62 protein-coding genes (1 of these 62 running past the window's edge) are annotated in these 53,453 nt (G+C 64.7%); 30 read left to right on the top strand and 32 right to left on the bottom strand.

Annotated elements, in window-relative coordinates; genetic code table 11:
- The 3 genes from AABA84_RS14540 to aat all read left to right on the top strand — a co-directional run.
- On the top strand, positions 1-156 hold the final stretch of the coding sequence (locus tag AABA84_RS14540) for a response regulator (protein ID WP_018323001.1). 285 nt of this gene lie to the left of the window's left edge; 156 of the gene's 441 nt are visible here — the last part of the coding sequence; its start codon lies off the left edge, out of view; the stop codon is at positions 154-156.
- The gene (locus tag AABA84_RS14535) at positions 153-1,256 is read left to right on the top strand and encodes a sensor histidine kinase (protein WP_338312373.1); all 1,104 of its coding nucleotides are present in this window, start codon (positions 153-155) and stop codon (positions 1,254-1,256) included. The genes AABA84_RS14540 and AABA84_RS14535 overlap by 4 nt, the downstream gene beginning before the upstream one ends.
- 62 nt (positions 1,257-1,318) lie before the next feature.
- Positions 1,319-1,999 carry a leucyl/phenylalanyl-tRNA--protein transferase gene (aat, locus tag AABA84_RS14530; protein ID WP_212244412.1) on the top strand — a complete coding sequence of 227 codons (681 nt, stop codon included), beginning with the start codon at positions 1,319-1,321 and terminating at the stop codon, positions 1,997-1,999.
- A gap of 68 nt (positions 2,000-2,067) precedes the next feature.
- On the opposite strand, the gene AABA84_RS14525 is transcribed toward aat, so the two are convergent.
- Positions 2,068-3,099 (bottom strand): DUF2155 domain-containing protein, encoded by a 1,032-nt coding sequence (locus AABA84_RS14525; RefSeq protein ID WP_338306775.1) that lies wholly within the window; start codon positions 3,097-3,099, stop codon positions 2,068-2,070.
- Positions 3,100-3,306: 207 nt separating this feature from the next.
- On the opposite strand from AABA84_RS14525, the gene AABA84_RS14520 reads away from it, so the two are divergent.
- Both AABA84_RS14520 and AABA84_RS14515 read left to right on the top strand, forming a co-directional pair.
- Complete coding sequence (locus tag AABA84_RS14520) at positions 3,307-4,254, top strand: alpha/beta hydrolase (RefSeq protein WP_338312372.1); 948 nt, start codon at positions 3,307-3,309, stop codon at positions 4,252-4,254.
- A gap of 116 nt (positions 4,255-4,370) precedes the next feature.
- Positions 4,371-5,375 carry a Na+-dependent transporter gene (locus AABA84_RS14515; RefSeq protein WP_338312371.1) on the top strand — a complete coding sequence of 335 codons (1,005 nt, stop codon included), beginning with the start codon at positions 4,371-4,373 and terminating at the stop codon, positions 5,373-5,375.
- Here the strand turns inward: AABA84_RS14515 and AABA84_RS14510 are convergent.
- Positions 5,372-6,310, bottom strand: coding sequence for a GlxA family transcriptional regulator (locus AABA84_RS14510; protein ID WP_212244420.1), 939 nt, complete (start codon positions 6,308-6,310; stop codon positions 5,372-5,374). The genes AABA84_RS14515 and AABA84_RS14510 overlap by 4 nt on opposite strands.
- 95 nt (positions 6,311-6,405) lie before the next feature.
- Here AABA84_RS14510 and AABA84_RS14505 point away from each other — a divergent pair, with 95 nt between their 5' ends.
- A complete protein-coding gene (locus AABA84_RS14505; RefSeq protein ID WP_212244422.1) occupies positions 6,406-7,092 on the top strand; it encodes a DJ-1/PfpI family protein in 687 nt (228 codons plus the stop codon).
- A gap of 500 nt (positions 7,093-7,592) precedes the next feature.
- Here AABA84_RS14505 and AABA84_RS14500 read toward each other — a convergent pair whose 3' ends face one another.
- A complete protein-coding gene (locus tag AABA84_RS14500; protein WP_028144863.1) occupies positions 7,593-8,000 on the bottom strand; it encodes an NADH:ubiquinone oxidoreductase subunit NDUFA12 in 408 nt (135 codons plus the stop codon).
- A gap of 243 nt (positions 8,001-8,243) precedes the next feature.
- Here AABA84_RS14500 and AABA84_RS14495 point away from each other — a divergent pair, with 243 nt between their 5' ends.
- From AABA84_RS14495 to AABA84_RS14470, 6 genes are all read left to right on the top strand, one after another.
- Complete coding sequence (locus AABA84_RS14495; protein WP_338312370.1) at positions 8,244-8,906, top strand: BA14K family protein; 663 nt, start codon at positions 8,244-8,246, stop codon at positions 8,904-8,906.
- A gap of 133 nt (positions 8,907-9,039) precedes the next feature.
- Positions 9,040-9,891, top strand: coding sequence for an outer membrane protein (locus tag AABA84_RS14490; RefSeq protein ID WP_338306778.1), 852 nt, complete (start codon positions 9,040-9,042; stop codon positions 9,889-9,891).
- 570 nt (positions 9,892-10,461) lie between these two features.
- Complete coding sequence (locus AABA84_RS14485; RefSeq protein ID WP_212244433.1) at positions 10,462-10,884, top strand: response regulator; 423 nt, start codon at positions 10,462-10,464, stop codon at positions 10,882-10,884.
- Positions 10,881-13,139, top strand: a complete 2,259-nt coding sequence (locus AABA84_RS14480; protein WP_338306779.1) for a CHASE3 domain-containing protein — start codon at positions 10,881-10,883, stop codon at positions 13,137-13,139. Before AABA84_RS14485 ends, AABA84_RS14480 begins: the two co-directional genes overlap by 4 nt.
- Positions 13,140-13,517: 378 nt before the next feature.
- The gene (locus AABA84_RS14475) at positions 13,518-14,489 is read left to right on the top strand and encodes an ABC transporter substrate-binding protein (RefSeq protein ID WP_338312369.1); all 972 of its coding nucleotides are present in this window, start codon (positions 13,518-13,520) and stop codon (positions 14,487-14,489) included.
- Positions 14,490-14,497: 8 nt separating this feature from the next.
- Positions 14,498-16,297: a cache domain-containing protein gene (locus tag AABA84_RS14470; protein ID WP_338312368.1), complete on the top strand. Its 1,800-nt coding sequence runs from the start codon at positions 14,498-14,500 to the stop codon at positions 16,295-16,297.
- Positions 16,298-16,316: 19 nt separating this feature from the next.
- On the opposite strand, the gene AABA84_RS14465 is transcribed toward AABA84_RS14470, so the two are convergent.
- On the bottom strand, positions 16,317-17,213 hold the full coding sequence (locus tag AABA84_RS14465) for a DMT family transporter (protein WP_338312367.1): 897 nt from the start codon (positions 17,211-17,213) through the stop codon (positions 16,317-16,319).
- A gap of 762 nt (positions 17,214-17,975) precedes the next feature.
- On the opposite strand from AABA84_RS14465, the gene AABA84_RS14460 reads away from it, so the two are divergent.
- Positions 17,976-21,743 (top strand): vitamin B12-dependent ribonucleotide reductase, encoded by a 3,768-nt coding sequence (locus tag AABA84_RS14460; protein ID WP_338312366.1) that lies wholly within the window; start codon positions 17,976-17,978, stop codon positions 21,741-21,743.
- 76 nt (positions 21,744-21,819) lie between these two features.
- Here the strand turns inward: AABA84_RS14460 and AABA84_RS14455 are convergent, their stop codons facing one another.
- Complete coding sequence (locus tag AABA84_RS14455) at positions 21,820-22,302, bottom strand: hypothetical protein (protein WP_338312365.1); 483 nt, start codon at positions 22,300-22,302, stop codon at positions 21,820-21,822.
- Positions 22,303-22,719: 417 nt separating this feature from the next.
- A complete protein-coding gene (locus tag AABA84_RS14450; RefSeq protein WP_338312364.1) occupies positions 22,720-22,884 on the bottom strand; it encodes a hypothetical protein in 165 nt (54 codons plus the stop codon).
- 557 nt (positions 22,885-23,441) lie between these two features.
- Here AABA84_RS14450 and AABA84_RS14445 point away from each other — a divergent pair.
- Positions 23,442-23,621 (top strand): hypothetical protein, encoded by a 180-nt coding sequence (locus tag AABA84_RS14445; RefSeq protein WP_338312363.1) that lies wholly within the window; start codon positions 23,442-23,444, stop codon positions 23,619-23,621.
- Between the two features lie 292 nt (positions 23,622-23,913).
- On the opposite strand, the gene AABA84_RS14440 is transcribed toward AABA84_RS14445, so the two are convergent.
- Positions 23,914-24,435 (bottom strand): hypothetical protein, encoded by a 522-nt coding sequence (locus AABA84_RS14440; protein ID WP_338312362.1) that lies wholly within the window; start codon positions 24,433-24,435, stop codon positions 23,914-23,916.
- 256 nt (positions 24,436-24,691) lie between these two features.
- Here AABA84_RS14440 and AABA84_RS14435 point away from each other — a divergent pair, with 256 nt between their 5' ends.
- From AABA84_RS14435 to AABA84_RS14425, 3 genes are all read left to right on the top strand, one after another.
- A complete protein-coding gene (locus AABA84_RS14435; protein WP_338312361.1) occupies positions 24,692-25,207 on the top strand; it encodes a ParB N-terminal domain-containing protein in 516 nt (171 codons plus the stop codon).
- A 123-nt stretch (positions 25,208-25,330) separates the two neighbouring features.
- On the top strand, positions 25,331-26,128 hold the full coding sequence (locus tag AABA84_RS14430; RefSeq protein ID WP_338312360.1) for a transglycosylase SLT domain-containing protein: 798 nt from the start codon (positions 25,331-25,333) through the stop codon (positions 26,126-26,128).
- A 527-nt stretch (positions 26,129-26,655) separates the two neighbouring features.
- Positions 26,656-27,330 (top strand): hypothetical protein, encoded by a 675-nt coding sequence (locus AABA84_RS14425; protein WP_338312359.1) that lies wholly within the window; start codon positions 26,656-26,658, stop codon positions 27,328-27,330.
- A gap of 102 nt (positions 27,331-27,432) precedes the next feature.
- On the opposite strand, the gene AABA84_RS14420 is transcribed toward AABA84_RS14425, so the two are convergent.
- From AABA84_RS14420 to AABA84_RS14400, 5 genes are all read right to left on the bottom strand, one after another.
- On the bottom strand, positions 27,433-27,714 hold the full coding sequence (locus tag AABA84_RS14420) for a hypothetical protein (protein WP_212244470.1): 282 nt from the start codon (positions 27,712-27,714) through the stop codon (positions 27,433-27,435).
- A gap of 281 nt (positions 27,715-27,995) precedes the next feature.
- A complete protein-coding gene (locus AABA84_RS14415) occupies positions 27,996-28,532 on the bottom strand; it encodes a helix-turn-helix domain-containing protein (protein WP_338312358.1) in 537 nt (178 codons plus the stop codon).
- A 233-nt stretch (positions 28,533-28,765) separates the two neighbouring features.
- Entirely contained in the window at positions 28,766-29,431 is a 666-nt protein-coding gene (locus AABA84_RS14410) for a cell envelope biogenesis protein TolA (RefSeq protein ID WP_338312357.1), read from the bottom strand.
- A 38-nt stretch (positions 29,432-29,469) separates the two neighbouring features.
- On the bottom strand, positions 29,470-29,874 hold the full coding sequence (locus AABA84_RS14405; RefSeq protein ID WP_338312356.1) for a VOC family protein: 405 nt from the start codon (positions 29,872-29,874) through the stop codon (positions 29,470-29,472).
- A 304-nt stretch (positions 29,875-30,178) separates the two neighbouring features.
- Positions 30,179-30,538 carry a c-type cytochrome gene (locus AABA84_RS14400; RefSeq protein ID WP_212244478.1) on the bottom strand — a complete coding sequence of 120 codons (360 nt, stop codon included), beginning with the start codon at positions 30,536-30,538 and terminating at the stop codon, positions 30,179-30,181.
- Between the two features lie 309 nt (positions 30,539-30,847).
- On the opposite strand from AABA84_RS14400, the gene AABA84_RS14395 reads away from it, so the two are divergent.
- A complete protein-coding gene (locus tag AABA84_RS14395; protein ID WP_018644642.1) occupies positions 30,848-31,021 on the top strand; it encodes a hypothetical protein in 174 nt (57 codons plus the stop codon).
- Between the two features lie 126 nt (positions 31,022-31,147).
- Complete coding sequence (locus AABA84_RS14390; protein ID WP_018322971.1) at positions 31,148-31,498, top strand: zinc ribbon domain-containing protein YjdM; 351 nt, start codon at positions 31,148-31,150, stop codon at positions 31,496-31,498.
- A 7-nt stretch (positions 31,499-31,505) separates the two neighbouring features.
- Here AABA84_RS14390 and AABA84_RS14385 read toward each other — a convergent pair whose 3' ends face one another.
- Both AABA84_RS14385 and AABA84_RS14380 read right to left on the bottom strand, forming a co-directional pair.
- Positions 31,506-32,426 (bottom strand): DMT family transporter, encoded by a 921-nt coding sequence (locus AABA84_RS14385; RefSeq protein WP_338306794.1) that lies wholly within the window; start codon positions 32,424-32,426, stop codon positions 31,506-31,508.
- Between the two features lie 86 nt (positions 32,427-32,512).
- Positions 32,513-32,929 (bottom strand): nuclear transport factor 2 family protein, encoded by a 417-nt coding sequence (locus tag AABA84_RS14380; RefSeq protein WP_338312355.1) that lies wholly within the window; start codon positions 32,927-32,929, stop codon positions 32,513-32,515.
- 124 nt (positions 32,930-33,053) lie between these two features.
- Between AABA84_RS14380 and AABA84_RS14375 the strand changes: the two genes are divergently transcribed.
- Complete coding sequence (locus AABA84_RS14375; RefSeq protein ID WP_338312354.1) at positions 33,054-33,614, top strand: bifunctional transcriptional activator/DNA repair enzyme AdaA; 561 nt, start codon at positions 33,054-33,056, stop codon at positions 33,612-33,614.
- 18 nt (positions 33,615-33,632) lie between these two features.
- Here the strand turns inward: AABA84_RS14375 and AABA84_RS14370 are convergent, their stop codons facing one another.
- The 4 genes from AABA84_RS14370 to AABA84_RS14355 form a co-directional block, all read right to left on the bottom strand.
- Positions 33,633-33,779: a hypothetical protein gene (locus AABA84_RS14370; RefSeq protein ID WP_162832230.1), complete on the bottom strand. Its 147-nt coding sequence runs from the start codon at positions 33,777-33,779 to the stop codon at positions 33,633-33,635.
- Positions 33,780-34,123: 344 nt separating this feature from the next.
- Complete coding sequence (locus AABA84_RS14365; RefSeq protein WP_338312353.1) at positions 34,124-34,372, bottom strand: hypothetical protein; 249 nt, start codon at positions 34,370-34,372, stop codon at positions 34,124-34,126.
- Between the two features lie 172 nt (positions 34,373-34,544).
- Positions 34,545-34,748, bottom strand: coding sequence for a hypothetical protein (locus AABA84_RS14360; protein WP_212244499.1), 204 nt, complete (start codon positions 34,746-34,748; stop codon positions 34,545-34,547).
- Positions 34,749-34,863: 115 nt separating this feature from the next.
- Positions 34,864-35,028 carry a Flp family type IVb pilin gene (locus AABA84_RS14355; protein ID WP_208024939.1) on the bottom strand — a complete coding sequence of 55 codons (165 nt, stop codon included), beginning with the start codon at positions 35,026-35,028 and terminating at the stop codon, positions 34,864-34,866.
- 327 nt (positions 35,029-35,355) lie between these two features.
- Here AABA84_RS14355 and AABA84_RS14350 point away from each other — a divergent pair, with 327 nt between their 5' ends.
- Entirely contained in the window at positions 35,356-36,660 is a 1,305-nt protein-coding gene (locus AABA84_RS14350) for a hypothetical protein (RefSeq protein ID WP_338312352.1), read from the top strand.
- A gap of 5 nt (positions 36,661-36,665) precedes the next feature.
- On the opposite strand, the gene pdxY is transcribed toward AABA84_RS14350, so the two are convergent.
- Together pdxY and AABA84_RS14340 are read right to left on the bottom strand one after the other, a co-directional pair.
- The gene (gene pdxY / locus AABA84_RS14345) at positions 36,666-37,484 is read right to left on the bottom strand and encodes a pyridoxal kinase (RefSeq protein ID WP_338312351.1); all 819 of its coding nucleotides are present in this window, start codon (positions 37,482-37,484) and stop codon (positions 36,666-36,668) included.
- 79 nt (positions 37,485-37,563) lie between these two features.
- Positions 37,564-38,196, bottom strand: coding sequence for a TetR family transcriptional regulator (locus AABA84_RS14340; protein ID WP_338312350.1), 633 nt, complete (start codon positions 38,194-38,196; stop codon positions 37,564-37,566).
- A gap of 99 nt (positions 38,197-38,295) precedes the next feature.
- On the opposite strand from AABA84_RS14340, the gene AABA84_RS14335 reads away from it, so the two are divergent.
- From AABA84_RS14335 to AABA84_RS14325, 3 genes are all read left to right on the top strand, one after another.
- On the top strand, positions 38,296-38,961 hold the full coding sequence (locus AABA84_RS14335; RefSeq protein WP_338312349.1) for an O-methyltransferase: 666 nt from the start codon (positions 38,296-38,298) through the stop codon (positions 38,959-38,961).
- Positions 38,962-39,147: 186 nt separating this feature from the next.
- Positions 39,148-39,492, top strand: coding sequence for a DMT family transporter (locus AABA84_RS14330; protein WP_338312348.1), 345 nt, complete (start codon positions 39,148-39,150; stop codon positions 39,490-39,492).
- On the top strand, positions 39,492-40,061 hold the full coding sequence (locus tag AABA84_RS14325; RefSeq protein WP_338312347.1) for a TetR family transcriptional regulator: 570 nt from the start codon (positions 39,492-39,494) through the stop codon (positions 40,059-40,061). The genes AABA84_RS14330 and AABA84_RS14325 overlap by 1 nt, the downstream gene beginning before the upstream one ends.
- Before the next feature lie 12 nt (positions 40,062-40,073).
- Here the strand turns inward: AABA84_RS14325 and AABA84_RS14320 are convergent, their stop codons facing one another.
- From AABA84_RS14320 to AABA84_RS14300, 5 genes are all read right to left on the bottom strand, one after another.
- Complete coding sequence (locus AABA84_RS14320; RefSeq protein ID WP_338312346.1) at positions 40,074-40,394, bottom strand: hypothetical protein; 321 nt, start codon at positions 40,392-40,394, stop codon at positions 40,074-40,076.
- Positions 40,395-40,466: 72 nt separating this feature from the next.
- Positions 40,467-40,673, bottom strand: coding sequence for a hypothetical protein (locus tag AABA84_RS14315; protein WP_028144895.1), 207 nt, complete (start codon positions 40,671-40,673; stop codon positions 40,467-40,469).
- Between the two features lie 259 nt (positions 40,674-40,932).
- On the bottom strand, positions 40,933-41,211 hold the full coding sequence (locus AABA84_RS14310) for a hypothetical protein (protein ID WP_038946607.1): 279 nt from the start codon (positions 41,209-41,211) through the stop codon (positions 40,933-40,935).
- A gap of 162 nt (positions 41,212-41,373) precedes the next feature.
- On the bottom strand, positions 41,374-42,348 hold the full coding sequence (locus AABA84_RS14305) for an SH3 domain-containing protein (RefSeq protein WP_338312345.1): 975 nt from the start codon (positions 42,346-42,348) through the stop codon (positions 41,374-41,376).
- Positions 42,349-42,518: 170 nt separating this feature from the next.
- Positions 42,519-44,441 carry an FAD-binding monooxygenase gene (locus tag AABA84_RS14300; protein WP_338312344.1) on the bottom strand — a complete coding sequence of 641 codons (1,923 nt, stop codon included), beginning with the start codon at positions 44,439-44,441 and terminating at the stop codon, positions 42,519-42,521.
- A 101-nt stretch (positions 44,442-44,542) separates the two neighbouring features.
- Between AABA84_RS14300 and AABA84_RS14295 the strand changes: the two genes are divergently transcribed.
- Entirely contained in the window at positions 44,543-45,007 is a 465-nt protein-coding gene (locus tag AABA84_RS14295; protein ID WP_212244523.1) for a MarR family winged helix-turn-helix transcriptional regulator, read from the top strand.
- A 120-nt stretch (positions 45,008-45,127) separates the two neighbouring features.
- Positions 45,128-45,562 carry a COG4315 family predicted lipoprotein gene (locus AABA84_RS14290; protein ID WP_338312343.1) on the top strand — a complete coding sequence of 145 codons (435 nt, stop codon included), beginning with the start codon at positions 45,128-45,130 and terminating at the stop codon, positions 45,560-45,562.
- 71 nt (positions 45,563-45,633) lie between these two features.
- On the opposite strand, the gene AABA84_RS14285 is transcribed toward AABA84_RS14290, so the two are convergent.
- Positions 45,634-46,230 carry a L,D-transpeptidase gene (locus AABA84_RS14285; RefSeq protein WP_162832231.1) on the bottom strand — a complete coding sequence of 199 codons (597 nt, stop codon included), beginning with the start codon at positions 46,228-46,230 and terminating at the stop codon, positions 45,634-45,636.
- 372 nt (positions 46,231-46,602) lie between these two features.
- On the opposite strand from AABA84_RS14285, the gene AABA84_RS14280 reads away from it, so the two are divergent.
- The gene (locus AABA84_RS14280) at positions 46,603-47,646 is read left to right on the top strand and encodes a hypothetical protein (protein ID WP_338306810.1); all 1,044 of its coding nucleotides are present in this window, start codon (positions 46,603-46,605) and stop codon (positions 47,644-47,646) included.
- A gap of 374 nt (positions 47,647-48,020) precedes the next feature.
- Positions 48,021-48,251 (top strand): DUF6894 family protein, encoded by a 231-nt coding sequence (locus tag AABA84_RS14275; protein ID WP_212244529.1) that lies wholly within the window; start codon positions 48,021-48,023, stop codon positions 48,249-48,251.
- Here AABA84_RS14275 and AABA84_RS14270 read toward each other — a convergent pair whose 3' ends face one another.
- A complete protein-coding gene (locus tag AABA84_RS14270) occupies positions 48,252-49,037 on the bottom strand; it encodes an SDR family NAD(P)-dependent oxidoreductase (RefSeq protein ID WP_212244531.1) in 786 nt (261 codons plus the stop codon).
- Positions 49,038-49,168: 131 nt separating this feature from the next.
- Between AABA84_RS14270 and AABA84_RS14265 the strand changes: the two genes are divergently transcribed.
- Both AABA84_RS14265 and AABA84_RS14260 read left to right on the top strand, forming a co-directional pair.
- Positions 49,169-49,558: a hypothetical protein gene (locus AABA84_RS14265; protein WP_212245247.1), complete on the top strand. Its 390-nt coding sequence runs from the start codon at positions 49,169-49,171 to the stop codon at positions 49,556-49,558.
- Positions 49,559-49,665: 107 nt separating this feature from the next.
- Positions 49,666-49,920: a hypothetical protein gene (locus tag AABA84_RS14260; RefSeq protein WP_212244533.1), complete on the top strand. Its 255-nt coding sequence runs from the start codon at positions 49,666-49,668 to the stop codon at positions 49,918-49,920.
- Between the two features lie 19 nt (positions 49,921-49,939).
- On the opposite strand, the gene AABA84_RS14255 is transcribed toward AABA84_RS14260, so the two are convergent.
- The 5 genes from AABA84_RS14255 to AABA84_RS14235 all read right to left on the bottom strand — a co-directional run bounded on the left by AABA84_RS14255 (position 49,940) and on the right by AABA84_RS14235 (position 53,411).
- Positions 49,940-50,125 carry a hypothetical protein gene (locus AABA84_RS14255; protein ID WP_028144905.1) on the bottom strand — a complete coding sequence of 62 codons (186 nt, stop codon included), beginning with the start codon at positions 50,123-50,125 and terminating at the stop codon, positions 49,940-49,942.
- A 176-nt stretch (positions 50,126-50,301) separates the two neighbouring features.
- A complete protein-coding gene (gene minE, locus AABA84_RS14250; RefSeq protein WP_212085871.1) occupies positions 50,302-50,583 on the bottom strand; it encodes a cell division topological specificity factor MinE in 282 nt (93 codons plus the stop codon).
- Complete coding sequence (gene minD / locus AABA84_RS14245; protein WP_212244535.1) at positions 50,580-51,395, bottom strand: septum site-determining protein MinD; 816 nt, start codon at positions 51,393-51,395, stop codon at positions 50,580-50,582. Before minD ends, minE begins: the two co-directional genes overlap by 4 nt.
- 19 nt (positions 51,396-51,414) lie before the next feature.
- A complete protein-coding gene (gene minC / locus AABA84_RS14240; protein WP_338312342.1) occupies positions 51,415-52,113 on the bottom strand; it encodes a septum site-determining protein MinC in 699 nt (232 codons plus the stop codon).
- 293 nt (positions 52,114-52,406) lie between these two features.
- A complete protein-coding gene (locus AABA84_RS14235; protein WP_338312341.1) occupies positions 52,407-53,411 on the bottom strand; it encodes an ABC transporter substrate-binding protein in 1,005 nt (334 codons plus the stop codon).
- Positions 53,412-53,453 lie beyond the last annotated feature (42 nt).

The following is a 53,453-nucleotide window of genomic DNA, read 5'->3' as shown; positions in this document are numbered from 1 at the left end:
ACCACCACCGACGATTCCCAGGAAATCAAGCGCTGCTACGAACTCGGCTGCAACGTCTACATCACCAAGCCCGTCAACTACGAGAATTTCGCCAATGCCATCCGGCAGCTTGGCCTGTTCTTCTCGGTCATCCAGGTCCCGCCCGCCGCCCCATGAACCAGCGCACGCCGACACTGCTCTACATCGACGACGACGGTGCGCTGGCGCGCCTGGTCGAGCGCGGCCTGACGCGGCGCGGCTACCGGGTCGTCCATGCTGCGAGCGGCGAGGAAGGTTTGGAGCGCATCCGCCGCGCGGTTGCCGAGGGCGGTATCGACGTGGTCGCGCTCGACCAGTACATGCCCGGCCTCGATGGCCTCGAGACGCTGGAGCAGATCATGGCGATCCCGGGCGCCCCGCCCGTGGTGTTCGTCACGGCCTCGCAGGATTCCAGCATCGCCGTCACCGCGCTGAAGGCCGGCGCGGCCGACTATCTCGTCAAGGACGTCACGGGCGATTTCATCCCCCTGCTCCACGTCGCAACCGAGGGCGCGCTGCGCCAGGCCGAATTGCAGAAGGCGCGCGAGGAGGCGGAAGCCGAGATCCACGCCTCGCGCGACCGCTATGCCGCCCTTGCGGCCGAACGCGAGCTGCTGCTGCGCGAGGTCAACCACCGCGTCGGCAACTCGCTCCAGATCATCGCCTCGCTGCTGCACCTTCAGGCAAGCTCCGCCGCGCAGGACGAGGTCAAGGCGGCACTGACCAATGCGATGGGCCGCGTCGCCGCAGTCGCGCAGGTGCACCGCCGCCTCTACACCTCGCAGGATCTGAAGAGCGTGGTGCTGAACCAGTATCTGGACTCGCTGCTCGAGGATCTCCGCCGCTCCGCCGAAGGTAACCGGATGTCGCGCCTGACGCTGAAGGCCGAGCCGATCGAGATCGATCCCGATCGCGCGGTCGCCGTCGGCATCATCGTCAACGAGCTGGTGATGAACGCGGTGAAATACGCCTATCCCGACGGCGCCGGCCCGATCCATGTCGAGCTGCACGCGCACGGCGACGATGTCCTGCTGTCGATCACCGACAACGGCGTCGGCGACAACGTCAAGGCCGATCCGCGCTCCACCGGCATGGGCCAGCGCATCGTCGCGGCGATGGCCTCCAAGCTCGACGCCACGGTCGAGCGCGATCCCACCCATTCCGGAACCCGGATCGTGCTGAAATTCGCTCGCATGCCCGCAGCCCCCGGCAGGACCAGCACAGCCGCCGCGAGCTGATCTCGCGCCCTGCTGCGCACCCCCATCGCAACCGCATCGCGATCCTGCTATGATCGCGAACCATGACTTCGCGCGACTCCGCCCCGTCTGAAATCACACCGGCCGTGCTGCTGCGCGCCTATGCCTGCGGCATCTTTCCGATGGCCGAAAGCGCCGAAGATCCGACCCTGTTCTGGGTCGAGCCGGAGCTGCGCGGCGTCATCCCCCTCGACGGATTTCGCGTCGCCTCGCGGCTCGCGCGCACCGTGCGCTCGGATGTGTTTCGCGTGACCGTCAACACCGCGTTCAAGGCGACGATCGCCGGCTGCGCCGCGCCGCAGGCCGGACGCGAGGACACCTGGATCAACAAGCGCATCCGTGACCTCTATGGCGGCCTGCACGAGCTCGGCCATTGCCACAGCGTCGAGGCCTGGCAGGGCGAGGATCTCGTCGGCGGGCTGTACGGCGTGAGCCTCGGACGAGCCTTCTTCGGCGAGAGTATGTTCCACACCGCGCGCGATGCCTCCAAGGTCGCTCTGGTGCATCTGGTCGCGCGGCTCATCCATGGCGGCTTCGAGCTGCTCGACACCCAATATGTCACAGAGCATCTGAAGAGCTTTGGCGCGGCCGAGATCTCGCGGCGGCGCTACACTGCGCTGCTCGACAAGGCGCTCGCGGGCGAGCCCGGCGATTTCCTGAAGCTCTCTGCGGGTGAGGCTATCCCGGGAGCGCGTGCACTCGAGATCATCGCCGCGCGGCAATGATCGACAGCCAGGCTTAGCGGCCGAAGCCGGGGGATTTGGCCTAGCGGCCAAACCCCGGGGGATTTGGCCTAACGGCCAAACCCCGGGATACCGAACAGACCCGGCCGCTGCTCCGGCGGCGGAGGCGGTGGCGGTGCCGGTTGCTGCTGCTGGATCGGCGGCAGAGGCTGCGGCGGACGCTGCTGCACCTGCTTCGGCGCGGCCTTCTTCTGCGCGGGCGGCGGCGGAGGTGCAGGCTTGGTCGCCGGATCCGGCGCTGCGGTCGCAATGGTCTGCTGCGGCTCTTTGCAGTCGGTGAGCCAGATGTCGTAGATCGGGTGCTCGACGCCGTGCAGGCCAGGGCTTGCCGCGTACATCCAACCCGAGAAGATCCGCTTCACCTCGCCCTGCAGGGTGATCTCGTCGACCTCCACGAACGCGTCGGTGTTGGTGGCCTCGGTCGCCGGCCGCGTGTAGCAGGCGTCGGTCTTGACCCTGAGCGCGCCGAACTGGACGGTCTCGCCGATCTCCTCGTCGAAATTGATGATGCGTCCGGTGATCTTGTCGAGGCCGGAGAAGGTCGCCTTCTTGTTCACGATCTTCTGGGCCGGCGGCTCGGTGACAACCTCGTCGCCCGGCTGCAGGCTTGCCGGGGTCTGCGGCACGGCGCCACCCGGCCCGCCCTTCTGCTGCGGCTGGCGACCCGGCGTGCCCGGCTGGGCGCCCGGCGGCGCGACCGCCACAGGCGGCGGCTGGTTCGGCGGAGCGACGGTGGAGCCCGGCGGCGGCGCCAGCGGCTGGGTCTCGACCGGCCCCGGCATCACATTGCCCTGCCGTCCCTGAGGCGGAGGCATCGGGCGCGACGGCAGCACGCGGCCCTGCGGCGGCAGCTCCGGCACCTCTTCGTCGTCATCGGGAATCTGCTGCGGCTGGGGCTGGCCGCGCGGAATGTTGCCGGGCGGGCGCAGCGGCGGCGGATCGGAAAAGATCGTGCCGATCTGCGCCTGAGCCGGCGTCGCAGCCGTCAGCGCGGTGGCGGCCAAAAGCGCCGCAAGACCTGTCAGGGTAATGGATCGAAACATCTCGCGCGGCTTCAACAGCGAATCGGGCTCGTTGGACATTCTACAGGGGATACCGCCGCTCGCAGGCCCTCCGGTTAACACGGGGAATACGGCGGGGGAAGGGCGGCATCCCTGCCCTGCCCGCCGCCCGCTGGCCAGGGCGGCTGACGGGTGGGATAGTCGGAAAGCCCTCCCAGGGGCGCGAGGCGGGCATCGCCCCGAAAATGACATCCAACGACAACCGGAACCCCCGAGGTGCGCCCCTCCATGCCCGTTGTGCTCGATCCCGATGCCGCCGCCGTCTACAAGGCTTTCCAGGAGGCCGGCGGCCCCGCCTACGAGACCCTGACCGCGCCGGAAGCGCGCACCTATTATGCTCAGGCGCGCTTTGCCACCAACCCCGAGCCGCCGGAGCTCGCGCGCGTCACGACGCTATCGATCCCGGCGCAGCACGGGGTGATCCCCGCACGCCTCTACGTTCCCAAGGCGCCGCGCCGACACGACGGCCTGTCGCCGGCGCTGGTGTTCTTCCATGGCGGCGGCTGGGTGATCGGCGATCTCGACTCCCACGACGTCGTCTGCCGACAGCTCGCGGTCGACGGCGCGCTGATCGTGATCTCGGTCGACTACCGTCTCGCGCCGGAGCACAAGTTTCCCGCGGCCATCGAGGACGCCATTGCCGCGACCCAATGGATCGCCGCGAACGCGCGCGAGCTCGGCATCGATGCCTCACGCCTCTCGATCGGCGGCGATAGCGCCGGCGGCAATCTCACCGCGGTCGTGGCGCTCGCCGCGCGTGAGGCGGGCGGTCCCGCGCTCGCGGGCCAGCTGCTGATCTATCCCGCCACCGATTTCGCCATGACGCACGGCTCCCACAGCGAGCCCGAGACCAGCGTGCTGCTGACGCATTCGGTGATCCGCTGGTTTCGCGACCACTACCTCAATGGCGCCGCCGACATCCACGACTGGCGCGCTTCGCCGGCGCGTGCGCAAAACCTGGCCGGGCTGCCGCCGGCCTATGTGCTGACCGCCGGCGCCGATCCGCTGCGCGACGAAGGCGATGAATATGCCGAGCGCCTCAGGCAGGCCGGCGTATCCGTCACGACCAAGCACTATCCCGGCCAATTCCATGGCTTCTTCACCATGGGCAAGCTGTTGCAGCAGGCCAATGTCGCCGTCGGCGAGATCGGCGCGTGGCTGAAGGGATTGGGATAGCGGAACTCCCGTAGGCCGCAGGAGCGAGAGCGACATGCGGGACCGCTCTCACGACGCGGAAAGACCGTCCCTGACATCGCTGCGCTCGTCCGCGCTACGTACCGACACTCATCGAGATGCCTTCCATCCTCACAACTGCCCTCGCCCTCCCGCTGCGCGGCCTGACCTGGCTCGGCAGCCAGGGCACGCGCGGAGTCGCCGCTGTCGTCTTCATCGCGGCCGCGGTGCCACCGCTCGGCGCGCTGCTGCGTCCCTATCTCACCGAGGCGATCCTGTGCCTGCTCTGCATCTCCTTCATGCGGGTCGATCTCGTTGCGCTCTACGGCCATCTGCGCCGGCCGGCGCTGGTTGCAACCGCCACGGCCTGGACCACGATCGGCGTGCCGCTGATCGTCGGACTGATCGCGCACGCAACCGGGCTCACGGCGCGCGCGCCCGGGCTTTCGCTCGCACTGATGCTCCAGAGCATGGCCTCGCCGATGATGGCCTCCCCGGCACTGGCCGCGCTGATGGGTCTCGATGCCACGCTCGTGCTGATCACGCTGGTGACCTCGACCGCGCTGGTGCCCTTCACGGCCTCGCTATTCGCCGGCCTCTTCCTCGGCGACATGCTCAGCGTCACGCCGCTGACGCTGGGCTTGAAACTGCTCGGCATCCTCGCAGCATCGCTGCTCGCGGCGACCGCCATCCGATGGATCTTCGGCGCGGAGGCGATCCAGCGTCACAAGACGCCGATCGACGGCCTCAACATCGTCATCCTCTTCATCTTCGCTGCCGCGATCATGGGCGATGTCGTGAGCGACCTCGTGCGCGAGCCGCTTTTCACCCTCAGCCTCGCGGCTCTGTCGTTCGCGATCTACTTCACCCTGCTCGCGATCACCACGCTGCTGTTCCGCCGCATCGGCTATGAACGCGCGCTCGCACTCGGGCTGATGGTGTCACAGCGCAATCTCGGCCTGATGCTGGCGGCCACAGCCGGCGCATTGCCGCCCGCCACCTGGCTCTATTTCGCGATGACGCAGTTTCCGATTCATCTTGCGCCCTACATGCTGACGCCGATCGCGCGGCGCCTAACGGCGCGCGCGCAGGCCTCCGGCTCTGCCGCGACGAGCACGCCCTAGCCCGCCCGCGCCGCCCGCCGCAGCGCCTGCGGCGGCTGGCCGAAGGCGCGGATGAAGGCGCGCCGCATGCGCTCGGGGTCGCCGAAGCCGGTCGCCTCTGCGACGAGCTCGATCGCCTCGCGCGAGGACTGCACGCGCTCGCGCGCGACTTCGAGCCGCAGCCGCTCGATCGCCTTCGACGGCGTCGCGCCGGTCTCGGCGGCGAAGGCGCGGGCGAAATGCCGTGCGCTCATGCCGGCGCGATCGGCGAGGTCCTCCACCGTCAGCGGCGCATCGAGATTTTCGCGCGCCCAGGACAACAGCGCGCCGAAGCGGCCGTTCGGCGTCTTCAGCTCCAGCAGCGAGGAGAACTGCGACTGGCCGCCGCTGCGGCGATGGTAGAGCACGAGCTGCCGCGCGACGGCCTGCGCGATCTCCTCGCCATGGTCCTCGGTGACCATCGCGAGCGCCAGATCGATCCCCGCGGTGATGCCGGCCGACGTCCAGACATTGCCGTCGCGGGTGAAGATCTGGTCCGGCTCGAACTTCACCTTCGGATAGCGCGCGACGAAATCGCGCGTCCGGCCCCAATGCGTGGTGGCGCGGCGGCCGTCGAGCAGCCCCGCCTCGGCCAGCACATAGGCGCCCGAGCAGACGCTCGCGACGCGCACGCCGCGCCGCGCCAGCCGCTGCACGAAGGCGCGCGTGACCTCGCAGCGCGCGGCATCCGCAACGCCCGCGCCGCCCGCGACCACCAGCGTCGTGATCGCATTCGCCGACTTGAAGTCGCGCGCCATCATCTCGACGCCCGACGAGCTGCGCACCAGTCCCGCGCTCGCGGCCAGCACGCGCAGCGCAAGCGTCTTGCCGGTGCAGCGCGCCGCGACCTCGAACACCGAGATCGGGCCGGCCGCATCGAGCAGCTGGAAATCCGGGAAGATCAGGATGCCGATCATAGGGTATGTCCGAAATAGTGGGAATTACGCCATTTCAGACACGACCGCACCATGCCAGTCTTCGCGCGTCAAGCTCATCTTTGGAGGACCTGCCGATGTCGTCACCGCTCCAGATCGGTCTTCTGGTGTTTCCGCGCGTCACCCAGCTCGACTTCACCGGTCCCTTGCAGGTGTTCTCCATGGTGCCCGGCGCGACGTTGCATCTGATCTGGAAGCGGATCGAGCCGGTACCGAGCGATTCCGTGCTGACGCTGACGCCGACCACGACGTTCGCGGATTGCCCGCAGCTCGACGTGATCTGCGTGCCCGGCGGCGGCGGCACCAACGACCTGCTCAACGATGAGGAGGTGCTCGACTTCCTGCGCAAGCAGGCCGAAGGCGCAAAATACGTGACCTCCGTTTGCACGGGATCGCTGGCGCTCGGCGCCGCCGGACTGTTGAAGGGCTATCGCGCCGCCACTCATTGGAGCGCGATGGAGATGCTCGGCCAGTTCGGCGCAACGCCGACCAGGACGCGCGTCTGCGTCGACCGCAATCGCATCACCGGCGGCGGCGTCACCGCGGGAATCGATTTCGCGCTCACGCTGGTCTCCCTCATGGTCGACCGCACCACGGCGGAAGCAATCCAGCTCCAGATGGAATACAACCCAGCCCCGCCCTTCAATTCGGGCTCGCCCGATACGGCGCCCGCCGAAGTCTTGGCCTTGCTGAGAGAGCGCGGCGCGCAAAACCAGGCCAAGCGCCTGGAAGCAGTCAAGCGCGCGGCGGAAAGGGTGACGTAGCCTCCACACGCTCGCGTCCCGGACGCGCTGCAGCGCCTAGCGCTGCTGCGCAGAGCCGGGACCCAGGGAGCCACGCGGATCGCTGTTGCATGGGCCCCGGCTCTGCAGCACACCACTTCATGCTGCGCAGCGTCAGGAGCACGCGACCTTCGTGCCGGTCCCGAAAAGAAAAAGGCCGCTCGGTTTCCCGAGCGGCCTTTCCTGTCTTACGGCGGCTGCACATTCCATCGGGCGATTTCGGAACTTCCAGACCGGGGGCCTATCTCCCGATCGAGTCCTTACTCGGCGGCCGCTGCATCTCGGGACAGTCGCGAACTGTTGCCCGAACCGAACGCGATGGTCTCCCATCTCCGTAAGATGGGGTCATTGAGCCGCATGGCTTGCGTGGCCACAATGCCCGCGCAGACGCCGTCCCCGCTGTTCCCGTTGTCCACAGCAGGGCGAGGCGGATGCGCGTGCATCCAACCGAACGAATCGAGATTCGAGGGAGGACGGAAAGCCTAGCCAGGCGTCCAGGGCTGATAGTCGCCGGTCGCCTTCGGACGCTTGCCGCTGGCGAGGGTCGAGCCCGAGGGCCGATAGGCTTTTGCCGTGCCGGTGAGATTCGGCTGGTGCGGCTTTTCCCACTCGCGCGGCTGATAGTTGGCCTCGGTCGGCGGCACATCGACGACGTGATGAATCCAGCCGTGCCAGGACGGCGGGATCCGGCTGGCTTCCGCATAGCCGTTATAGACCACCCAGCGCCGCTCGAAGCCGAGCGTCGGATCGACCGCCCCGCCGCGGGTGCGATAGTAGAGATTGCCCTGCTCGTCCTGGCCGACCAGTTCCCCGTACCGCTTGGTCCAGAGCTGGGTGCCAAAAGTCTGGCCATTCCACCAGGTGAAGAACTTGAGGAAGAATTGTTTCATGCGGCAAGGGCCCTGCTTCGTCGGGTCCTGATGCCATCCGGGCGGGGAAATGTCCAGTTCGGCAGGGCGGCGGTGCCCCCGGCAAATGCGCCGGCCTCGCCATGAACGCTGCCGCAAATCGGACGCGATCCGTTCATGCCGGGTACAGCCATTGAGAGCGAGGCTCCCTTCACGCGCAAACCGGCGTGATCCCAGGAACCCCAGCCCCTTCATAGGGTTTGCTTCCGGGAAAGGAGTTTTATCATGAAAAATCTGAAAGTTTTGAGTGCCGCCGCAGCGCTGGCGCTCGTTCTACCCATGACCTCACCGAGCTTTGCACAGGGGCCCGGCGGCGGCGGCCGTGGCGGCGGTGGCGGCCACATCGGCGGTGGTGGTGGTGGCGCTCACATCGGCGGTGGCGGCGGCGGCGCTCACTTCGGTGGTGGCGGCGGCGCGCGCATGGGCGGTGGCAGCTTCGGTGGCGGAGCACGGATTGGCGGCGGCCCCGCGTTGCAGGGAGGTGGCGGCAACTTCGCGGCCGGCCCAGCGGTACGTCCGAGCGGCGGCACGTCCTTCACCGGTGGCGTCAGCCGTAACTTTGCAGCCGCCAACGGCGGCACCTGGCAAGGCCGCAGCGGCAATTGGAACGGTGGAGGCTGGCATCATCATCGTCGCGGCGGCTTCTGGCCGGGCTTCGCGGCCGGTGCGGCGATCGGCGGACTCGGCTCGTATGCCTATTATGGCGGCGGCGGCTATTACGATGACCCCTACTATTATGGCGACAGCTACTATGATGAGCCGTCCGTGGCGGTGGTCCCCGATAGCGGCGGCGACTCCTCGGCCTATTGCGCGCAGCGCTACAGATCATATGACCCGGCTTCGGGCACTTATCTCGGTTATGACGGCCAGCGGCATCCCTGCCCGTAAGACGGCCTGAACGATCGATGCAACAAATCGCATGGGCGGCACCGGTGATGGCCGGCGCCGCCCATGTCTGTTCTGCAAGCCGCCTGCAATTTCCCCAGTCCACCGGTGACGCCCTGCAAAGGGGGGAAGCGACTTGGCCCTGTTGGCAGGAGTTGCGGCGGCTAGTGCCGCCGACATGGCGGTCAAGGCACCCGTGGCAGTTCCTGCGCCGGTTTTCAGCTGGACCGGCTTCTATGTCGGCGGAAATATCGGCGGAGCCTGGAGCCGCAATTCGTCGGACACGTACAACGGCGTTGTCTTTCCGGGCTTCATCGTCCTGCCGCCGAACGCTGCGGTCCCAACCGTCTTCCCCGCGCTGTTGGATACGCTGACAGGACCCGGCACCAAGGGCGCCGTGATCGGCGGTCTCCAGGCCGGATACAATTGGCAGGTGCAGCGCGTCGTGCTCGGTGTTGAAGCCGATGCCGTCGGCACGGGCTTTGATGGGGCGACCGAAACGCGGTCGCGGACCTTCGGCGCTCCGCTCATCATCGGCACGCCGGTGACCCAAACCGTAACCGTCGATTACGGTCATATCAACTGGATGGCCTCGTTCCGCGGCCGGCTCGGGTTCACCGCGGACCGCGTCCTGTTCTATGCAACCGGTGGCGCCGCCGTTGCCGATGTCGGCAGCAGCAAGACGACGGTGGTGAATGGTCCGGGTATCGCCCTCCCCGCAGGCACCTTCACGTCGGCGGGCAGCGGCTCCGAAACCCGTTGGGGCTGGACTCTCGGCGGCGGCGTCGAGTGGGCGTTCGCCAATCAATGGAGCCTCGCCGCCGAATATCGTCATTCGGATTTCGGCCGACGCAGCGTCAACATCGTGATCCCCGACGGTTTCGGCGGCACGGCGGGAGCCGACACGACGACCGGCAGATTGACCACTGATCAGGTGACCGCACGCGTCAACTACCGCTTCGGCGGCCCGGTCGTCGCGCGCTATTGATCTTGGCTGGACCGGCCTGAGCGCCGCCATCCTTCTTCGTCTCCGCGTGATGGCAGGGAATCGGATTTGACCTTTGGCAACGCCTGAACGCCCGCCTCGTCCTTCGAGAGGACCGCTTCCAGCGGTCTCCTCAAAATGAGGCTAAGCAGCATTGTGCCTGCTGCAACTGCTGCCACGCATGTCGACCTCATCCTGAGAGCCTGACCAAAGCGGGCGTCTCGAAGGATGGCCGCGGGGTTCGCTCTCAAAAGCAATTGCGCTGTGCGTCGTGGGGGCGGGCAACCCTATCCAAAGGCATTGCGGAGCGCACCGATCGCGTCCGGCCTCGCGATCCCCTCGATCTTGCTTCAACCTTTCATCGAAGTTGCTCGCACCTCGCGTGCCGCGTGCCCTTTGCGCGAACCATGGCGTGTGGATGACGCAAGGCCCGCAACACCTGATGGAACTCGCGCTTGCAGCCCCTATGCACCGCACCGTGCATATCTACCCTGATCCAATCCAAAATTGACCAGAGACACGATTCGCGGATATCACCAATCACAGTGGGGACTTCGATTACTGGGAAGTGTCATGCCGCGTATTCTCGTGGTTGATGACGATCCGATGGTCGGCGCGACCATCGAGGTCCTCCTCCAACGTCAGGGCTTCGACGTCACGCTGACCGACGGTGGTGAAACAGGACTGGCTGCGCTGGAAGCGCAGGCCTTTGAGGTGATGCTCGTTGATATCTTCATGCCGCATATGCGCGGCTTCGAGTCGATCCGCATCTTTCACGAGCGCGCGCCGGCTACTCCGTTGATCGCGATGTCCGGCTACGCCTTCGCCTCATCCGCCTCGCCCTCTCCTGATTTCCTCCGCATGGCGCTGGAGCTCGGCGCTACGCGCTGCCTGCGCAAGCCGTTCACGCCCGAAGCGCTGCTGACCACGATCCGGGAATGCCTCGCCGGTCCGGGCGAGAGCGCACAGCCGAAGGACAAGAAAGAAGCCCCTTGATCCCAACGCAGCGCGTCATTCTCGGTGCCGGACTTGCCATCCTCCTGATCATCACCGCGGCCTCGATCGCCCTCGACGTCAAGTCGCGGTCCGATGCGACGTGGGTCAATCACACCGTCCAGGTGCAGAAGCGGATCTCCGACCTGCGCGTGCTGCTGCGCCGCGCCGAGAGCGCCGCACGCGGCTACGAACTCTATCGCAGCCCGACGCTTGCCGACGAGTTTCAGAGCGTGCGGGTCCAGATCGCGCCGGCGCTGGCCGAGCTGAAGCGCGGCGTGCGCGACAATCCCGATCAGGTCGCTCTGTTGGAGGGCACCGAACCGCTGGCGCTGCGCCGGGTCGAGATCGCCGCCGAAGCGATGCGCCTGCGCGCGACGAACGACCAGGCCGGCATTGCCGCGCTCAACGGCAAGGCCGAGGGCCGCGGCCTGATGGACACGGTGATGGGCAATCTCGACCATCTGAGCGCGGATGAAGAACGCCTGCTCACCGCGCGCTCCCAGGATTCGCGCCGTACCGGCATCGTGCTGCTCGGCATCGACGTCGCCGGCGCCGTGCTGATCCTGCTGCTGGTCGCGCTGGTGATGCGCGAAAGCCGGCGCGCCACGGTGCAGCTACAGAGCACGCTGACCGAGACCACGGCCGCCAAGGATGCGCTCGCGGCGGCGGTCGCCGAGCGCACCGAGCATCTGGTGACCGCGCATGACGAACTGCGCCTGTCGGTCAACGTGCTTCAGAGCACGTTTCACAGCATGGCGGAGGCGGTGCTGGTCATCGACGCCGAGGGCAACGTCCTGCTGTCCAATCCGGCCGCGGAGCGTATGCTGCTGCATCGCGCCGGCATGAACCTGCGCAATCTGCGCGCGCTGTCGGATGTGTTTCACGGCGACGGCGTCACGCCGCTCAAGGCCGACGAGCTGCCCTCGGTGCGCGTGCTGCGCGGCGAGCAGTTCGAGGATCTGGAGATGATCGTCCGCCCGCACAGCGGCAATCCTCCCCGCCATCTCATGATCAGCGGCCGGCCGATGCTGGACGGGCAAGGCGACATCTCCGGCGCGGTGCTGGTCTATCACGACGCGACCATGTCGCGCGAGACCGAGCGGCAGCTGTACCAATCGCAGAAGCTGGACGCGATCGGCAAGTTGACCGGCGGCGTCGCGCACGACTTCAACAACATGCTGACCGTGATCTCCGGCAACACCGAGACGCTGGTGGCGAGCCTGAAACAGCAGCCCGAGCTCCAGCGCGCGGCGCAGCTGATCGACGATGCCGCCGAGCGCTGCGCCGAGCTGATCCAGCATCTGCTCGCGTTTGCGCGCAGGCAGCCGCTGCAGCCGCGCAACGTCGAGATCAACGCCGCGATCGCGGACATCGCGAAACTCCTGCGCCCCACCCTCGGCGAGCAGATCCAGATCGAGACCGTGCTGGAACAGGGCCCGATGACCGCGCACATCGATCCGTCCCGGCTCACCAATGCCGTGCTCAACATGGCGATCAACGCGCGCGACGCCATGCCGAACGGCGGCAAGCTGCTGCTGGAGACCCACCGCGTCGTGCTGGATGAGGCCTATGCGCAGGCCCATGCGGACGTGGTGGCCGGCCCCTACGTCATGCTCGCCGTCAGCGACACCGGCACCGGCATGTCGCCCGACATCCAGCAGAAGGCGTTCGAGCCCTTCTTCACCACCAAGGAAGTCGGCAAGGGATCGGGCCTCGGCCTCTCCATGGTCTACGGTTTCGTCAAGCAGTCCGGCGGCCACATCAAGATCTACAGCGAGGAAAACCACGGCACCACGATCAAGCTCTATCTGCCGCCGGGCGAAGGCACGGCGGACGTGGCCGCGGCCGTCGCGCCGCAGGTCGAGGGCGGCGCCGAGACCATCTTCGTCGTCGAGGACGACAACCTCGTGCGCAACTTCGTCACCGCGCAGCTCGAGAGCCTCGGCTACAAGACGATTGCCGCGCCCGACGGCAAATCCGCGCTGGAATTGATCGAGGCCGGCCAGCCGTTCGATCTCCTCTTCACCGACGTCGTCATCCCCGGCGGCATGAGCGGGCGCGACCTCGCCGACGAGGTGGCCAAGCTGCGGCCGGGCGTGAAGGTGCTCTACACCTCGGGCTACACCGACAACGCCATCGTCCATCACGGCAAGCTCGATGACGGCGTGATGCTGCTGACAAAGCCCTATCGCCGCAACCAGCTCGCCGAGATGATCAGGAAGGCGCTGAATGGCGGGACGATGACGGCGAGCTAACGCGTGAACTACCGAAGGCGCGTTGCCAGTCACACCATATAGCGGGGCGAGGGCACTGGCTCAGGATGTGAGTTCCGGTTGTCCTTTTGAGACGCCGTGGCTTGCCCGGATCCGCGCCCGAGGTGTTTAGACACCGCGCCATGAACGAGTAAGGCCGCTTTGATCTCGATCGGGCCGGTCTCAAGCAAAACTCAAGCGCATCTCAAGGACAAATCGTCTCACCAGCCCAATCTCTGAGCATGCTCTCGGCGACAAATGTTGGAGCCGGTGTCGCGACAGTCCGCTCGCGGAGCGCGATACCGAGCGCAGCCACCGGATGCACAGCTAGGATCTTGGTCTGCGGCCGGAATTGACGGCGCAACTTCGACAGGTGCTCGCATGAAAAGACGAGAGTTCATCTTGTTGATTGGTGGAGGACTGGCCTGGCCTGCGATCGCACGGGCGCAGGGCGGAGCCAAGCTGCATCGTATCTTCTGGGTCTCGACTCAGTCCGAACCGGATCCCTTCCTGGACGGCTTTCGCGAGGGAATGCGCGCGCTGGGATACGTCGAGGGCAAGACCGTAACCTTCGAGACGCATTATGCGCCCGGAGATCCGCAGGCCCTGCGCAAGATCGTCTCCGAGTTGCAGCGAGGGGATATCGACCTTGTGGTCTCGGGCGGTCCGGCGACACGCGTCATGACCGCGGTCACCGACATCCCCGTACTGTTTGCACTGAGCGGTGACCCCGTCGCTTTGGGTGTGGTGAAGAGCCTTGCTCACCCCGGCACCAATTTCACCGGCAGCACATTCCTGTCGCTCGAGCTGGCAGGAAAGCGCGTTGAGCTGCTCAAGGACATTTATCCAAAGCTGCGAAAACTGGCGGTCTTCTCGAACACGGATCATCCGGGAGAGCCATTGGAATGGCGTGCGACTTTGGAGTCGTGCCGGAAACTCGGCATCGAGGCAGCCTACGTTCCGTTCTGTGGCGCTCGCGAAATCGAGAATGGGTTGATGGCTGGCGGCAAGGTGGACGCGGATGCTCTCCTCGTGTTTCCCGATGCTGTGACGCTGGTGCATCGTGCGAAGATCGCGGAGTTTGCAATCGCGCACCGGCTGCCTTCGATGTTTGGCTGGTCAGAATATTGTGACGCTGGTGGTCTCTTGAGTTACGGCGCAAACCAGCGCACGACCTATTTTCGGCTTGCCACTTATGCCGATCGCATCCTGCGCGGTGAAAATCCGTCAGATCTTCCGGTGATGCGCCCCGAGAAGTTTGAACTGGCAGTCAATCTGAAGACAGCCAGGCTTCTGGGTACGGACCTGGATGTGTCGTCGATCCTGTTTCGCGCCAGCAAGGTGATCTCCTGAGAGTAGTTATGTCGGACGGCGCTGCGCAGTCCTCTTCGTGTACGATGCCCCCGCGTCGCTCGCTGTTCTGCAAGTACTTCGCGACGTTGTTTGTCGCTGCGGTCGTGCCTCTGATACTCGGCGCGGCCGTCGAGGCTTCTTTCGGTTACCGAGACCAGCGCCGCCAGATCAGCGCGGTGCTGCAGGCCGATGCTCGCGCGGCGTCCGACAGGATCGAGGCGTTCACCGATGGCATCCGAGATCAGCTGGGTTGGATGGTGCAGCTTCCCTGGTCTGCCGGAGACGATGCGCAACATAAGATCGATGCCTTGCGCCTCCTCCAGCAGGTGCCCGCAATCGTTTCGGTTTCGCTTCTGGATGAGACCGGTACCGAACGGATCTTTGTTTCCCGGCTGCATCTGAACAGGACCGGGCGCGGCATTGATATGTCTACGGATCCCGCTGTTCTGGGCGCACGCGCCAACAAGGTTTGGTACGGACCGGTTCAGTACCAGCGAGATTCAGAGCCCTACATGAGGATCGCGGTTGCTGGGAGCCTGCCGGCCGCGGGGGTTGCGATCGCCGAGGTCAATCTGAAGCTGATCTGGGATGTCATCGCAGCCATTAGAATTGGCGAGACCGGCTACGCCATTGTTGTCGATGATTCCGGTCATCTGATCGCACATCCCGATATCAGTCTGGTCCTGCGCGGCCGCGCCAGCTCGGGCAGTTTCGGCCGGATCAAGCATCTCGCCGGCGCGGCGAGCGAAGCGGCGGTGATAACCGGGGACCAAGGCAACCCGGTGGTGGCGCTATCCGTTCAGGCCGCCGATGTGGGATGGACGGTGATCGCGATGCAGCCGGCGTCGGAAGCCTTTGCATCAATTCGCGCGGCGTTGTGGCGCTCGTCAATTCTCATTGCCTTTGGTGTTCTCATCGCGCTGGCGCTCGCCTATTGGCGCGCGCACAGAATGTCCGGCCCGATCAAGCAACTGGAAGAGGGCGTGGAGCGGATCAGAGCCGGACAATTCGAGCATCGCATCAAAATCTTCAGCGGTGACGAGTTGCAGCAACTGGCGTTGCGCTTCAATGAAATGGCTTCTGAACTGGCGATCTCGCAGCAGAAATCTGCGCGGATCGAACGGCTGAAGCAGTTCCTGCCATCACAGGTCGCCGAATTGGTCGAGCATTCTCATGAACTGCTCGAAGGTCAGCGACGCGAAGTAGCTGTCATTTTTGGCGACTTACGCGGTTTCACGGCGTTCTCCACGCGCAATGAACCCGATGTCATCATGGCCGTCATGCGCGAGTACTACGGGGCCGTCGGCGCCGTGACGACTCGTCACGAGGCAACGCTCATCGGCTTTGATGGCGACGGAGTCATGCTCCTGGTCAATGCCCCGGTCGCATGCGAACAGCCGGCAACTCAAGCGGTCCGACTCGCGATTGACCTGCAAATGACGGTGCAGTCCCTTGCCGGCAAATGGTGCGACGCCGGCCACGCGATCGGCTTTGGTGTGGGCGTTGCCATGGGACCGGCAACGGTAGGAACGGTTGGTTATAACGGTCGGCTGGACTACACGGCGATGGGAGCCGTGGTGAATTTGGCGTCGCGGCTCTGCAATCTCGCGAAGGACGCGCAGATCCTGGCTGATCCCACTATCGCTGGAAGGGTAAGGGATAGCGTTCCGTTGGCATCGCTCGGACAGCGGACTATCAAGGGCTACGACCAGGCCCTCGAAGTCTTTGCTGTCGCACCTGCTGACCTGCCGTTGAAACCGCCGGGCTCGGGACAACACCGGCGAGAGAAAGAGCCTCAGGACCACTGATACCCCGGCGTCCGGACGGCTAGCGCGTCGCCAGCACCACGGCCGCCAGCGTGAAGATCAGCGCCGCGATCTGCCCCGGCCCCAGCGGCTCGCCCAGCGCGAGCGCGGAGGCGACGACGCCGATGACCGGCACCGCCATGGTGCCGATCGCGGCGACCGAGGCCGGCAGGCGGGCGAGTGCTGCGAACCAGCTGACATAAGCGATGCAGAACTGCACCACGGTCGAGTACACCAGCAGCCACCAGCCGGCCGGCGTCACCTTGTCCAGATGCGTGGTCTCGACCAACAGGCCAATGATCGAGATCGGCAGGCAGCCGATCCCGATCTGCCAGGCCGCGGCCGTGATCGGCGGCAGATGGATCGGGTACTTCTTCGAGAACACCGTGCCGATGGCGAACCCGAGCGCGCCGCAGAGCGCCATGACGATGCCCGGCAGCTTCTCGACGCTGGCGGCAATGCCGTTGCCGCCCATGATCGAGGCAAGCCCGACAAAGGCCATCACCAGCCCCAGCGTGCGCAGCACGGTCGGCCGCTCGCCCAGCACCGGCCAGGCGATGATCGAGGCCCAGACCGGCATCGTGTAGGCGATCAGCGCCGCCTCGCTCGCGGGCAGCCAGAGCAGCGCCAGGCCCATCAGCACCATCCAGCCGGTGACGTTGAGCACGGCGGCGGTCAGGAGGCGCGGCCAGATCGCAGGGTCCACCTTGAGGCTCTGCCGGCGGATGATCGCCAGCGCCGCCAGCAGCACCGCCCCGAGCACGCCGGTCACCCCGCGCAGCGTCAGCGGCGGCAGCTCGGAGAGCAGGAATTTCGTCACCGGCCAATTGAAGCCCCAGCCGATCGAGGTGATGGCAAGGAACATCAGGCCGGCCGGGGCGATGCGCGGCCGCGCATCCCGGCGAGTCGAATCAAGCATGTGGGTGGTCCGGCAAAATCGACCCTCAGCTTGGCCCGGATTCGCCCCTCTCGCCACCGCCTCGGCGGGCATGCCTGCCCTCACCTTCCGTAGGGCTACGTGAGTCCCGCTGACGCAATCCCATTGCTCAAAAATATACCTGCCCTGTGAACAGCGGGATGAAGCATCCGCAGCACCACGGGATGCAAATTTTTTCGGTTGGGAATCTCTGAGGACTCACTGATACTTGCCTCCACAACAGGCGCGGGCTTGCCCCCTGTTATCCCCCGCAATCCACCATATTTAGTATTTGATTCAGGAACTCGCACTAGTTCTTGACGGGCGCAACGGAGAGTCCTAGCTTTCGGTCCGTTCGGCGCGAGTGAGTTTGCGTCCCGCCGGCACTCCCCCAAAGGGTCTCGCAAATCTCAACTCCGCCAAGCCAGCCAAAGGCAGCGGATGAGGGCTTGTCTGCCCGCGAAAGCGGACTTTTCGGGCGCCAGAACGGGCCGGCAACAGGCTCGGATGGCATCGATAGAAGTTGTGATGGTGTGGGGCGTTGAACGCATGTCGCGCGCATCCCGTTGGGGCGGATGGGCGTGGACATGCCGGCGGATGATCGATGCAGGCATCGAAGAGTCGCGTCGGGAAAAACAGGGCCGGGTCCACCGGCTGAACTGCGATGCCCCAGGGCCGAACGGCCGCAAGGCATCGCGAAACGAAATGTCGACCCGGCACGCCTGAACGGAGGCGACCGGTCAAAGAATAGGACGGGGCAAGACGATGCGGATTGAGCGGCGCCACACCACTTCGGGACAGTCACCTTACGCGGGAATCGATTTCCGCCAGACCACGTCGGAGATCAGGAATCCCGACGGCTCGGTCGTGTTTAAACTGGACGGCGTCGAGGTCCCGACCGAGTGGTCGCAGGTCGCCTCCGACGTGCTCGCCCAGAAATATTTCCGCAAAGCCGGCGTTGCCGCGCGCCTGAAGAAGGTCGAGGAGGAATCCGTCCCCTCCTTCCTGTGGCGCTCCGTGCCCGATACCGACGCGCTCGCCGCGCTGCCTGAGAAAGAGCGCTATGTCAGCGAGCTCAGCGCCAAGCAGGTGTTCGACCGCCTCGCCGGCTGCTGGACCTATTGGGGCTGGAAGGGCAAGTATTTCTCGACCGACGAGGACGCGCAGGCGTTCTACGACGAGCTCCGCTACATGCTCGCGATGCAGATGGTCGCGCCGAACTCGCCGCAGTGGTTCAACACCGGTCTTCATTGGGCCTATGGCATCGACGGCCCCGGCCAGGGCCACTATTACGTCGACCCCTTCACCGGCAAGCTGACCCGCTCGAAATCGTCCTACGAGCACCCGCAGCCGCACGCCTGCTTCATCCAGGGCGTCGGTGACGACCTCGTCAACGAAGGCGGCATCATGGACCTCTGGGTCCGCGAGGCCCGCCTGTTCAAATACGGCTCCGGCACCGGCTCCAACTTCTCGCGCCTGCGCGGCGAAGGCGAAAAGCTCTCCGGCGGCGGCCGCTCGAGCGGCCTGATGAGCTTCCTCAAGATCGGCGACCGCGCCGCGGGCGCGATCAAGTCGGGCGGCACCACGCGCCGCGCCGCCAAGATGGTGGTGGTTGACGTCGATCACCCCGACATCGAGACCTATATCGACTGGAAGGTGAAGGAGGAGCAGAAGGTCGCCGCCCTCGTCACGGGCTCCAAGATCAACCAGAAGCACCTCAAGCTGGTGCTGAAGGCCTGCGTCAACTGCGAAGGCTCGGGCGACGATTGCTTCGATCCCGAGAAGAACCCGGCGCTCCGCCGCGAGATCAAGCTGGCGCGCCGCAGCCTCGTGCCCGACAATTACATCAAGCGCGTCATCCAGTTCGCCAAGCAAGGCTACAAGGACATCCAGTTCGACACCTACGACACCGACTGGGACAGCGAAGCCTATCTCACGGTCTCCGGCCAGAACTCCAACAACTCGGTCTCGCTGAAGGACGATTTCCTCCGCGCCGTGGAAACGGATGGCGACTGGAATCTGAACGCCCGCACCTCCAAGAAGGTGACGAAGACGCTGAAGGCGCGCGACCTCTGGGAGAAGATCGGCTACGCCGCCTGGGCCTCGGCCGACCCGGGCCTGCACTTCAACACCACCATGAACGACTGGCACACCTGCAAGGCGTCCGGCGACATCCGCGCCTCCAATCCGTGCTCGGAATACATGTTCCTGGATGACACCGCGTGCAACCTGGCATCCGCGAACCTGCTGACGTTCTACAACACCGAGACCAAGCGCTTCGACGTCGAGGGCTATGAGCATCTCTGCCGGCTCTGGACCATCGTGCTCGAAATCTCGGTGATGATGGCGCAGTTCCCGTCAAAGGCGATCGCCGAGCTCTCCTACGAGTTCCGCACGCTCGGCCTCGGCTACGCCAATATCGGCGGCCTGCTGATGACCATGGGCCTGCCCTATGACGGCAAGGAAGGCCGTGCGATCGCCGGCGCGCTGACCGCGATCATGACCGGCATCACCTACAAGACCTCCGCGGAGATGGCCTCCGAGCTCGGCACCTTCCCCGGCTACAAGAAGAACGCCGCGGACATGCTGCGCGTCATCCGCAACCACCGCCGCGCCGCGCATGGTGAGGCCTCCGGCTACGAGGCGCTCAGCGTCAACCCGGTGCCGATGGACCTCGTGTCCTGTCCGCAGGCTGACCTCGTCAGCCACGCGCAGGCCGCCTGGGATGCGGCGCTCGCGCTCGGCGAGCAGCACGGCTATCGCAACGCCCAGACCACGGTGATCGCGCCGACCGGCACGATCGGCCTCGTGATGGATTGCGACACCACCGGCATCGAGCCCGACTTCGCGCTGGTGAAGTTCAAGAAGCTCGCCGGCGGCGGCTACTTCAAGATCATCAACCGCGCGGTCCCCGCAGCGCTGCGCGCGCTCGGCTATCGCGAAGCTGATATCGCGGAGATCGAGGCCTATGCCGTCGGCCACGGCTCGCTTTCCAACGCGCCCGGCATCAACGCCTCGACCCTGAAGGCCAAGGGCTTCACCGACGAAGCCATCGCCAAGGTCGAGAAGGCCCTGCCGACCGCCTTCGACATCAAGTTCGCCTTCAACAAGTGGACCTTTGGCGAGGATTTTATTCGCGACCAGTTGGGAATCGGCGCGGAAGCCATTGCGGCTCCGGGCTTCGACCTCCTCCAGGCCGTCGGATTTACAAAACGCGAGATCGAGGCCGCCAACGTCCACATCTGCGGCGCGATGACGGTGGAAGGTGCCCCGCACCTCAAGGCCGAGCACTATGCGGTGTTCGACTGCGCCAATCCCTGCGGCAAGATCGGCAAGCGCTATCTGTCGGTCGAGAGCCACATCCGCATGATGGCGGCGGCGCAGCCCTTCATCTCGGGTGCGATCTCCAAGACCATCAACATGCCGAACGACGCCACGGTGGAGGACTGCAAGTCCGCCTACATGCTGTCGTGGAAGCTCGCGCTGAAAGCCAACGCGCTCTATCGCGACGGCTCCAAGCTCAGCCAGCCGCTCAACTCGCAGCTCATCAGCGATGATGAGGACGAGGATGATGCGGTCGAGAGCCTCTACGAGAAGCCGATGGCGGCGCGTACCGCCCAGGTCTCGGAGAAGATCGTCGAGAAGCTGGTCGAGCGCATCATCGTGATGCGCGAGCGCGAGAAGATGCCGGACCGCCGCAAGGGCTACACCCAGAAGGCGGTCGTCGGCGGCCACAAGGTCTACCTGCGCACCGGCGAATACGATGACGGCCGTCTCGGCGAGATCTTCATCGACATGCACAAGGAAGGCGCGGCGCTGCGCTCCTTCATCAACAACTTCGCCATCGCGGTGTCGCTGGGCCTGCAATACGGCGTGCCGCTGGACGAATATGTCGACGCCTTCACCTTCACCCGCTTCGAGCCGGCGGGCCCCGTGCAGGGCAACGACAGCATCAAGTACGCGACCTCGATCCTCGACTACGTCTTCCGCGAACTGGCGGTGAGCTACATGTCGCGCTTCGACCTCGCCCATGTCGATCCGACCGAGTCGAACTTCGACGCGCTCGGCAAGGGCGTCGAGGAAGGCAAGGAGCCGGACGAGCCCCACCACGCCAACAAGCTGGTGTCGCGCGGCCTCACCCGCTCGCGGACCGACAACCTCGTGGTGATGCGCGGCGGCTCGGCTGCCGTCTCGCAAGGCAACGACGGCGCCCCCACCGGCGGCAGCAAGGTCACGGCCCTGGCCGCGCACGGCACCAGCGCCCGCGTCGGCGACGCCCTCGAAGGCGCCGTCGCCCTGAAGCAGGAAGCGGCCCACGACCTCTCCCCCACGGAGAAGCTCGAGGCGCTGCAGTGGAGCAAGGCCGGCAGCACCGCCCAGACCCTCGTCCCCACCAAGGCCGAGCGCCGCGCGGAAGCCAAGGCCAAGGGCTATGAGGGCGAGATGTGCAGCGAGTGCGGCAACTTCACGCTGGTGCGGAATGGCACCTGCATGAAGTGCGATACGTGTGGAAGCACGACGGGGTGTTCGTAAGACACCGTCAAAAAGTCTGAAAAAATAGGGGACCACTCCATCGGAGTGGTCCTTTCTTCTTACCAAGTACTCGCGTTCATTTAATCGCGAATTCCCTCGGATAAGCCGCCATAAGCCGGTTGCTGTCGCTGCCGTCGATGATCATAAACGAAACCATCTTTGCACCATGAATAGAATTCACTTTCGCGAACGCCTCCATCTGCTCCACGACTGACTGGGCAATCTGATCGTGATACTGGACGACATAAAGATCAGCAGGCGCCGCGAATAAGCGCTGAATTTGATCACCGTTCTTGCCCAGCTTGGCGGGTGTTAGTTGACCGCTTTTCCCCGGCCCCTTAAACGCGAACGCGGTAGCTATGCGCTTACCCATAATGCTCACCTTTGTTGTGAACAGATCATTGGGCTCACCTCCCCAATCTTGAAACTTGCCGGGTTGACCTATGATCTTCTGGATACCCTTCTTGAAGTCACTCTCTGATATCCGGACCTTGGGAGCCGCCTTGATTTTCTTCACCTTTGAGAATTGATCAACGTCGTCGCAGGTCAGTTGCTTCACCTTAACTTTCAACCCCTGAATCGTGATCTTAATCTGCCCTACCGGCGCAGTGCGAGGCGAGACCTTTGTAGGAAGGTTCTTTAGAGATCCGGGCCTATTGATATACCCAAGTATCTTCAAGCGATTGGCCGAATAGAATCGGTCCTTCGAGTATGAGGCAGTACGACCACTCCTGGTCTTATGAACTAATTGCTGATCCGCAAGCTTCCCGGCCAACTGAGACACTTGCACCTGATTGTAGCCGGTTTGCTCCATTAGATCAGGCACCGACTTGGGACCTGAGCCTCCCCTACAGATCGTGTCGAACATCTTCTGCAGTTTCGCCGAACGTCGGAGCACGTTCACAGCGTGAGCGATCTGATCGTTTGAGTTCGATCGAGCGTCAGAAACTGACTGGATCACGTGGCGGCGCCTCTTCTATCCGACAATCTTTTTGACCTGCCTGGTCGGGATCAGCCGGCGGACCGCGCTCGAGTCGACCTGCAGAGCTAATGCAATCTCTTCGGATGTCGACCCCAGTTTCAATAACATCAAAATCAACAACCCTTTGATATCATTCAGTTCTTTATTGGAGTCCGTCATCAATTCCTCCCGATTTTTTGACCAACAAAATTACATAGGCACGATGGTAACTATCGTAAATCCCCCAGCCATCTATTTTTTATGCTCTTCTTGCGAGAACAGCTACCTCACATTACCCGTCACGATTATTATGCCCACAACCAAGCTAGGAAGGCCCGAAAATACATGACCCTAGATCCCTTGGAGTCAACAAACCGGCTACTTAAGGTAATTATCGCGGTTCTCATTCGAGGCGGCGATAATCCAATGCCACTAAAGCAACAGATCGAAACGCTGAACGGCCTAGGACTTCGTCCAATCGAGATTGCGGAAATCCTTGGCAAGACGAGCACGCATATCAACAAGGAGCTTAGTGGACTGCGCAAGCGAGCAAGAAAAGGAAGCTAGCCGTGCCGCAAAAACAGAAAGACATCGCTGAGCTGCTTCAAGATCTCATCATAATTCAACTAGCATTGGCAGGAGTCGGCCAGCATCAGATACGACAGATCGCGGGAGTAGACATTCATCGGGTGAGCCGTATCGCCAAGCTAATCAAACGCCCTAAGGAGTAGTCGCCCATGGCTAAGGACAAGGACCGCATAGAGGAACAGCTCGACATCGTCATTGAGCTTCTTCGCCACATGCTTGCGTTGCAGCTCTCCGAGAAGGGAGTAAAGCAGTTAGAAATCGGAAAGCATCTTCATGTTGCAACCGCAACTGTTGGCAAGCTTCTCAATGGAGTGAAACATGGCGGCTAGAAAGGAAGGGGACCACGACCTCGCTCACGAAATTTCCAACAAGCTCAACGTTCTCATTGCGCTAATGATTAGGCAAATTCCTACTGATCAAGAATTCCGCCGAGGACGATCGGGCGTTTCCACTGCGGTTCATTTTCTCGCAGATATGGGGTTGAATCCTAAAGACATCGCAGAGATTGTTGGATCCCCAGTTACCAGCGTCAGAACGCTCTTAACCCCAACGAGACGCCGCTAAGGAACGAGCGCCAGAAATTGAAACATCGCAATCTGAAGGGACTCGCGGACCAAAACGTCATTCCTGACTCTGTTCGGTCTGTAGCCACTTTTCGAAATCTTGTTCGAGTCGTTCGGCCATTTCCGGATGAACACTCAAGTGCAGACTTTGACGCAAAATCGCTTCGAGCACGTGAAACTTGTCATCCTCTCCACCCACCGGGGACACCCCTTCGGGCAGACGCGCAAGCGACAGAGCGAAGGCACACCCTACCGCAATCTCAAGATTGTAACCAATTAACCTGAGGGCCCTTGATGCGAGCCATTGTGTCTCTTTGAAAATTGCCAATGACACCGCCAATTCGTTCATCTCCATTTTGAACTTGCGGGCCTCTTCTCGACTATTTTCAATTGCGCTTTTGCGGGATTGGCTCACGGCGATGTAAAAAGTCGTTGTTAGGATATTCCGCAACATTAAGCGCAGCGCCGAAGCACGAAGTTCATAGAATTTCAAAAACGGCTTTCCCACGAACTCCAGACTAAACCACGCGGCAACTGCAGCAATAATCGGGCCGCCCCATTTAGCGATTTCTGGCAACATGATCGCGCACCTTGAGTTACGCTTTGCAAGAATGACTTCAATCTAGCGATATACCGCTCCATAGTTCCAGCCCGCAGGATGGGTTGAGCCCTTGCGAAACCCATCTTTTCACCAAGGCTGTTGATGGGTTTCGCAAGAGCTCAACCCATCCTACGACCTAGGAGCTGAATTGCCTTTGCGGTCGAGCCCTTCCCCCCTAAACTCCCGACACCACCGGCATGGGTTCCGACGGGCCCGGTAGACGCGGAGTCAAATTATGCCCACACCGGAAAGCTTCCCGATCGAGAAGATTTTCGTCCCCACGAAAATGAAGAAGGCCATCAAGCCCGAGACCGTCGCGGAGATCGCGGAAAGTATGCTGGACATCGGACAACAGACCCCGATTTCCGTTCGGCTCGACGGAGACCGCCTCGTTCTGGTCGAGGGACTGCATCGGTTAGAGGCCTGCAAGGCGCTCGGCGAGACGACCATACTCGGTGTCCTGGTCCCGGCGGAGCTTGCTCAGCACAAGCCGCTGCTGTCCGAACGACCCGAAGTCGAGGCAGAGCGCATCAAGATGGCGCGATTGAAACAGTTGCGCCTCGAGAAGGAAGCCGCAGAGGCATCGACTGCTGCCTTGAAGGGCGCTGGCGCAACGCAAGCGCCGCGCGCCCGTTCGACGAAAGGCGCCCGCGACAATCCGAAGGCATCACCGGGCCGGACTGCGAAATCGACACCGAGAACATTGTCGGACTGGATCACGCAGCAAAAGGGCAGCGGCGGCCGCTATTGATTGCCGGCGCCAGAGTTTCGGTGCCGGCCCGTAGCATGGGTAGAGCCCTTGCGAAACCCATCATTTGATGAACGGAGTTGATGGGTTTCGCTCCGCTCTACCCATCCTACGACCACTGGTGCCATGCCAAGGAAGAGCAAGCCCTTCCTCCCTCGCTTTCGTAGTATCCGGCGGCCGGCCCGGTGGCTGCGCAAGACATTCGCGCAGGCCCCGCGGCTGGTCCGGATCGCCGGCATCGTGGCGGTTCTGCTCGCGGCCCTCGCCCTCCTGAACATCGCCTATCAAATCATCCGCAAGCCAACCGAACTCTTCGCCGTCGTCGGCCACGCCCTCGACAAGGAGCCGGTCGAGACCTGGGCGAGATACGGCCCCCTCTTCCGCACCTATTCCACCGCGACGATCACGCCCGAATTGCTGGCCGCGCTGGCGCAGGTGGAGAGTTCTGGCAATCCGGTGGCGCGCACCTATTGGCGCTGGCGGCGGAGCTTCAATCCGCTGGCGATCTACAAGCCCGCCTCCAGTGCGGTCGGGCTCTTCCAGATGACCGATCCGGCCTACACGGAAGCCGCGCGGTTCTGTGTTCGCGGCAACACGGTCACGCAGACCGGCTGCGGGTTGAGCTTCCTCTACATCCGCGCGATCCCGAGCCACGCCATCGAGCTGGCCTCGGTGTATCTGGACCGCCAGGTGGCGCTGGTTCTCACGCTCGCGGGCGATGTGAAGCCGAGCACGCAGCAGAAGCAGGATCTGGCCGCCTTCATCCATCTCTGCGGCGCAGGTCCCGCGGCGGCCTATGCGCGGCGCAAGTTTCAGATGATCGCTGGGACACGCTGCGGCGATCACCTCGTCGCGGGCTATGTTTCCAGGGTCAACGCGATGAAGCGGCAGTTTGTGCGGCTGGCGGCGGAGGACGGCGACTAATGCCGTGATGCCGTCGGGTGGACCAAGGCACACTTGTGCCGTGCCCACCATGTCGCCCGAGTCCGCCATAATTTTTCCTTTGCGCGCGCGTTGTGTTGGACAGCGGCGAGACCTATCCTTCCCTTTGATCGGACTGCCTCCCATTGACGCCCGACCGGATGGAGAGCGCATCGGTGCCTGAAACGAACGACCCCAAACCTGCTACCGGCAAACCTGATACCGCCAAGCCTGAGACTGCGAAGCCGGACGAGGCGCGCGCCGACGGCGGGCTGGCGCGGGCCCTTGACCGGATCAGGAGCACACAGGCAGACCTTGCAAGGCTGGACCAGCTGGTTTCCGGAATGGAACACGATGGCGAAGGCAAGCCAGCCTCGCGCGCAAGCGCCGGTGCGACGGCAGCCGCCACTCCCGGAAACAAGGCGCCGACGCCGGATGCCAAGCCTTCGAGTGCAAAGCCTCCGCATGCCAAGCTTCGCGATCAAGGCTTGAAAGGAGATCGGACAATGATGCGCGCTTTGGTTGGCCTCGTGCTGGCGATCGGCCTTCTCGGCGCCGCCTTCGCTTCGCAATATCGCGATGAGGCCAGCTCAATCAGCAAGTCGATCATGGCACGATGGGCTCCGCCGGCCGCGAGCAGCCCCCCGCAAGCATCCGCGGTGGAAGGCCCAGTGCAGCCGCCGGCCGTGCTACTGGCTGCTGCGGGTGATCCGAGCCCGGGGCCCGCGCCGCCGGTCCTCAAGGAAACGGAAAGCGCCCCAAAGCCTGACACCCCAAAGCCTGACGCTCCAAAGCCCGCCGCCACAGCGCCCGACCCGACATCGTCCGATCTCGCGCAATCGCTCAAGGCCATCACGAGCGAGCTTGCGAGCATCAACGGCAAGCTTGAGCAACTGAAAAGCCGCAACGAGCAGACCCTGCGGGAGCAGGCCGACACCATTCAACAGCTCAAGTCAGCGCAAGAGAAGGATGCCGCGGACAATGCGCGCCTCGCCGCGCAGGTCCAGGCGCTGCAAACGCAACTGACCGCGTCACCCGCGCCTGCAGCCGCCAAGCCCGTCGTGCGCAGTGTGAACAACGATGCGGCTACGCGTGTCCGGCCGCACATCCCAGCGGCCGAACCCCGGCGGCCCAGACCGCCGCCGCGAGGCCCCTGGATGCCTCCGCCTTACATGGGAGACCCCTACGGCGATCCGGATTGGTGAGCGAGCTGCCGTAGGGTGGGTAGAGCCCTCGCGAAACCCATCATTCCGTGACGGCCATTGATGGGTTTCGCGTCGCTCAACCCATCCTGCGAACTGATCCGCTCACCACCAATACGGCCAGCGCCATCCCTCATAGCGAACATAAGACGGCACCAGCGGCGGGCCGTAGGGATCGACGCGGTCATCCTCGGGGCGATAGCGATAGCGCGGAACGACGTTGTAATCCCACGGCGTCGGCCTCAGAACAGGCGCGGTGACGATGAGTCGCTCTTGCGGCGCGCGAACGACGACGGCTTTCCGCGTCCGGGCTTCGGCGCCCGACGTTGCAAGGGTGGACAGCACCAGGGCGGTTCCGAGCGCGCACGCGGCGGTCATTCTTGTCATGCGTTGGTCTCCTTCGCGTGAAGAGTGCAAAAGGATGCCGGGCAAGGCAAGCAAATTTCGCGCGAGTTGGCGGGGATGGCGACGGCGGCTTTGGCGCTCCGACCTCTCCGCCGTCATTGCGAGGAGCTCGCGACAAAATTGCGTAGCAATTTTGCGCTGATGCGACGAAGCAATCCAGAAATGTTTCCGCGGAGGGATTCTGGATTGCTTCGCTTCGCTCGCAATGACGGGGATAGAACGGCGAGCGTAGCCCAGAGGACGACCGATGCCGCTACGAAGCCCTACCCCGCGTCAACCTCGTCCGGCGCCGGCCCGGCAACGAGCCCCTCGAGACTGACCATCAGCAAATCGGCCACGTGCATCAACTGGTACACCGGAATATCCACCTCACCCTGCTCGGCCGCCGCCACGAAGGCCGGCGCGACACCGATGCGCTCGGCGAGCTGGGCTTCGGTGTAGCCGCGGGTCTCGCGTGCGGCCTTGACGCGCGCGCCGATGCCGAGCCGGTGCCGGGCCTGCTCGTCCGCGGTCATCATGGCCGCCTGCTCGTCCGGGCTTGCATAGCCCTCGATGAACGCGCCGCCGATCAGCCTCTCCTTGCGCCAGGCGAGCCGGCAGACCTTGCGCAGACCGCTCGAGAAGATCAGCGAAAACTGCTCCGGGACCCATGCCGAGCTGTTGAGCGCCACGCGCGCGCCGGTGCCGGAGACATCGCGGATCGTGCAGGGCACGCTGACGATGCTGCCGGTGCCGTTGTCGAACTCGACGATGCCGGTCCGCAACGTGTGATGCCTGACTGCGGCGCGATGATCGCTCATGACAGCTCCCGAAAACTTGCGGCGGCGTCGCATGGCGTATCCGACGCATCCGAAATCGGGGCGAAGATACCGCGGAATTTCTCCGTAACTCCTAAGCTTCCAGCGGTTCAGTCGTGACCGGATGCCATGGTAAAGGAATTGCTCCCGGGCGGCCGCTCTCGGCGGCGTTCGCGTAGCCCGGACGGCGCGCAAGCGTCATCCGGGAAAGGTGTCCGCGACGCACGAATAGCCGATCACGCACGCGCGCGGCGCAGGGCGTGCTCCAGCGTCTTTCTTTGCTTGTCCCAACGGGACTGCTCGGCCTCGGCGCGTTCGTCGAGCGCGGCCCGCTCGGCGTCGATCTGCTCTGCCCGCGCGTCGTGCTCCCGCCTCGCTCTGTCCAGCGCCGCCTCGGCGATGGCGACCGCCTTGTCGCGGCGGGCGCGCGCCTTGGTGCGGGCGGCCTCCTCCTTGCGGCGCTCGGCCTCCCGGCGCTTCTCCTCCTTCGCGAACGCCGCCGCGGCCTTGCGCGCCGCTTGATCGTCGATCTCAGGGGATGCTGTCCGCACCGTCCTGGCGGGACGCTTCGTCGATCCCGGCCTGCTCTTGAGCCTGGTCTTTGTCTTGCTCTTGCTTCTGGGTCTCGCTTCGCCCTCGGCGAGATCCGTCGGCAGGGCGGCACTCTCCGTGAATGGGCCGTCCGAGCCGACCGGGCGCCTGAGCACGACACCGGGCCTCGCCATGGTCGCCGCGACGATATCGGAATCGTCAGTCTCCTTCGCCGCGCCCTGATGGAACAGGTTGGAGCTGGCGCCCCAGGCCTCCAGTGCCGCCTTCATCGAGGGTGCCGCGATGGCCTGGTCGTAGAAGCCGAGCGAGGTCTGGTAGGTCTTCAGCTTTCGTTTCGGTTTTGCCGGCATGTCGTCCCGATTGTGGTTTCGCTAATCCGGGCTACGAACTACGAACTTCCAGCCAGCGCATCATACCCCTTCTCGCTGAACGCCAGCAGACAGAACCCGTTCCCAAACGGATCGGCCAGCATCGCGATCCGCCCATACGGCGCATCGCGCGCGGGCGCCTCCAGGATCGCGCCGGCACTGAGCGCACGCGTGACGGCGGCGTCGACATCGTCAACGACGACGTCGATATGCACCGGCGTCCAGTGCCGCTGGTAGCGGCGGCGGTCGCCGCCGGCACCTAACGTGCCGGCCTGCTTGGTCAGGAGATAGACCGGCGCGGGCCAGCCGAGCAGCTCGACGAAGTCGGCGCCGAAGCGGCGGCCGACGCTGAGGCCGAAGGCGGCGGTGTAGAAGCTCGTGGCCTGCGCGACGTCGGGGACATCGATGTTGAGGAGGAAGGTCATGGCGGACTCGTTGCGCGGTTGCGCAGCGAGCGTAGCCCGGATGGAGCGCAGCGCAATCCGGGATGTTGCCGCACGCTCGGACCCGGATTTCGCGGAGCCTGTCATCGGGCCGCGCTTCGCGCCGACCCGTTGGCTCCATCCGGGCTACGCCCTCCGCACGAACTCCTCGCGGTCGAGCATGCCATCATGCCCGTGTTTTGCCCGACGTCTCAAGTCATTATTCGGCGTTACCGAAAACACGAGAATTATCAAAGCCATGTCTACTGTGCATGGGGTTGTTTTCGCAAAATCGCTTCCGGCGGCCTCACTTGCCTCTCAGGCTGAGGATATAGGCCGAAAGCGCATCCGCCTGCTCCGGCGCGATCACGAGGTTCGGCATGTTCTGGTGGCTGGTCCGCCAAAACACCTTGAGCGACAGCGCGGTGGTGCCGCTCCTGTCGGCGATGGCCTGGAAGCTCGGGGCCTCGTCGAAGAAGCCGGCCATGTGCGGCTCGACGGCGTGACAGGTCTGGCACCATGCCTCTGCCAGACGATGCCCTTCGTCGACCGCGCGCGGACCCGACCTCGGCGCCCCCGCGGCGGTGTGGACGACGCTGAACAGAAACAGCACCGACAACGCGATCAGGACGGCGAGGCCGATGTAGATTCGAGCGCTGTGCGACATGACAATCCCTCGCGATGGCGCGGCAGTTCAGCCAGCTTGACGCCTGGCCGGCACACCGGGTTGATCTGCGTCAACGGATTGCGCCCTCGCATCGCAGCCCCGCGCGCAACCTCAGCACGTCACGAGTTCGGTGTGGCCAAAACCCTTGGAGTAGTCGAGCAACGAGATGACGGTCGGCGTCAGCCGAGCGCATCGCCGTTGATGCAGCTCAACTCGCGAGGGCGACATTGCCTCATGGATCAAGCCGGTCGCAGGGATCGCGGCAACCGCGTAGGCTCGCGCCCGTCAACGACTCACGGAGGCACCACCATGAACGGCAATCGCTATTACGGCGTCCGCGTCGAGGGCGCGAAATACGGCGTCGGCTTCGGCTCGGCGCTCGCCATCGCGATCTCCTACACCAACAACCATTCGATTCTGTGGGCGATCATCCACGGCATCCTGGGCTGGTTATACGTGATCTTTGTCGCGCTGTTTCGGTGATATCGCACCGGCAGGCGATCGCGGTTGCAGGCAGGCGGCAGCTTTCCCTTGCTTTCCTCGATCCTGCCCCTAGGGTCGCGCCGCGAACGAAGCGTGAGACCAGAGAAGGGTTAGACGAGACTTGCCATGACCGACACGATGAAATGCCCTGCCTGCAGCTCCGAGCACGCCTATCAGGACCGCGATCTCTGGGTCTGCCCGGAATGCGGCCATGAATGGAGCGGTGCGGCGGAGGCGGCGGCGGACACCGCGCAGGACGCGGGCGTGCGCGATGCCAACGGCAATGTGCTCGCCGACGGCGACAGCGTCATCGTGATCAAGGACCTCAAGATCAAAGGCTCCTCCTCGGTGGTGAAGGGCGGCACCAAGGTGCGCAACATCCGCCTCCAGGACGCCAGCGACGGCCACAACATCGCCTGCAAGATCGACGGCATCGGCGCGATGAACCTGAAGTCGGAGTTCGTGAAGAAGGCATAGCTCGCGCTTACCTTTGCCGCTGTGCCAGATAGAACCCGCACAGCACCGTCACCAGCCCCGCGGCCTGCAGCATCGTCGGCGGCTCGCCGAGCAGCAGCCAGCCGGTGAGCAGCGTCAGCGCCGGCACGCAGGCCGGAAACACCGCAGCGCGGGCAACGCCGAGGCGCTGGACCGAGACGGCGTAGAGATAGAGCGCGGCGGGGCCGGCGAGCACGCCCTGCGCCAGCGCCTGGATCGCGTTCTCGGTCACGCCGATCGCCGCAACATGGGCGAGGCCGACGGTTGCGATGTAGACCGGCAGCAGCAGCAGCGACAGCACGTTGATGACGAGCGCGGCCGACACGGCGGAGACGCGCCAGTGGCGCAGGGCTGCGCCGAAGCCGGCGAACATCAATCCGGTGAGCACGAAGATCAAATCGCCGAGCACGCCGTCGGCCCCGATATGGCCGATCGATTCGGCGCCGATCACGCCGAGGCCGCCGACGATGACGACCGCGCCGGCAAGGCGCGAGGCGGAGATGTGCTCCTTCAGCACGACCGCCGCGAGCAGCAGGCCGCCGAGCGTCGCGCAGGAAGGCTGGATCACGCTGCCATGGCCGAGCGGCACGAACAGGAAGCCGGTGTAGGAGATCAGCGACATCACGGGGCCGCCGAGCACCATCAGCACAACGCCCCTGCTCCAGCCGATGCCGCAGAGATCGGAGATGCCGGCGCGGAACACCAGCGGCAGGAACGCGATCCCCGACCAGACATAGCGATGCACTAGCAGATCGACCGGCGTGAAGCCGACCTTGAGGCCATGCCGCGTGGCGGCAAAGCCGAACGCCCAGAACAGCGCCGCGGCAAGGCCGCAGACCACGCCGAGCAGGGCCGGCGCCGCATCGTTGTTCTGAGATAGAGCGCCGGCGCCGCTCGTCCGCTGATCCATGGGTTCAAGCCTTATGTCAGCGCGTATACCGCCTCAACCCACGCGGCTGCAGGGCTGGCACGCGGCGGTGATTGTGGGCCCACGCATCACGCCTCCTGCTCGAAGACCATCCGCCATCCCTTGCGCGTATCCATGTATTCCCGCACCTGCCTGATCCGGTCGCCCGCCACCGTGAACACGAAGCAATAATCGTTCTCGTACGGCTTGCCGCCGGGCAGCGTCGCGCGCATCCGCTCCTCCACGATCACGACATCGCCGTCGGCGTACACGCCGCGGAACGCGATATCGATGTTCGAGAACATCTTGTGCATCTCTTGCGCGATGAAGCGCGCGATCTGGTGCGGTCCGGCCATGTGGTCGGTGTGATCGAGCGCGACGGCCGTGGCATTGCCCTTCGGCGCGATCCATTCGGCATCGTCGGTGAACAATGCGGCGATGCGTTCGGCATCGCGCGACGAAAAGGTCTTCCACGCGTTCAGGACGATCTCTTTCGGGCTGGACATGATGCGCTCCCTCGTTGTCTTTGAGGGTCGCCTTCTAGGTCGCGATGCGCCTTGCGGCTCGCCGCAATCGGACTCGGTCATCCCGCAGCCCTTCCGCCGCTGCCGTCATGCGTTATGATCGGCCATGCTGAGCTTCGATGTCTGCAACGCCGCGCGCCTGCGCCGCGATCCCTGTTATGACGGCCGATTCTTCACGGCGGTGAAGACCACGGGCATCTATTGCCGCCCGGTCTGTCCGGCCAAGCAGCCGCTGACGCGCAACGTCGCCTATTATCCGACGGCGGCGGCGGCCGAGGCCGCCGGCTTCCGGCCCTGCCTGCGCTGCCGCCCCGAGACCGCGCCGTTCTGCCCGGCCTGGAACGGCACGCGCTCGACGGTGGCGCGGGCCATGAAGCTGATCGATGACGGCGCGCTCGACGAAGGCTCGGTGGTTGATCTGGCGATGCGGCTCGGCATCTCCTCGCGTCATCCGGCGCGCCTGTTCGAGCGCCACGTCGGCGCCACGCCCCAGCAGCTCGCAAGGACGCTGCGCGTCCAGCGCGCCAAGCGCCTGCTCGATGCCGGCGATGACAGCATGACCGATATCGCATTCCAGGCCGGCTTCGGCAGCCTGCGCAGATTCAACGCCGCCTTCGCCGAACTCTACGGCCGCTCGCCGTCAAGCCTGCGCGCGCGGAGGGCTTAGCGCGCCGCTGGAAGTCGCTCAGAAAAATCCGGGGCTGAGATCCAGGCCGTAGGTCAGGCTCAGCACGAACACGAACAAAGCGGCGGCGGCGAACAAAGCTGTCTGCTTGAGAATGAACGCACGCGGCGAAGTGGTGGCGGCAACGACTTTCTGCGCAACGGGCATAATGGCCTCCATTATGACTTCAAAATTGGCCGCAACAATGCGGCGGCCGCATCAAGCAACGCGACGTGCAAAGCAACTGTTAAAAGGATCACGCCCGTGATGAACGGGCATACATAACCGGCACATTCACGCGAAGTTGTTCGCGGCCGGATTCTCAATCAGCGCATCGGTGTCAATTCATCGTGCCGATGCATTGCACGATGTGCGCCGGCGCGAGATCGCGCACAAGGCAGTTCCAACGATTCCTGCACGCGCGGTGCGTAAGCCGCATCGATTTCGATATCGCGCGTGAGGCAGTGGATCCCGCCTCTCCGCGGAACCCACCTGCCGTTCACGATGTCAGCTTAGCGCGCCACGCCGACGGTCGCGGTCTTCACCTTGCGAGGGCTGAGCACCTTCGCCTGATGGACCGAGGCGAGCGTGGTCGGCGCAGCAGTCTGCTGCTCGACATGCGCGGCGCCGAGGACGCGAACCTGCAAGGGCGAGACCGGAAATCCATTGGTCTCGTAAGTCGGCAGCTCGGCGGCGAAAGCCGCGGTGCTGCCCGCGATCGTCAGGATGGCGGCGGCGATCGACAGAGTCTTCTTGTTCATTGGTGATGCTCCTGAGTGGAAGAGTCGGAGCATATTTAGGCGCGTTTTGCTGCATTGCGACATGCTTTGTTGCATTGCAACAGCGCGTGCGGTGCATGGCGATATGTTTAATACGTACAAGGCGTTGGCCGAATCACGGCCGGCCGCGACATGACGGTTTTATGGACGGTGCTCAACCACCGAGCACATTGCCCCAGCCATCGAAGAGATAGGCCTTCCAGGCCACAGTTCCGTCGTCGCCCAAGCGGCTGGCCTGCCGGTAATCGTCGGCCTGATCAGCGGTCCAGGTGATGATCGTGTCCGTGAGGCGATCGTGCAGGATGGCGGGCTCGGTGGGATCGAAGGCGTCCATGGGACGAAGCGAGGAATGCGTCATGGCCGACCAAACGCGCCAGCCGCAACAAAGTTGCCTCAACCCGTCGGGCAAGCCCCCTGCGTCAAAAGGGTGATGCCCGCCCCACGCTCCCTCATCGATGCCGTGGCGCGACGCCCTATTTCAACGCAGTCGCCAGCGATTGCAGCTTTGCGACGAGATTGGTGCCGAGCGCATAAATGATCTCGATGATCGCGAGCGCGATGCCGGCTGCGATCAGGCCGTATTCGATCGCGGTGGCGCCGGATTCATCGGCGACGAATTCAGCCCATTTGCATTTCAACTTCACAATCGTGTCCTTCCCACTTTGCCGGAACGGCCGGCAAGCGAGAAATGCACGACCACAATCCAAGATTGAGTAAACCCGATCGCTTCAAGTTGACGACAATGCCCGTTTGCTGGGGGATTCCCTTGAAAACCGCAGTGGAACCCGCGTTGCAGCTTGGCAACACCCCTGCGAAAAGCCCGATTTCACCGATTTAGGCCATTGCGTCGCCACACGGTCCTCCGAACAATCGAGGCGCTGCGTGCCTTTCCGTGCAAGACTGTTTTTGCATCATGACTGTTCCGACAGAGCGTGTCCGAACAGAACCGTTTGGAGGCAGGGATCATGAACGATCGGCGGTCTCTTCTGGTGGCGGTCGCGTGCCCCTCGGCCGTTCTTGCCGGTTGGCTGGCGCTTTCCCTCTCCGCCTATGCCCCTGCCCTCATCGAGAACAGCGGCGCCAATGCGGCTGCCGTGTCGCGCGCGAAAGATCTCAGCCGGCTCGACCTCGCCGACGTCCCGCACGCTGTGACGATCGAGGACGGCATTGCCTTGACGGCCGACATAGCGGCTGCCGTCGCTGCGGCACCGGCGCCGACGATCACCGAAGCGGTGCCCGAGCCTCCCGCCATCAAGCTCGCCTCGGCCGATCCGGCGCTGATCCTGCCGACGGAGACGCCGCCTGCGCCGCAGATCTCGCCTGAACCAGAGCCCGTCGTGGGCGAGGCCGCCCCAGTTGCAGCGCCAGCGCCCGTCAAGCTCGCATCTGCCGATCCCACCGAGATCGTGACGACGGACGCCCTGTCCCCCGCGGCGATCGCGAGCGGTCCCGTCACGCCTGTGAGCAAGGCATCACCGCCCGCCGACACCGTCGCCGTGCTCGACGAATGCTTCGTCATGGATGCCTGCATCGACCGCTATCTCTGGGCGCTCTATCAGCGCACCGCAAAAGAGGACTCGATCAAAGTCCAGGAGCGCCGCGCGGTCACCGTCAAGCGCAAGGGCAAGACCGTCACGGTGATGCGCAGCTTCACGAAGCTGGTCGACGAGGATTTCGGCTGGAAGGATCCGAAAGCGGCCGAGCACGCCGGCATGTCGATGATGGACTACGTCATCGGCGGCATGGACAAGAGCTTCAAGCGGAAGCTGTTCCGCACGCTGCTTGCCGCGGAAGCCGCCGGCCTCTCGCCCGGCATCACCAGCGCGTTCCGTGACGATTATCGCCAGTCGATCGCAAGCGGCCTGAAGGCCGCCTCCGACCGCTCCTATCACGGCGGCAGCACGCGCGGCGGCTACGGCCATGGCATGGCGGCGGACATTGTCAGCACGCAGGGCAATAACCGCGCGCAGCGCTGGGTCTCGACGGAAATCCTGTGGAAGTGGGTCGACGCCAACGGCAAAACGTACGGCATCGGCCGGCCCTATCTCGGCCGCGATCCGCCGCATGTCGGCCCGGTGGACGGTGCGGAATACATCTCGCGCCGCGGCACGGCCGACCACAAGGAAGCCGCCCACGTCAAACCGAAGAAGACGCGGGCTGTCGCGAGCGACAGGTCGCCAAAGGCCCAAAAGGCACAAGCCGCGCGCGAGCAGAAGAGCCCGGCCAAGCCACAGAAATCAGCGCAATCGACCGGCAAGCGCGCAACCTGAGGCCGTTACGGCGCGCGCCCCGGCATCGGCAGCGGCACGAGCCGCATCTCGGCCGTGCCGGCATCCTGCGTGCGCACCAGCACCGCAAAGATGGTCTCGACCGCAAGCCGTACCGCGGTCTCGATCGCCTCGCCCTTGGCCAGATGTGCCGCGATCAGGCCGGTGAGGAGATCGCCGGTGCCGTAGGGGCGGATCGGCAGGCGCGGCGTCGCAAAGCGCGACAATTGCCCGCCGGCGCAGAGGATCGTCTCCACCTGCCCCACCGGCGTATCGGTGAGCGTGCAGCCGGTGGCGACGATTTCGATGCGGCCGGTCCCCGCCAGCGCCGCACACCCCGCACGCAGGTCCTGCGCATCCGCGATCGTGAGACCTGAAAGCAGCTCGAGCTCGAACTGGTTCGGCGTGGTGAGGTTCGCTGCCGGCAGCAGCCGGTGCCGCACCACGTCCAAAATGCCGTCGGCGACATAGACCCGGCCGTCGTCGCCGATCACGGGATCGCAGAGATAGACAAGCTTGGATTTCCGCGTGAGCGCCCGCTCGACGAAATCAGCGATGACGGCGGCGTTGCCCGGCGAGCCGAGATAACCGGTCACGAGCACGGCGGCCTCATCGACCAGACCGCGCTCCTCGACGCCCTTGAGAAGATCGGCAACGAGCTCGGTCTCCAGCACCCGCCCGCGCAGGCTCGGATAGCGCGGATGGTTGGACAGCAGCGTCGTCGGCACCGCCGCCACGTTCACGCCCTCCGCCTGAATGGCATAGGCGGCCGCGCTGTTGCCGACATGGCCGTGAACCACCTGGCTTTGAATGGAGATGACGAGCATGAAAGAGGTCCGAAAGGAGAAACATCAGGCGAGGCAAGAGTAGCCCGTCTCGGCCCCGAGAGCACGCGCCGCCCGCACTTCAACGTCCTGCCAGCTCACCGAGGTAAGCGCAGAACATGTCGGCCAGCCCATCGGCATGACGCGCGATCTCGGCCTCGCTGCGCGGCGTTTCTGAAAACCGCTTGCCGACTTCGCTCAGCGTCGTCTTGATGAGCTCGCCGGCAAGCGCACGGGTCGCCTCCGATGCTCTGGGCAGCGCTTCCCGCATGAACGCCGCGATGATCCCCTCGCCGGCGGCTCGCGCGTCCTGCGCCTCGGGCGCGTCGCGATAGAGCGGCGCCGCATCGCTGAGCGCGCCGCGGATCGCGGCCTCCTCGCACTCAGACAGAATGAAGGCATGGACCAGCGCGCGCAGCCGCACCGGCGGCGGCTTCGCCCGGTCCTCGAGGAGACCGCGCAAGAGGTCACTGGTGCGCCGCCACTCGTCGCTCTGGAGACGAAACAGGATCGCGGCCTTGTTCGGAAAGTATTGATAGAGCGAACCGACGCTCACCCCGGCCCGCTCCGCCACCCGCGCCGTGGTGAAACGTTGCGCGCCCTCCTTCGCCAGGACCTGAACAGCGGCATCGAGAATGGCCGCGACAAGCTCGCTGGAGCGGGCCTGTTGCGGCTGTTTTCGTGAAGAAATTGAACGGCTTCGACGGTCGGCCATGGCTCGCTCGGGCAATGCGAATAGGAAATGCGACGAATTAGTCGTATTTCAATCGGCACGCGCAAGCACGCGTTTCTTCGCCAACTCTGGAGGCCTCGAATGAGCACCCCGACCATCACATCGCTTGCGCCGCTGCTGGACCGCCTGTTCGACGAGGCTGAGGCAGCAAACGGCCCAACACGCGCCGCCGTCGCGGATCTGTCCGACGCAGATCGGACGCGCTTGATGCGCAGCAAGACCGACTATCGCGACCTCTACGGACGCTTGAAGGACGCACCGCTCGCGGTCTCGCCCGAAACGGGCCACCTGCTCTACATGCTGGCACGCAGTTCCCGCGCCAGGGTGATCGTCGAGTTCGGCACGTCGTTCGGCATCTCGACGCTGCACCTTGCCGCAGGTCTGCGCGACAATGGCGGCGGCCACCTCATCACCAGCGAATTCGAGCCGTCCAAGGCGGCGCGGGCGCGGGAAAACCTCATCGCGGGCGGCTTGATCGACCTCGTCGAAATCCGTGAAGGCGACGCGCTGAAGACGCTCAGCGCCGATCTGCCTGCTACGATCGATCTCGTGCTGCTCGACGGCGCCAAGGCGCTCTATCCGGAGATCCTTGATCTGCTGGAAGGCCATCTCGGACCGGGTGCGATCATCGTCGCCGACAATGCCGACGACAGCCCGGACTATCTGGCGCGCGTACGCGCGCCCGACAGCGGCTACATGTCCGCGCCGTTCGCCGAAGACGTCGAGCTCTCCGTGCGGATCAGCTGACACAGGTCGAAACGCCACGAAATTCTGGAGCCGCCGCGCTCTTCACCACGCGGCGGCTTCATGCTGTCACGGGTGTCGCAGCCTCGTCACTCACACGTGATACCCCGTCCTGGCCAAAGCAGGGCCAGGGCGTGCTAAACATACCTACCACGCGGTATCTTCCTGTTCCCCGCGCCGGAGCTGACCATGACCTCCGCCTTCAATGCCTACGCAGCGCTCGCCCTCGCCATCGTTCTCGAGGTCACGGCGTCCGCCTTCCTGCAGCAATCCGCGCAATTCACCCGGCCGTGGCCGACGCTGGCCATGGTGCTGTTCTACGTCGCCTCGTTCTATGCGCTGTCGGTGGCGATCCGCGTCATCCCCTTGAGCATCGCCTATGCGATCTGGGGCGGGGTCGGCATCATCCTGACCGCCACCGTCTCCTTCGTGCTGTTCCGCCAGATGCCGGACGCCGCGGCCTTCGTCGGCATCGCATTGATCGTATCCGGGGTCGTGGTCATCAACCTGTTCTCGCAGGCCAGCGTGCATTGATGGCGGAAAGCCGCTACACCCGCGCCAAACAGCCGGAGCAGGTCCGGCGCGCCCTGCTCGACTGTGCCGCGGCGATCGCCATGGACCACGGCGTCGCCGGCGTCACGGTGCAGGCGGTCGCAGTCGCGGCCGGCGTCACCAAGGGCGGGCTGTTTCACCACTTTGGCAGCAAGCAGGCACTGATCGAGGGCCTGTTTGCCGATCTCCTCGCGCGTGTCGATGCCGAGATCGACGCCACGATCGAAGCCGATCCGAAACCAATCGGCAGCTTCACGCGGGCCTATGTGAATGCGGTGTTCACCGGCAAGACCCTGGGATTCGCAACGCCCTGGGCGGCGCTGAGCATGGTCGTCGTCACCGATCCGCCGCTCCGGCGGCTCTGGAACGACTGGATCAAGGCGCGGCTAAAGCGCCATCGCGCAACCGACGGCACGCCCGAACTGCAAATGGTGCGCCTGGCCGCTGATGGCGCCTGGCTCTCTTACGTCACGACGGGACAGACGCGGATGAGCGCCGAGCTACGCGCGGTGCACGCACTGCTGATCGCGCAGACCTATCGACGCAGATAGCAGCCCGCACGCCTACTGGCTCTGCACCGGCTTGGGTGGACGCGATGCGGATCGGGCGGGCTTCTTGCCGGGCTTGGCCACAGCGCGCGCCGGCGGCTCGTCGACCGACTCCAGATACGCCGCGAGCGCCTTGGCCGAGTCCGAACTGGTCGCGTAATGGTCCTTCAGGAACCAGGACAGCGTCAGGCTGAAGCGACCCTTGGCAAGGCCGCGCGGACTGCGATGGCAGGTCGCGCAGCCGTCAGCGAACAGTTTGGCGGGCGGCTTGCCGGCATCGAGATTTTGCGCGGTGGCAACCGTCGCCGTCAGAACGGCGGCGGCTGCAACAGTCATCACGGGCACGATCCGATCGCGCCCCGGTCGAAACAGCGATGTCAAAATGCCGTCCCCTCGCCCGCCCTTCGGTCACGCCGCCGACAGCTGATCGAACTCGGGCGGTGCGTAGGCCTTGCCGTCCTGGTCGGTGATGACGACCCGCCACCCCTCGCTCGCCCACACCTTCGCCTTCGCCACGATGAGCAGCCGGCTCTCCCGGGCGAAACTGTACTTCTCGTTGTCGCGTTCTGCGATCATCTTGTAGGCCAATTCGCATCCCCTTGCGTCGCCCTGCACCCGGCCTCCTCGTGGCAGCGGGCTTTGGCGGCAATTCGCCGGGAGCGTGGCAATTTGGTGCCATCCGCTGGCATGGCGCCGATGATCGGCAACCGGCGTCGAGCCGTGCCCCACAGGAATGCAATTCCAACCCGTCGCAGGTTCCCCCTGCGACGACGGAGCCGTCTACAAGCCCTGCTGGACCATGTCGTGCCGGATCGGCCGCCGGGGGGCGGCCCGTCACATCAGCAATGGAACCATCGTCCCGTGTCCGAGCCCGCTAGTGCACGCGGATGATGTGGGGTCGGCCGAGATCAATCAGCCCTTGCACCGCAGAGAGGCGGTCGTCGAGGGCTGCAATGGTGAGCAGCAGGTTGTTGCGGCGCTCGTCGAGCATGCCCATCTCGGCGCCGGTGAGCTTGGCGCTCGTTCGTTCCTTGTGGATCCCTTCGAGGGATTCGCGCAGTCCGGCAATCAAGCCGGTCAGCTGCTTGGCCTCCTTCGTCATCGAACGCTTCGCGACATTCTGGCGGCGCGTCTCCGCCTGGCTCTGTCTCATGTCATCCTCCCGTGCCCCGCTGCCCCGAGTGGATGCTTACAGCTTTGGGTTGACATGTTACGATCGATGAAATCTGCACAAGAAGAACTATCTTAAATTGTAAAGGCCTCGACACAGCGAAGAAAAAGCCCGGCACCAGGGCCGGGCTTTTGCTTTGCAATGCTAGTGCTTCTGATGTCCGCCACCGGGGCCGCCCGCCGGGGCGCCGCCGCCACGCGGGGCGGCATTGATGTGCGGAGCACCGCCCCCGCCGCCGTGCGGCATTGCAGGCGCGGCCGCGCGCGGCGCCGGCATCTGCGCGCGGGCATTCATCGGCGAACCATGGTTCACATTTGGCTGGGCGACATGCGGCATCGCGGGACGCGCTGAAGCCGCGGCCGATACACGCGGCGCTTCATGCGCGCGGGCCATCGGCTGCGCACGCACCGGAGCGCCGGTCGCAGCCCGCTCGTGCATCATGCGTGCTTGTGCATCGCGCGGATTGCGGGTCTGCACATTGGTCCGCTCATGCGCGATGCGCTCGCTTCGTCCAACGCGGGCCCGGTCGGGCGTAGCCGTCGCGTCGCGCCTGGCGACAGCGGCATCATGCCGAGCCGTCGTGGCATCACGACCGGAGACTGCCGCGCCGCCCCTGGCACGCACACCGTCGCGCCCCAATGCGATCGCCGCGTCGCGGGTTGCCGCGCGGCCGATGCGGGCGGCACGCGGATCGATCGTCATCCGCGTCGCAACGCTCTGATGCGAGGTCCAGTAATTATTCCAATAGGCATGACGTCGATACCAGGGACGTCCTCCATAGTAATTCGACCAATACGAGGTCAGCACGAAGGGAACGACGGGCACGTCGATCTCGTCGACATAGTCGGGGAGATAGACGTAATGATTGCGATAGAGATATTCGAGATATTGCGACGACACCCAGCCGCGATCATCGGAGAAGCTGACGTCGCACCAGGCGTTGCCACGCAGGCAACCATGGATGTTGACGCGGGCGCCCTCGGGGACACGATCGACCAGGGGAAAGCCCGAGCCGGGCCCAGCGCGCAGGCCGGTCGAGACGGTGACGATGCCCGGCGCGGCCAATGCGGCTGTTGGCGCGAGCAGCAATGCAGCAACCAGAACGCTCTTGAATGTCATGGTGTGTTCCTCCTCTTCCGAGTCGGAACGCGCTGGCAGGACAGGCGTTCCGCGTATGGCGCGCCCATCCATCGAAAGACTGAAACGCGCGCCGCGCGCGGTTCAATATTCATCCGCCGTTCATCGGCAACGCGCGAGCCGGCGCTTGCCGACCGTCAGTTGGCCTGCAATCAGTTGGCCTGCAACATGAACGCGTCGAAGTACGACGCAAGCCCGGCAAAATCAGAGAGCGGCAACACGTTCGCGACATACTGGTCCGGCCGCACTACGACCATGCAGCCCGCCTTCCGATCTATGCCACGCATCGTGAAAACGTCCTGGCCGCTCTTGAGGTCCGGACAGAACATCTTCTCGTAGTCGCGCAAGCCATAGCGCCCCTTGCGCGGGAGCAGCAGCGACGGCATCGCCTCGACGGCGAGCTCGCGGTGATTTTGCTGAAAGACCGCCCGCAGATCGATCACGTTGTCGATGTCGGCGCCAACAGGGGTATATCGTCTCACCGGAGACTCCCTGGCTTCAGTCAAAAAGTTGCACAGCGTGCGAATGGCGGAGCCCGCGGCCGCAGGATCTTCGGCAGGCGAAAACGCGTAGATCCGGAAGCGGCCATCAGCCTGCGCGGCGTGACCGAGATGGACCGGCTTGGCATCGGCCAGCCGGATCACCGGCGCGGAATGGAAGCGCTTGCCGATGACGAGGCCTTGCGCGAGGTGCTGATGCGAGGCTGCACCGGTGAGGATCGATGGCGTGTAATGCGTCGCCGTGCCCGCGGTGTAGCGGCCATGCCTGACGAAATAGTCCTGTGTCCTGGCGGCGTCGGCGCCGCCCGCCTCTGCTGACGAAGCCAGAATCCCTGCCCACTCGCGATCGAAATCGATCAGCTCTTTCGCCACCGCCTGGCGCTCCGCCGAATAGGAATGCAGCAAGCTCGGCGCGCACTGCGTCCGGAGGACGGCGGCAAGCTTCCAGCCGAGATTGAAGGCGTCCTGCATCGAGACGTTCATGCCCTGCCCCGCCTTGGGGCTGTGGGTATGGCAGGCATCGCCGGCGATGAAGATGCGTGGCAGGCGCGATGCGATCTCGGCCTCCGGCACGTCGTCGAACTTGTCGGTGAGACGCTGGCCGATCTCGTAGACCGACCACCAGGCGATCTCCTTCACCTCGAGCGCATGCGGCTTCAGGATCCGCTGCGCTTTGGCGATCACGTCATCGGCGGTGATGTTGCGGCTGGCGACGCGCTCGCCGACATCGAGCTTGGCCAGCTCGACATAGAGACGGACCATGTAGCCGCCTTCGCGCGGGATGATCAGCAGGCTGCCGTCCTTCGCCGACTGGATCAGGGTCTTGAAGCGGATGTCCGGGAAATCGGTCACCGCCAGGACGTCCATCACGCCCCAGGCGTGGTTGGCGGAATCGCCGTGCAGCTCGCGCCCGATCGACTTGCGCACCACGCTGCGCGCACCGTCGCAGCCGACCACATAGCGCGCCTTGATCGTCTCGACCTTGCCCTCGCTTCCTGCATCGGCGCGTTCGAGGCGCACGGTCACGGCATGGTCGGCGGGACCTGCGGCCGGATCGACCTCGAGGTCGAGCAGGCGGCGGCTGTAATGAGGGGCGAGCTTGGCCGGCGATTTCCGCATCACGTCGAGAAAGCCGTCATGGATGCGCGCCTGGTTGAGGATGACATGCGGGAATTCGGACAGGCCGTCCTCGACGTCTTGCACCCGGCCGCTGCGGACGATGGTCTCGGGCAGCCGCTCGTCCGGCCTCCAGAACGTCGTCTCGTTGACCCAATAGGCCTCCTTCAGCACGCGCTCGCTGAAGCCGTAGGCGTGGAACATTTCCATGGTGCGGCAGGCGATGCCGTCGGCCTGCCCGACCAGCAAGCGATCCGGCTTCTGCTCGACGATGCAGGTCTTGATATCGGGGAATTGCGCAAGCTGGGCGGCGAGCGTGAGGCCCGCAGGGCCGCAGCCGACGATGAGGACATCGACCGCGTCAGGCACGGCGCCCGCCGCGCCTGGGGCTTGAACGCGCTCGGCGGGGTCGGCGATGTCAGGGTCGCCCGGCTGAAATCCATTCAGATGGAATTGCATGAGCCTCTCCCGTCAACCCTCTGTTTTGATATTGCTCAGTATGCTGACTATCAGTATACTTGTCAACGATGGTGCACCGCCCTGCCTCCGAGGAGAATTCGGTGAAAGACAACAACGACATGCCCGGGCATCTGGCGCGCCGGTTCCAGCAGATCGCCGTCGCGGTGTTCCTGGCCGAGGTCGAGGATGCCGGCTTCGATCTCACGCCGGTGCAATACGCCGCGCTTGCGACCATCAAGGCCAATCCGGGGCTCGACCAGGTGACGCTCGCAGGGCTGATCGCCTATGACCGCACCACCATCACCGGCGTGATCGACCGCCTCGTGCAGAAGGGCCTGGCCGAGCGCCGCGCCTCGAGCCGCGATCGCCGCGCCCGCGAGCTCGAGATCACCGACGAGGGCCGGCGCACACTGCGCAAGATCACGCCGGCCGTGGAATCGGCCCAGCGCATCATGCTGCGCGGCCTCAGCGCGAAAGAGGGTGAGGATCTGATGCGGCTGCTGCGCAAGGCGATTGCCGCCGGCAACGATCTGAGCCGCGCGCCGCTCCGCGATCTCCAGGCATGATCCGGTCTTTTTGCACGTAATTGTCGCAGGCCTGCGAAACCAGGAACTAACCTTCGGCTGCTACGGTCGGCAACATTCTGCGCTTAACGCGCGATTAACTTTGCCGGTCTGGAGATCAGGATGTTCAGGTTCCTCGTTGCGGCAGCGGCCATCGCGCTTTCGACTGGCCATGCGCTCGCAAACGGTCATGGCGGCGGCGATGCCCCTCCTCCGCCCAAGCCCGAGGCGACGACCGCGCCGGCGAAGGTGGTCATCACCAAGCAGGGTCCCAAGCTCGTCGATCTCAAGGGCATGACGCTCTATTATTACGAGCACGACACCACCGGAAAGACCTCGAACTGCAACGGCAAGTGCACCGAGAGCTGGATGCCGTTGCCCGCAACGGCCGACGCCAAGGCCATCGGCGACTTCACCGTGATCAGCCGCAACGACGGCAGCAGGATGTGGGCGTACCGCTACCGCCCGCTCTACACCTCGGCCGCCGACAAGACGCCCGGCGACGTCAACGGCAATGCGACGACGCTGCAATGGCGCGTTGCCCGGCCCGGAGAGTAGGCAAAGCCGCCATCAGCGTGCTGGCGTGTGCGCGATGATCATCTCGTCGGGATCGGAGGCGCCGCGCGTACTCACCCGCGCCAGCGCGCGCCGGTCTCGGCCTGCGCGTTCTGTCCGGGCGGCAGCACGACCACCATCGAATTGAGCTTCACCCGGTCGTAGAGATCGATCACGTCCTCGTTGCGCATCCGGATGCAGCCGGACGAGATGGCCTGCCCGATATACTCCGGCTGGTTGGTGCCGTGGATGCGGTAGAGCGTGTCCTTGTTGCCGGAATAGAGATAGATGCCCCGCGCACCCAGCGGATTGGCGGGACCGCCGGGAACGCGCGCCGGATACGGTCCGAGCCGCGCCTGGATATCGGCTGTCGGAACCCAGTCCGGCCATTCCGCCAGGCGGCCGACCCGCGCGACACCGGAGAACGCCATGGCTTCCTCGCCGACCGCAACGCCGTAGCGGATCGCCTTGCCCTCAGGCAGCACGTAATAGAGGTAGCGCGCGTCGGTATCGACGAGGATGGTGCCCGGCTGCTCCTTGCGCTGGTAGTCGACGACGTGACGGAGATATTGCTCGGGCACGTTCGCTTGCGCGTAAGGCGTATGGGCGAGCAGCTGCCGGTCGCGCGGCGTCATGCTCGCGTCGGTCGACGGCGAAAGCGTTGCCTGCATGCAACCGCCCAGCGGCAGCAAGGCAACGACGAACAAAGCGATTAGAGATCTTGGCACCGCCGGCCCCCCGATAGCGGATAGCAGCGCCCCCAGCATCCCCAGATGCTGCCCAAATCGTGCTGAAAACAAGGCAACGTGGAACACGTGCGCGTGTTCGACGCGGACGGTTCCATCACCACAAACGGCGGAAGACCGTCGCATCATCTCCATCCCCTCGCCTTGCTTTGGTCAAACCCGGCTGGACTCGTGCGACATCGTGCGAGGCTCATCCGGTTGGCATGGGCTCACTTCAATAGATCGGCTCGCGCCAATGCGGACGACCGGTATTTCAAGCGCCCGGGCTTCAAACGCCCGGCCTTCAAAGGAGCTGCGATGCTCGCGACGCTGAACCCCAAGCAAATCGTCGATGAGATCGTGAAGGACACGGTCAAGGACAACGATCCGCACGACGCGATTCAGATTTCGCCCGACATTGTGCTGGCCTCGCGCCCCATCAGTGTCGCGCCCGCCCTGGCGCCTGACATCACGACGCGTCCGGAGCCGAAATTCGCGCCGGAGCCCAAAGCCTTGCTCGATCGCAAAATCTCTCTGGAGCCCAAGTTCAGTCCTGTCTCGGAGCCGCAGGCGGCGCCCCCGCCCTCTGTCGACACGGCCGTCCGCCTCGCAGCGAGCGATGGTCCCGGCCCGCGGAAGCGATCCGCCGCGGGCAAGTGGCTGCGCGGCGCTTTCGTCACGTTTCTGTTTGCAGGCGGCAGTGCGGCCGCCACCATCGCCTGGGAGAAACACGGCGACACCGCCAAACAGATGTTCGCCGAATGGACGCCGGCATTGAAGTCGCTGCTGCCGTCGACATCACAGACCGCGCCGGTCGCTGCCGCGCAGGCCGCACCGCCCGTGGCGCAGGCCGCCCCGCCCGCACCGCAAGCGGCAACCGATCAAACGGCCGATCAATCTGCGCCACCGCCCGCAGTCCAGGTCGCGGCCGCTGCGCCCGTAGCGACGCAGCCCGATACCGCGCAGTCGGTGCAATCGATGACGCGCGACCTCGCCGCGATGGCGCAGCAGATCGAAGCGCTCAAGGCCAACATCGCCGAGTTGAAGGCCGGACAGGAGCAGATGGCGCGCGAGATGGCAAAACCGCCCGCGCCGAAGCCTGTCGCTGAGATCAAGCCTGTTGATCCGCGCGCACGCGCTGCTGCGATCCAACCGCGAGCTCCGTCACCGCCGCCGGTTCGCAAACCGAAACCGGTCGTGTCGCACACCTACATGCCGGCCTATTCGCCCGCGCCGCTCGCGGCTCCGCCGCCTTCGCAGGCTGCGGCCGTGCCGCCGCCGCCAGCCGCACCTGTTACAACGACCCAAGCCGTCGCCGATGACGATGGGCCGGTCGTGCGCCCGCCGATGCCGTTACGCTAGACTGAGACCGCGTAGCAGTACGGCGCGCTGCGACAATGTCGCGTAGGCTGTCCGAGTCGATGTGATGCGTTGAGTCCGGACAATTACGGTAAGCGATTTTTCTCGCTCAAGAGAAAAGGCCGTCGGGATCTATGCCGGCGGCCTTCTCTTGCAGCTGCCGGTTCCCGGAGCCCGGTTCTGCTGCAATTCCATGCCTTAAGATCACGCCAACATGTTTAATTAAATGTTAATGCGTTCACATGTTGCACATCATTTCTGCGCCATAAGCACAGAGATTGCGCGGTCCGTTCATCGGTAGATATCGACTCAGTGGTACCATCCGACATGTGTTGAGACTTCCACTGAAGCTCATCTCGTCACACCGGGGAATTCGGATGCCGTACTACTCTTTCGATCTTGTGGTTGGTGGAGAGTTCAGGAACCAGGGCGGAATCATCCTCGAAGACATCGAGGTTGCCTCCGATCGCGCCGACCAGCTCGCCACCGAGCTGTCGCAGGTGAAGCCCGAGCTGCAGCAGAAGGGTTGCGCGGTGCGCGTCACCGATCGCGACGACAACGAGCTTTACCGCACGCCGCTCGATCCCGTGCCGGCCTGGCAACGCTAACTACGCTTCCAGCACCGGCGGCTCGAACCAGTTCGTCAGCGACAGTCCGCCGTCGACGACGAAGGCTGCGCCAGTGACGTAAGCGGAGAGCTTGTTCGACAATACGGTGAGCGCCATCGGCGCAAGGTCATTGGCCTCGCCGAGACGCCCGAGCGGAATGTGCCGCGCCAGCGCGGGATCCGCGACGAACCCGCCGGCTGCGATCGCGCCGGGCACCAGCGCATTGACGCGGATGTCGTGGCGGCCGAACGACTTGGCCAGCTCCTTCACCAGCATCGCCATCCCCGCCTTCGCCGTCGAATAGTGTGGCAGGTTACGCGGCGTGCCCGCATGCAGCGAGGTGAGGAACAGGAACGAGCCCGGCCGCTTCGCCGCGATCAGCCGCTTTGCGAGCTCGCGCGCCAGGTGAAAGCCGGCATCGAGATTGACGGCATGCATCTGCTGCCAGATCCTGCGTTCGACCGCGAGCGCATGATCGGCCTCCCGCCGCGGCGGCGAAGCGCTGTGGACGAAATGGGTGATCCCGCCCAACGCGGCGTCCGCGGCAGCAAGCAGTTCGTCGCACGCATCCAATTCGGCGAGATCGCCGACCCAGGGCACCGCCAGTTCGGGCCTCTTGCTCGCGCCGATCGCGGCACTCACCCGCTCCGCGCTGATGTCGGCGAACACGGTCCGGACGCCCTCGCCGACCAGGGCCTGCGCGATGGCGCGGCCGATGCCGTTGCCGGCGCCGGTGACGAGCGCCGTGTCGCGGGCGGGATCGAACGGCGTGCTGAACAGGCTCATATCGCTCTCCAAGGCCGGAATGGGGGGCACGATAGCGCACCGCAGCGTGGCGCGACAAATTGGCCCCGGCACCATTGCGGAGCAGCCCGCCGGACGCTAGCCTCCCAAAAAAATGGAGGAGCTACCAAGTGATGCGCTACGGTTTCCTGATGGTTGGTCTGTTGCTGATCGCCGCTCCGGCCCGGGCCGAAGACCATCCACGCTCGACCTATGTGACCCTGGTCCTGCAGGCTTTCGCCGCCAAGGTCGAATGCCCGGGCACGGATGTCGTCTATCAGGATCTCGTGCAGAAGGCGGAACAGATGAAGCTGCCCGAGGGCACCACCGAGAAGGTGCGCAAGGCGATTGCCTGGATGCACACCGGCGGCAAGATGGGCGAGAAGCAGGACGACGATTTGATGGCCGAGGTCGCGGTGGCGACCCAGGCGACCGATCTCAACCAGCGCCGCCTCGGCATGCCCAACTGGTGCGAGGCCCAGAAGACCAACCTCGCCGGCCTGATCCGCGCCAAGGGCGGCTAGCAAGCCGGCTGTCGCGGCGTTAAGGACACCGCGACGGAACCTGCGTTTCGGCCAATAATCGTCACATTCCTCGCCAGCATCGGGCTCCTTCGCACAGGAGAAGCCCCATGCGGATGACGCATCTCATTGTCGCCGGCGTGCTCGCGGCGAGCGCAGCGCTGGCCGCCCCGGCACAGGCAAAGAACTCCGACGCCCAAAAGGGCGAGGACAAATCGACCACCTCATCGTCCTCGTGCAGCGCCTATCAGCAGGCGCCGGACGGATCGTGGGAACAGCTCCCCTGCAAGGAGGCGGGTGAGCGCGGCCAGCCGCAGACGCAGCATCGATCCCCGGCACGGGGGCCGGATCGCGAGGAACGCTGAAGCGTTTCCGGTCCGGCGATCAGCTCTGGTGCGGTCCGCGGATGATCTTCATGGCGTCGGCGATGTGACGCCACTCCTTGGCCTCGTCGGCCTCGCCGCGGCCGTCGCAGGCCTGGGCCTGCTCGGCGGCCTTCGCGATCGCAGCAAAACCGTGCCGCTCGAGCATCTGCCGCGCGACGGTGTGGACCTGGACCTCGGACATCATGGGCGCTCTCCCGTCTGACCAGACCGCAGGCCGCATCGCTCCCGCGGTCGTTCACAACGATCGAGGGCGGGACCTCGTTCCGCACCGTCCCTAAGGTCCCAAAACAAAGGCGGCCCGCTATGCCCAGCGGACCGCCTTCTCACCCACCCCAAAGCTGGGAGTCGCCGGCCGCGTCCCTACGCGACCGCCGCTTTCTTGCGCTCGAAGTCGTTGGGCACCTCGATATCGACCTCCAGGGTCGATACGTCGTCGCCGCGCTCGAGCCGGACGATGACCTTGGTCGGGTCCAGCGTGACGTGCTTGGACACGACGGCGAGAATCTCCTCGCGCAGCACGCCGAGCAGATCGGGCTGGCCACGCATTCCGCGTTCATGGGCAAGCAGGATCTGCAGCCGTTCGCGAGCGACGGGTGCAGAGGCCTTGTTGCCGCGGAGAAGCCGAAGCAGACCCATGCTCATGCAGCCCTCCGTCGCAGCAGACGATCCATAAAACCCTTGCGCTCGGTCGGAACCTGCATCGGCACGGTGTCGCCGCACAGTCGGCGCGCCGCGTCGATATAGGCCCGCGCCGGTGCGCCATCCACGTTCGACAGCGTGACCGGCGTGCCGACATTGGAGGCGCGCAGCACGTCCTGGCTCTCGGGGATGATGCCGAGCAAGGGTGTTGCGAGGATCTCGAGGATGTCCTCGATGGTCAGCATCTCGCCGCGCGCGGCGCGCGAGGGGTCGTAGCGGGTGATGAGGATGTGCTTCTCGACGCGCTCGCCCTTCTCGGCCCGCACGGTCTTGGAATCGAGCATGCCGATGATGCGGTCGGAATCGCGCACCGAGGAGACTTCCGGGTTGGTCACGATCACGGCCTCGTCGGCAAAGCGCATCGCCATGGAGGCACCGCGCTCGATACCGGCCGGGCTGTCGCAGATGACCCAGTCGAAGCGGGCGCGCAGATCGTCGATGACCTTGCCGACGCCCTCTTCCGTCAGCGCGTCCTTGTCGCGGGTCTGCGAGGCCGGCAGCAGCCAGAGGTTCTCCAGCCGCTTGTCCTTGATCAGTGCCTGCGGCAGTTTGGCAACGCCCTGCACCACGTTGATGAGGTCGAATACGACGCGGCGTTCGGCGCCCATCACGAGGTCGAGGTTACGCAGGCCGACGTCGAAATCGACGACGACGACCTTGTCGCCGCGTTGCGCCAGCGCAGCCCCAAGGGCGGCGGTCGTCGTGGTCTTGCCGACGCCCCCCTTGCCTGATGTCACGACCAGTACCTTTGCCATTTCTGAAATCTCCTTCTGGTCAGTTCAGCGCGGTAATTCGCATGGTGTTGCCCTGCAGCCAGGCCTGGGCCGGGCGGCCGCGAAGAGCGGCGTCGATATCGTCGGCGGTCTGATAAAACCCATCGATTGCAAGCAGTTCGGCTTCGATCTTCTGGCAATAGATGCGCGCGCTCGTGTGACCGTTCACGCCGGCCATGGCGCGGCCGCGCAGCGCGCCGTAGACGTGGATGGAACCGCCGGCAACGACTTCGGCACCGGAGCCGACCGAGCCGAGGATGGTGACGTCGCCTTCGGGAAAGATCACGGTCTGCCCCGAGCGCACGGGGGCCTCCAGCAGCAGTGACGTCGGCTTGGCCTGGGCCTTCGTCTCAGCCTTCTTCGGCGCGTTCGGCTCGACCACGCAGCTGCGCCCGCCCGAGAGCAGCGGCGGCATCATCGGGGTCAGCCTCGCCTCCTCCACGCCCTCGATGCCGAGCACCCGGATGTTGCGGTCCTGAAGGCTGGTGAGCAGATGGCCGATACCGGACTGGCTGAGATCGACCGAGGACAGGTCGATCACCACGGGCCGGCCGGCAAAGAACCCCGGCGAGCGCGCGATGGTGGCGTCCATCTCGTGCAGCCAATCCTGCACCGGAACCGTCGGCGTGAACACGAAGGCCACATAGGAGCGCCCGCGCAGGCGCACCATTTGGCGTTGAGGTTTGACTGCAGCCTCCATATCGGCCGACTCGTTCCCAGTTATTGAATGGTTAACGATGCGGCGGATATGGTTAACGGCCGGTTAATTCTCCGTGGGGTTACGTGGGAGCAGCCGGTATTGCGCTCTCGTGTCCCGGACGCGCTGCAACGCGCAAGCGTTGCTGCGCCGAGCCGGGACCCAAGCCACACGGGTTGCCCCGGCGAAATGGGCCCCGGATCTGCAGCGCACCGCCGAAGAGGCGCTGCGCCGCGTCCGGGGCACGAGACGAGGAATGCGGCGCACAGCGTTTGCAATGACGGGGGTGCCTCCCCCTACTTCTTCACCTTGCTCGCATCCATCTTGATGCTCGGATCCAGCATCTTCGTCGTGAACGCCGTCGTCACGTCGAACGGCTTCTCCATGCCGAGATAGGTCTGGACCAGTTCATAGTCCTTCCTCATCCGCTCGCCATCGATCCAACCGAGCGATTTCGTCGTCGTGAACTCGTCCGTCATCAGGAACTTGATGCGCTCCCACTGGCGTTCCTGGTTCGCCTGGTCGAGACCGGAGACCTGGTCGAGCAGCGCCTTCAGGCACGGCGCGACGTCGGCAACGCAGGCCGCAAAGGCCTTCTGCGTGACGCGCACGAACTCTTCGACGACCTTGGGATTCTTCTGCAGATAGGCGCCGTTGACGATCAGCGAATTACCGTAAGGGTTGAGCCCGATGTCCTTCCAGTTGACGTAGCCGAGGTCGGCCCCGAACTCGATCACCTTCAGATCGTGCTCGTTGTAGAAGTCGCTGATGATGTCGACGGTGTGGCTCTTCAGCGCTGCGATCTTCGCGGTCGGCCCGACATTGACGAAGCCGACGGAATCCGGCGCGATGCCCGCAGCCTTGGCGAAGGCCGGCCACATCACGCGCGAGGCATCACCGGGCGGATTGCCGACCTTGTGGCCGGCAAAATCCTTTACGCCGTTCACGCCGTAGCTCTTCAGCCAGTAGAAGGTTTGCCCGGTGTTGGCATAGACGCTCATCACCGCGACGGTATCGGCGCCCTTGCTCTTGGCCACCAGCATGGTGGCGAGATCGGCGACGCCGAAGGGCGAGCCGCCGGAGCCGACCTTGGCGGCGGAGACGCCCGAGCCCTTGCCGGTCTCGATCGTGAGGTCGATGCCCGCCTTCTCGTACCAGCCTTGCGCCTTGGCATAATAATACGGCGCGTGATCGGCCGTCGGCGTCCAGTTGAGGATCAGGTTCACCGCCTCGCCCGCGCTCGCCGGCACCGCCGGCAAACCGAGCATCAGGGCCACAACAGCCGCCTGCAAACGCTTCATCGCATCTCTCCTCATTGCCGCGACCCGGCTTGTCGCTCTCCC

This window comes from Bradyrhizobium sp. TM239, from assembly GCF_036247985.1.
GTDB classification, from domain to species: Bacteria; Pseudomonadota; Alphaproteobacteria; order Rhizobiales; family Xanthobacteraceae; genus Bradyrhizobium; species Bradyrhizobium ottawaense.
This window is presented reverse-complemented; position numbering and strand designations above follow the sequence as displayed.

What these genes read in the sequence shown, in the direction of transcription:
- AABA84_RS14535 (WP_338312373.1), top strand. Translation starts at nt 153, where the DNA reads ATGAACCAGCGCACGCCGACACTGCTCTACATCGACGACGACGGTGCG.
- aat (WP_212244412.1), top strand. Translation starts at nt 1,319, where the DNA reads ATGACTTCGCGCGACTCCGCCCCGTCTGAAATCACACCGGCCGTGCTG.
- AABA84_RS14525 (WP_338306775.1), bottom strand. Translation starts at nt 3,099, where the DNA reads ATGTCCAACGAGCCCGATTCGCTGTTGAAGCCGCGCGAGATGTTTCGA.
- AABA84_RS14520 (WP_338312372.1), top strand. Translation starts at nt 3,307, where the DNA reads ATGCCCGTTGTGCTCGATCCCGATGCCGCCGCCGTCTACAAGGCTTTC.
- AABA84_RS14515 (WP_338312371.1), top strand. Translation starts at nt 4,371, where the DNA reads ATGCCTTCCATCCTCACAACTGCCCTCGCCCTCCCGCTGCGCGGCCTG.
- AABA84_RS14510 (WP_212244420.1), bottom strand. Translation starts at nt 6,310, where the DNA reads ATGATCGGCATCCTGATCTTCCCGGATTTCCAGCTGCTCGATGCGGCC.
- AABA84_RS14505 (WP_212244422.1), top strand. Translation starts at nt 6,406, where the DNA reads ATGTCGTCACCGCTCCAGATCGGTCTTCTGGTGTTTCCGCGCGTCACC.
- AABA84_RS14500 (WP_028144863.1), bottom strand. Translation starts at nt 8,000, where the DNA reads ATGAAACAATTCTTCCTCAAGTTCTTCACCTGGTGGAATGGCCAGACT.
- AABA84_RS14495 (WP_338312370.1), top strand. Translation starts at nt 8,244, where the DNA reads ATGAAAAATCTGAAAGTTTTGAGTGCCGCCGCAGCGCTGGCGCTCGTT.
- AABA84_RS14485 (WP_212244433.1), top strand. Translation starts at nt 10,462, where the DNA reads ATGCCGCGTATTCTCGTGGTTGATGACGATCCGATGGTCGGCGCGACC.
- AABA84_RS14475 (WP_338312369.1), top strand. Translation starts at nt 13,518, where the DNA reads ATGAAAAGACGAGAGTTCATCTTGTTGATTGGTGGAGGACTGGCCTGG.
- AABA84_RS14470 (WP_338312368.1), top strand. Translation starts at nt 14,498, where the DNA reads ATGTCGGACGGCGCTGCGCAGTCCTCTTCGTGTACGATGCCCCCGCGT.
- AABA84_RS14465 (WP_338312367.1), bottom strand. Translation starts at nt 17,213, where the DNA reads ATGCTTGATTCGACTCGCCGGGATGCGCGGCCGCGCATCGCCCCGGCC.
- AABA84_RS14460 (WP_338312366.1), top strand. Translation starts at nt 17,976, where the DNA reads ATGCGGATTGAGCGGCGCCACACCACTTCGGGACAGTCACCTTACGCG.
- AABA84_RS14450 (WP_338312364.1), bottom strand. Translation starts at nt 22,884, where the DNA reads ATGACGGACTCCAATAAAGAACTGAATGATATCAAAGGGTTGTTGATT.
- AABA84_RS14445 (WP_338312363.1), top strand. Translation starts at nt 23,442, where the DNA reads ATGGCTAAGGACAAGGACCGCATAGAGGAACAGCTCGACATCGTCATT.
- AABA84_RS14440 (WP_338312362.1), bottom strand. Translation starts at nt 24,435, where the DNA reads ATGTTGCCAGAAATCGCTAAATGGGGCGGCCCGATTATTGCTGCAGTT.
- AABA84_RS14435 (WP_338312361.1), top strand. Translation starts at nt 24,692, where the DNA reads ATGCCCACACCGGAAAGCTTCCCGATCGAGAAGATTTTCGTCCCCACG.
- AABA84_RS14430 (WP_338312360.1), top strand. Translation starts at nt 25,331, where the DNA reads ATGCCAAGGAAGAGCAAGCCCTTCCTCCCTCGCTTTCGTAGTATCCGG.
- AABA84_RS14420 (WP_212244470.1), bottom strand. Translation starts at nt 27,714, where the DNA reads ATGACAAGAATGACCGCCGCGTGCGCGCTCGGAACCGCCCTGGTGCTG.
- AABA84_RS14415 (WP_338312358.1), bottom strand. Translation starts at nt 28,532, where the DNA reads ATGAGCGATCATCGCGCCGCAGTCAGGCATCACACGTTGCGGACCGGC.
- AABA84_RS14410 (WP_338312357.1), bottom strand. Translation starts at nt 29,431, where the DNA reads ATGCCGGCAAAACCGAAACGAAAGCTGAAGACCTACCAGACCTCGCTC.
- AABA84_RS14405 (WP_338312356.1), bottom strand. Translation starts at nt 29,874, where the DNA reads ATGACCTTCCTCCTCAACATCGATGTCCCCGACGTCGCGCAGGCCACG.
- AABA84_RS14400 (WP_212244478.1), bottom strand. Translation starts at nt 30,538, where the DNA reads ATGTCGCACAGCGCTCGAATCTACATCGGCCTCGCCGTCCTGATCGCG.
- AABA84_RS14395 (WP_018644642.1), top strand. Translation starts at nt 30,848, where the DNA reads ATGAACGGCAATCGCTATTACGGCGTCCGCGTCGAGGGCGCGAAATAC.
- AABA84_RS14390 (WP_018322971.1), top strand. Translation starts at nt 31,148, where the DNA reads ATGACCGACACGATGAAATGCCCTGCCTGCAGCTCCGAGCACGCCTAT.
- AABA84_RS14385 (WP_338306794.1), bottom strand. Translation starts at nt 32,426, where the DNA reads ATGGATCAGCGGACGAGCGGCGCCGGCGCTCTATCTCAGAACAACGAT.
- AABA84_RS14380 (WP_338312355.1), bottom strand. Translation starts at nt 32,929, where the DNA reads ATGTCCAGCCCGAAAGAGATCGTCCTGAACGCGTGGAAGACCTTTTCG.
- AABA84_RS14375 (WP_338312354.1), top strand. Translation starts at nt 33,054, where the DNA reads ATGCTGAGCTTCGATGTCTGCAACGCCGCGCGCCTGCGCCGCGATCCC.
- AABA84_RS14370 (WP_162832230.1), bottom strand. Translation starts at nt 33,779, where the DNA reads ATGCCCGTTGCGCAGAAAGTCGTTGCCGCCACCACTTCGCCGCGTGCG.
- AABA84_RS14365 (WP_338312353.1), bottom strand. Translation starts at nt 34,372, where the DNA reads ATGAACAAGAAGACTCTGTCGATCGCCGCCGCCATCCTGACGATCGCG.
- AABA84_RS14360 (WP_212244499.1), bottom strand. Translation starts at nt 34,748, where the DNA reads ATGACGCATTCCTCGCTTCGTCCCATGGACGCCTTCGATCCCACCGAG.
- AABA84_RS14350 (WP_338312352.1), top strand. Translation starts at nt 35,356, where the DNA reads ATGAACGATCGGCGGTCTCTTCTGGTGGCGGTCGCGTGCCCCTCGGCC.
- pdxY (WP_338312351.1), bottom strand. Translation starts at nt 37,484, where the DNA reads ATGCTCGTCATCTCCATTCAAAGCCAGGTGGTTCACGGCCATGTCGGC.
- AABA84_RS14340 (WP_338312350.1), bottom strand. Translation starts at nt 38,196, where the DNA reads ATGGCCGACCGTCGAAGCCGTTCAATTTCTTCACGAAAACAGCCGCAA.
- AABA84_RS14335 (WP_338312349.1), top strand. Translation starts at nt 38,296, where the DNA reads ATGAGCACCCCGACCATCACATCGCTTGCGCCGCTGCTGGACCGCCTG.
- AABA84_RS14330 (WP_338312348.1), top strand. Translation starts at nt 39,148, where the DNA reads ATGACCTCCGCCTTCAATGCCTACGCAGCGCTCGCCCTCGCCATCGTT.
- AABA84_RS14325 (WP_338312347.1), top strand. Translation starts at nt 39,492, where the DNA reads ATGGCGGAAAGCCGCTACACCCGCGCCAAACAGCCGGAGCAGGTCCGG.
- AABA84_RS14320 (WP_338312346.1), bottom strand. Translation starts at nt 40,394, where the DNA reads ATGACTGTTGCAGCCGCCGCCGTTCTGACGGCGACGGTTGCCACCGCG.
- AABA84_RS14310 (WP_038946607.1), bottom strand. Translation starts at nt 41,211, where the DNA reads ATGAGACAGAGCCAGGCGGAGACGCGCCGCCAGAATGTCGCGAAGCGT.
- AABA84_RS14305 (WP_338312345.1), bottom strand. Translation starts at nt 42,348, where the DNA reads ATGACATTCAAGAGCGTTCTGGTTGCTGCATTGCTGCTCGCGCCAACA.
- AABA84_RS14300 (WP_338312344.1), bottom strand. Translation starts at nt 44,441, where the DNA reads ATGCAATTCCATCTGAATGGATTTCAGCCGGGCGACCCTGACATCGCC.
- AABA84_RS14290 (WP_338312343.1), top strand. Translation starts at nt 45,128, where the DNA reads ATGTTCAGGTTCCTCGTTGCGGCAGCGGCCATCGCGCTTTCGACTGGC.
- AABA84_RS14285 (WP_162832231.1), bottom strand. Translation starts at nt 46,230, where the DNA reads ATGCAGGCAACGCTTTCGCCGTCGACCGACGCGAGCATGACGCCGCGC.
- AABA84_RS14280 (WP_338306810.1), top strand. Translation starts at nt 46,603, where the DNA reads ATGCTCGCGACGCTGAACCCCAAGCAAATCGTCGATGAGATCGTGAAG.
- AABA84_RS14275 (WP_212244529.1), top strand. Translation starts at nt 48,021, where the DNA reads ATGCCGTACTACTCTTTCGATCTTGTGGTTGGTGGAGAGTTCAGGAAC.
- AABA84_RS14270 (WP_212244531.1), bottom strand. Translation starts at nt 49,037, where the DNA reads ATGAGCCTGTTCAGCACGCCGTTCGATCCCGCCCGCGACACGGCGCTC.
- AABA84_RS14265 (WP_212245247.1), top strand. Translation starts at nt 49,169, where the DNA reads ATGCGCTACGGTTTCCTGATGGTTGGTCTGTTGCTGATCGCCGCTCCG.
- AABA84_RS14260 (WP_212244533.1), top strand. Translation starts at nt 49,666, where the DNA reads ATGCGGATGACGCATCTCATTGTCGCCGGCGTGCTCGCGGCGAGCGCA.
- AABA84_RS14255 (WP_028144905.1), bottom strand. Translation starts at nt 50,125, where the DNA reads ATGATGTCCGAGGTCCAGGTCCACACCGTCGCGCGGCAGATGCTCGAG.
- minE (WP_212085871.1), bottom strand. Translation starts at nt 50,583, where the DNA reads ATGAGCATGGGTCTGCTTCGGCTTCTCCGCGGCAACAAGGCCTCTGCA.
- minD (WP_212244535.1), bottom strand. Translation starts at nt 51,395, where the DNA reads ATGGCAAAGGTACTGGTCGTGACATCAGGCAAGGGGGGCGTCGGCAAG.
- minC (WP_338312342.1), bottom strand. Translation starts at nt 52,113, where the DNA reads ATGGAGGCTGCAGTCAAACCTCAACGCCAAATGGTGCGCCTGCGCGGG.
- AABA84_RS14235 (WP_338312341.1), bottom strand. Translation starts at nt 53,411, where the DNA reads ATGAAGCGTTTGCAGGCGGCTGTTGTGGCCCTGATGCTCGGTTTGCCG.